This window comes from Massilia cavernae (assembly GCF_003590855.1).
GTDB lineage: Bacteria > Pseudomonadota > Gammaproteobacteria > Burkholderiales > Burkholderiaceae_D > Telluria_A > Telluria_A cavernae.
Genome location: NZ_QYUP01000122.1, coordinates 1 through 57671, shown reverse-complemented (window position 1 = coordinate 57671; position 57671 = coordinate 1). Strand labels below are relative to the sequence as shown.

The following is a 57671-nucleotide window of genomic DNA, read 5'->3' as shown; positions in this document are numbered from 1 at the left end:
CTCGACAAGCTGGGCCGCCACGGCCAGCGTCCCGCCCACATCCACTTCTTCGTCACCGCGGAAGGCCATCGCCGCCTGACCACCCAGATCAACATCGACGGCGACGAATACCTGTGGGACGACTTTGCCTTTGCCAGCCGCGAAGGCCTGGTGCCGGGCGTAGTGCGCGTGAGCGAGGCGCAGGAACTGGCAAAGCGCGACGTGCGCAAGCCGTTCGCCAGCATCGACTTCGATTTCCGCCTGGTGGCCGACGCCGCCAATGTGCCGAGCGGCGAAGTAGGCCGCATCCGCGCCGCAGCCTGAAACGACCAGAAGGAGGAGACAGCATGATTCCGATCAAGAATGGCAACGCCGCCAGCGTCGACAAGCTGCTGGTGGAAAACCATGAAACGGGTGACCACCGCGTGCACCGCAGTGCGTTCACCGACGAAGGCCTGTTCGAACTGGAGATGAAGCATATCTTCGAGGGTAACTGGATCTACCTGGCTCACGAGAGCCAGGTCCCGAACAACAACGACTACTACACCACCCATATCGGCCGCCAGCCGGTGTTCATCGCGCGCAACCGCCAGGGCGAGCTGAACGCCTTTATCAATGCCTGCAGCCACCGTGGCGCCACCCTGGCCCGCCACAAGCGCGGCAACAAGGCGACCTACACCTGCCCGTTCCACGGCTGGACCTTCAACAACAGCGGCAAGCTGCTGAAGGTGAAGGACCCGGAAGACGCAGGCTACCCGGAGTGCTTCAACAAGGAAGGCTCGCACGACTTGAAGAAAGTGGCGCGCTTCGAAAGCTACCGCGGCTTCCTGTTCGGCAGCGTTAATCCGGACGTGCTGCCGCTGGCCGAGTTCCTGGGCGAGGCCGCCCGGATCATCGACATGATCGTCGACCAGTCGGCCGATGGCCTGGAAGTGCTGCGCGGCGCATCGACCTATACCTTCGAGGGCAACTGGAAGCTGCAGGCCGAGAACGGCGCCGACGGCTACCACGTCTCGGCGGTGCACTGGAACTATGCGGCCACCACCAATGCGCGCAAGCAGCGCGAGGCGACGCCGGACCAGATCCGCGCGATGGACGCGGGCAAGTGGGGCAAACAGGGCGGCGGCTTCTATGCCTTCGACCATGGCCACCTGCTGTTGTGGACCAAGTGGGCCAATCCTCAGGACCGGCCGAACTATCCGAAGCGCGAGGAATTCGCCGGCAAGTTCGGCGCGGCCACCGCCGACTGGATGATCGAGAACTCGCGCAACCTGTGCCTGTACCCGAACGTCTACCTGATGGACCAGTTCGGATCGCAGATCCGCGTGCTGCGCCCGATCTCGGTCAACAAGACCGAAGTGACCATCTACTGCATCGCGCCCAAGGGCGAGGCGCCGGAAGCGCGTTCGCGCCGGATCCGCCAGTACGAGGACTTCTTCAACGTCAGCGGCATGGCGACGCCCGACGACCTGGAAGAATTCCGCGCCTGCCAGGAAGGCTACGCCGGCGCAGCGCTCGAATGGAACGACATGTGCCGCGGCGCGACCCACTGGATCGACGGCGCGGACGAAGAGGCGGCGCGCATCGGCCTCAAGCCTGCGATGAGCGGCGTGAAGACCGAAGACGAAGGCCTGTACACGATCCAGCACCGCTACTGGCGCGACGTGATGAAGAAGGCACTGGAACAGGAAGGGAAGCAAGCATGAGCACCATCGATATCGGCACGGTCAGCCAGTTCCTGTACCGCGAAGCGCGCCTGCTCGACGACGAGCAGTGGGACGAGTGGCTCGAGTGCTACGACCCGGAGGCGGTCTACTGGATGCCTTCGTGGGACGACGACGACACGCTGATCGACAACCCGGAGCGCGAGATCTCGCTGATCTACTATCCGAACCGCCAGGGCCTGGAAGACCGCGTATTCCGCATCAAGACCGAGCGTTCGTCGGCCACCATGCCGAGCACCCGCACCAGCCACAACCTGTCGAACATCGAAATCGAGAAGGTCGAAGGCCAGGTATGCACCGTGCGCTACAACTGGCTGACCATGAGCCACCGCTACAAGACCGACTACAGCCATTTCGGCATGGCGCGCTGCGTGATCGATTTTTCCGGCGGCTCGCCGCGCATCCTGAACAAGTACATCGTTCTCAAGAACGACTACATCCATCAGGTCATCGACATTTACCACATCTGAGTTTGCACGCGCAGGAGTTGCCATGAATTTTACTATCGCCCTTCAGTTCGAAGACGGCGCCACCCGTTTCATCGAGTGCGCGCCCACCGAGACCGTATCGGATGCCGCCTACCGGCAGAAGATCAACATCCCGCTGGACTGCCGCGACGGCGCCTGCGGCACCTGCCGCGGCCTGTGCGAGCTGGGCGAAGTTGACATGCCGGCGTCGAGCTACATCGACGACGCGCTGACGCCGGACGAGGCGGCCAAAGGCTACATCCTGGCGTGCCAGGCGCGCCCGCGTTCGGACCTGGTGATCCAGGTGCCGGCGTCGTCCGCCTCGTGCAAGACCGGATCAAGCAGCCACGCCGGCACGATCGCCGCCGTCGAGCGCCTGTCCGAGTCGACCATCGCGTTCTCGGTCGAGCTGGAACAGCCGGTCGGCTTCCTGCCGGGGCAGTACGTCAAGGTGGGCATTCCCGGCACCGACCTGACGCGCGCCTATTCATTCAGCTCGCCGCCGGGCAGCCGCCAGGCCGCCTTCGTGGTGCGCAATGTGCCTGACGGGCGCATGAGCAGCTGGCTGACCGGCGCTGCCGCGCCCGGCCAGGCGATCGGCATGACCGGCCCTTACGGCAGCTTCTACCTGCGCGATGTGGTGCGCCCGACGCTGTTCCTGGCCGGCGGCACCGGCATCGCGCCCTTCCTGTCGATGCTCGAAGCGCTGGCCGTCCAGGGCAGCGCGCATCCGGTGCGGCTGGTGTTCGGCGTGACCAACGACCATGACCTGGTCGCGCTCGACCAGCTCGACGCGCTGGCGCAGCGGCTGCCATGGTTCGAGTACCGTACCTGCGTCGCCGTCAGCGACAGCGCCCACGAACGCAAGGGCTATGTGACGGCGCACATCGAGCCCGAATGGCTGAACGGCGGCGACGTCGACGTGTACCTGTGCGGCCCGGTGCCGATGGTCGAAGCGGTACGCAGCTGGCTCGACAGCTCAGGCCAGCCGCCACGCAACTTCCACTATGAAAAATTCTCAGCGAGTGTCGACGCATGAACACCACCCAGCGCTTCCACAATAAAGTCATGATCGTCACCGGCGCCGCCCAGGGCATCGGCGAAGGCGTCGCCATCGCCGCCGCCCAGGAAGGCGCGCAGCTGGTGCTGGCCGACCGTTCCCCGCTGCTGCATGAGGTGACGGCGCGCATCGCCGCCGCCGGCGGCGCCGTGCTGCCGGTGATCGCCGACCTGGAAACCTATGCCGGCGCAAAGCAGGTGGTGCAGGCCGCGCTGAACCAGTACGGCCGGGCCGACATCCTGGTCAACAATGTGGGCGGCACCATCTGGGCCAAGCCCTACCAGGCGTACGAGGAAGAGCAGATCGAGGCCGAGATCCGCCGTTCGCTGTTCCCCACGCTGTGGTGCTGCCACGCGGTGCTGGCGCCGATGATCGAACGCAGGCACGGCGTGATCGTCAACGTGTCGTCGATCGCGACGCGCAGCATCCACCGCATCCCGTATGCGGCGGCCAAGGGCGGCGTGAACGCCATCACCGCCAGCCTGGCGCTGGAACATGCGGCCGACGGCATCCGCGTCAACGCGGTGGCGACCGGCGGCACCAATGCGCCGCCGCGCAAGGTGCCGCGCAATCCAACGCCGCTCAGCGGGCAGGAGCAGGAGTGGTACCAGGCCATCGTCGACCAGACGCTCGCCTCGACCCTGATGGGGCGCTACGGCGAGATCGAGGACCAGGTACGGGCCATCCTGTTCCTGGCCAGCGATGAGGCGCGCTACATCACCGGTTCGGTGCTGCCGGTGGCCGGCGGCGACCAGGGTTAGGAGCAGGCATGCCACAGATGACACTGGACGGCGCAAGCATCCACTTCCGGCTCGACGGCCCGGCGACGGCGCCGGTGCTGCTGCTGTCGAATTCCCTCGGCACCACGCTCGACATGTGGGAGCCGCAGGTGGCGGCGTTCGCCGCCCACTTCAGGGTGCTGCGCTACGATACGCGCGGCCACGGCGGGTCCACGGCCGGCGCGGGGCCGTATTCGGTCGCCCAGCTCGGCGGCGATGTGGTACAGCTGCTGGACCATCTCGGCATCGAACGCGCCCACTTGTGCGGCTTGTCCATGGGCGGGATCACGGCAATGTGGCTCGCGCTGAACCATCCTGGGCGGGTAGGCCGGCTGGTGCTCAGCAATACGGCGGCGTGGATCGGTCCCGCATCCAACTGGACCGAGCGGGCGGAGCGGGTCCAGCAGGAAGGCATGGCGCCGATCGCGGCCGCCGTGGTGTCGCGCTGGCTGACGCCCGGATATGCCGCGGAACAGCCGGAACAGGTTGAAGCGCTGCAGGCGATGCTGCGTGCCACGCCAAGGGCAGGGTACGTCGCCAACTGCATCGCGGTGCGGGACAACGACCTGCGCGGCGAAGTCGCCGGCATCCGGGCGCGGACGCTGGTGATCGCAGGCAGCGGCGACATTCCCACGCCTCCGGCCGACGGCCGTTTCCTGGCAAACACCATTCCCGATTGCCGCTACGTGGAACTCGACGCCGCCCATTTGTCGAACCAGGAACAGCCGGACAAGTTCAATGCGGCGGTGCTGGAGTTTCTCGCCGGCGCCTGAGAGCGATCCGGTGCGCCACCGTTGCCGCAGCAGGCATAGACTTTGTCGCAAGTCATCCTGCACGACACGAGCGCCATGCAACCTTTTCTTTTTGCAACCGGAATCGAGAACAGCTACCCCGTTATCGCGCTGGCGGATGGCAGCCGCCGGCGCGTGGACGAGATGGAAAAGACGGGCCACTACGCCCGCTGGCGCGAAGACCTCGGCCTTGTCGACCAGCTCGGCATTGGCGTCCTGCGCTACGGCCCGCCGTATTACCGCACCCACCTCGGTCCCGGCCGGTACGACTGGGACTTTGCCGACCAGGCGTTCGGCGAGATCGAACGGCTGGGCATCACGCCAATCGTGGACCTGTGCCATTTCGGCGTGCCCGACTGGCTGGGCGACTTCCAGAACCCCGATTTCCCCCGATATTTCGCCGAGTACGCCGAAGCGTTCGCGCGCCGCTTTCCCTGGGTGACGCTGTACACCCCGGTCAACGAGATGTACGTGGCGGCCAATTTCTCCGCGCGCCTGGGCTTGTGGAACGAATGCCTGCGTTCCGACAGGGCGTTCGTCACCGCCACCACGCACCTGGTCAAGGCGAACATCCTGGCCAGCGAGGCGATCCTGAAAGTCCAGCCCTACAGCAAATTCATCCAGAGCGAGTCCTCCGAGTACTTCCACGCGGCCGAACCGGCGGCAATGCGGCTCACGGCGCACATGAACGAACTGCGTTTCCTGGCGCTCGACCTGAACTACGGCCACGACGTGTGCGGAACCATGTACGAATTCCTGATGGATAACGGCATGTCACGCGAGGACTATCATTTCTTCCTCGACCGGAATGTCAAGGACTTCTCGATCATGGGCAACGACTACTACGCGACCAACGAACGCATCGTCTACCCGGACGGCAACATGTTCGTCTGCGAGATGTTCGGCTACTACGTCATCACCAAGCAGTACTACGACCGCTACGGCCTGCCCGTGATGCACACCGAGACCAATAACCGCGCCGACGGCCGCGACGAAAAGGATTCGCGTATCTGGCTCGAACAACAGTGGGCCAACGTGGTGCGCCTGAAGCAGGATGGCGTACCCATCGTCGGATTCACGTGGTACAGCCTGGTCGACCAGGTCGACTGGGATTCCGCGCTGACCGGGGACAACGGCAACGTCAACCGCTACGGCCTGTTCGACCTGGACCGGAAAATCCGGCCCGTGGGCGAGGCCTACCGCACGCTGATCGAGACCTGGTCGGGCCAGGTCAACAGCGGCCTGATGTGCCTGCGCCGTTAGGCATGCAGGCGCAAATTGCTCTGCACCATATCCGTGAGCGAGCCCTGCGACAGCGCCGCGCTGAAATAGAAGCCCTGCATCTGGTCGCAGTCGTGGTCGCGCAGGCAGGTGACGACGATGGCGTTGACGCTGGAATAGATCGCGCGTTCGCGCACCAGAAGCCCCATCTCGGCTTCCTTGCGCGCCGAGATGTCGAGTCCGGTACCGAACACGCAGGGGATGCTGCCCAGGCTGGTTCGCGCGCAAGTGAACAGGAAAGGGGTGCGCTTGCCGCTTTTCCCGATGAGCACAGCCTCATGGCTGGACGGCTTTTCACATGCCTTGTTCCAGCTCGTGATCGTGGCTCCGGGATCGACGATGAACACCGCAATCGGCAACGGAGAGAGCTACACTTCATCCTCCAGGCTGTCCACCCTTGCCGCCCGGGCGGGCGCGCAGGGGAGCCGGGATTTATCATACCCCGGCGGCGCCGATGCAAGCGCGGTGCACGTTCGTGCAGAACACAGCACGGTGCGGCGGGCGCCCCGCTTAGTGCCGGGCCAGGTAGTCGTCCAGGTCGGCGCCGGTCATCGGGCGTCCGTATAGGAAGCCCTGGGCGTAGTGGACCCCGTTTTCCAGCAGGAAGGTTGCCTGTGCCTCGGTCTCGACGCCTTCGGCCACCATCTTCAGGTCGAGCGACTTGCCCATCTCGATAATGTAGTACACCACCTTGCTGGTGGCCGCTTCCGAGCCGATGGTGTCGACGAAGGACTTGTCGATCTTCACGCAGTCCACCGCCAGCTGGGTCAGGTAGGACAGGCTGGAGTAGCCGGTGCCGAAGTCGTCGATGGCCATCATCAGGCCCATGGCGCGCAGGTCGCGGATGACACTGCTGGACAGGTCGAAATCGATCAGCGCGCGCTCGGTCGCCTCCAGCATCAGGTTGTGCGGCTGGATGGCGGTACGCGAAAACAGCAAGGCCAGACGGTCGACGATGAGCTTGTTCTGCAGGTCGATCGCGCCCAGGTTGACGCCGATCAGCAGGTCGGGATAGGCCGCCAGCAGGCGCGGCAGCTCGCGCTCGACCAGGTCGATCACCGTGGCCGTCAGGGTGGCGATCTGCCTGCTGCTTTCCGCCACCGGGATGAACACGTCCGGCATCAGCACACTGCCATCCTCGCGGCGCCAGCGCACCAGCGCCTCGGCGCCGATGCACTTGCCGGTGCGCAAGTCGATCACCGGCTGGTACACCAGGAAAAACTCTTCCCGCTTCAGCGAGGTGCGCAGGATGGCGGCCAGCGAACCCTGGTGCTGGATCAGGACGCTCACCGCCCACGCCAGCGACACGCCGGCCAGCAACCCGACCGGCAGCACTTTCATGGACAGCTCGTTCGAGCGGGCGTCGAGATAACGTACCGGGATCGCGGCGACCGCGGTCACGTCGATGTCTTCCGAGCGGCGCTGGCCGATGACGTACTGGCCGTCGAAAGTCTTGGCAGCGCCGCCGCGGGGCAGGGCGCGGAACCATGAGCTGGCGTAGACGCCGCGGGTCAGGACGGTGCCGCCGGTGTTGTTGCTGACTAGCGATATTGAGACATCGCGGTTGTCAAGGAAGACGTCCATCGGCGTGCTGCCGTGGATCACGGCGGCGTAGCCGCTTATCTCGGCGACGATAAACCGCACGCCGGGCGCCAGCGGCAGCGCCACGCTGGTGCGGATCCGCGCCCCCTTGGCGGTGACAAACTCAACCGGGCCGAGCGGCACCGGCGGCATGTGCCGTCCCAGCGACGAGCACACCAGGCCGGTGCCCTCGACCCGTCCGACCAGCCGCAGGTGGGTGGAGCCGATTGCCACCTCGCGCATGCGCGCGATGTGCTCGTCGGCGCACGGATCCGGCGCCGGCGTGGCGGTCAGCTTGTTGATGGCGGAAACGGATTGATGGCTGACTTCGTTGGTCCGGCGGATCACCTCGTCAGCGATCGACAGCGCGCTGTCCATTTCCTTGTTGAGGCTTTGCCTGCCCGAAAAATGCAAAGCCGCGATGACAGGCGCGCCGATCGCAGCACCTCCCAGTGCGGATGCCAGTGCTATCCATCCAGTTCGATTCACGTGAACCTCGTCTCGTGCGATGCTCATACTGTACCGCATATTGCCGGGGCCGCGTGTCCGTCAACACCGTCCGTGTCGAAGGCGTCGAGGATCGCGCGCGCGATGCACGGCCAGTCCTTCTCGTCGAAAAAGCGTTTCACCTCGACCTGGGGCAGCTCCTCGCTCGACATTTCGAGCGCGCCTTCGAGTTGCCTGTTCCACAGCAGCAAATGGCCGCTCTGGTCGATCACGTAGAACACGCAGATGATGTCGGCTACCGGCAAGTCCTGGATCAGGGCGTAGCGCTGCGGCTCCGGGCGGCCGGCGAGAATGATGATGACGCTGGAGGAAGTGGGCTCCGGGATCGACGATGAACACCGCAATCGGCAACGGAGAGAGCTTCACTTGATCCTCCAGGCTTTCCACCCCTTGCCGCCCGGGCTGGCACGCAGGGGAACCGGGATTTATCATACCCCGGCGCGGCCGATGCAAGCGCCGTGCACGTTGGTGCAGGACACAGCGCGATGCGGCGGGCGCTCCGCTTAGTGCCGGGCCAGGTAATCTTCCAGGTCGGCGCCCGTCATCGGGCGCCCGTACAGGAAGCCCTGCGCGTAGTGGACCCCGTTTTCCAGCAGGAAGGTCGCCTGTGCCTCGGTCTCGACGCCTTCGGCCACCATCTTCAGGTCGAGCGACTTGCCCATCTCGATAATGTAGTACACCACCTTGCTGGTGGCCGCTTCCGAGCCGATGGTGTCGACGAAGGACTTGTCGATTTTCAGGCAGTCCACCGCCAGCTGGGTCAGGTAGGACAGGCTGGAGTAGCCGGTGCCGAAGTCGTCGATGGCCATCATCAGGCCCATGGCGCGCAGGTCGCGGATGACACTGCTGGACAGGTCGAAATCGATCAGCGCGCGCTCGGTCGCCTCCAGCATCAGGTTGTGCGGCTGGATGGCGGTACGCGAAAACAGCAAGGCCAGACGGTCGACGATGAGCTTGTTCTGCAGGTCGACCGCGCCCAGGTTGACGCCGATCAGCAGGTCGGGATAGGCCGCCAGCAGGCGCGGCAGCTCGCGCTCGACCAGGTCGATCACCGTGGCCGTCAGGGTGGCGATCTGCCTGCTGCTTTCCGCCACCGGGATGAACACGTCCGGCATCAGCACACTGCCATCCTCGCGGCGCCAGCGCACCAGCGCCTCGGCGCCGATGCACTTGCCGGTGCGCAAGTCGATCACCGGCTGGTACACCAGGAAAAACTCTTCCCGCTTCAGCGAGGAGCGCAGGATGGAGGCGAGCGAACCCTGGTGCTGGATCAGGACGCTCACCGCCCACGCCAGCGACACGCCGGCCAGCAGCCCGACCGGCAGCACTTTCATGGACAATTCGTTCGAGCGGGCGTCGAGGTAACGTACCGGGATCGCGGCGACCGCGGTCACGTCGAATTCTTCCGAGCGGCGCAGTCCGATCACGTACTGGCCGTCGAAAGTCTTGGCGGCGCCGCCGCTGGGCAGGGCGCGGAACCATGAGCTGGCGTAGGCGCCGTGGGTCAGGATGGTGCGGCCCGAGCTGTTGCTGACCAACGATACCGAGATATCGCGGTTGTTCAGGAAGACGTCCATCGGCGTGCTGCTGTGGATCACGGCGGCGTAGCCGTTTTTCTCGGCGATGAGAAACCGCACGCCGGGCGCCAGCGGCAGCGTCACGTTGATGCGGACCCGCGCGCCCTTGGCGGTGACATAGTCGATCGGGCCGAGCGGAACCGGCGGCATATGGCGTCCCGCCGACGAGCACACCAGGCTGTCGCCCTCGACCCGTCCGACCAGCCGCAGGTAGGTGGAGCCGATTGCCACCGCGCGCATGCGCGCGATGCGCTCGTCGGAGCACGGATCCGGCGCCGGCGCGGCGGTCAGCCTGTCGATGGCGGAAGTGGTTTGATGGATGACCTCGTTGGTCCGGCGGATCACCTCGTCGGCGATCGCCAGCGCGCTGTCCATTTCCTTGTCGAGGCTTTGCCGGTTGGACAGGTGCAGCGCCGCGACGACAGGCGCGCCAATTGCCGCGCCGCCCAGTGCGGACGCCAGTGCTATCCATCCGGTTCGATTCACGTGAACCTCGTCTCGTGCGGTATTCAGACTGTACCGCATTTTGCCGGGGCCGCGCGTTCCGCAACACCGCCCCCAACGGCAAGGGTGCGGATGCATTCCCGGGTAGAACGCCCTGAAACGTTGGGCTACAATGGAGGCACACCCAGCACGGCGCAGCCCATCCAACCGCAGACAGACAGGTTCCAGGCCATGGAGCAGACCGACAGCGAACCGGAGCAGGACCCTCCCAACGATCCCGCGGCGGAAGCCGCGCGCCCTGCGAACCCTGCCGCGCCCCCGGCCGGGCCGGCGCCGCCGGTCCCCGACGCCGTCTGCGCGATCGCCTACGTCAACGCCTCGGACGTGGTGTTCCACCTGGCCGTGGAAGGCGAGGACACCTACCGCTTCGCCAATGTGAACCCGGCGTTCTACCGCGCCACGGCGCTGTCGCCCGGCCAGGTGCTGGGCAGGCTGGTGCAGGAAGTGATCCCCGAGCCCTCTTGCACGCTGGTGCTGCAGCACTACCGCGAGGCAATCGCATCGCGCCAGACCCGGCGCTGGGAAGAATGCACCGATTATCCGGCCGGCCAGAAGGCCGGGCTGGTGTCGGTGACGCCCGTGTTCGACGGCCACGGCAGGTGTACCGACCTGGTCGGCACAGTGAACGACATCACCGATGTCATGAACCGCGAGCGCCAGCTGATGCAGGCCCACCGCGAGCTGGAAAAGTCGTTCGGCGAACTGAGCCGCCTGTCGGACGAACTGACCAGGAACGACGAGCGGCTCAACTTCGCGCTGGAAGGCACCGGCGAGGGCGTGTGGGACTGGCGCCCGTCGGTGGGCAGGATGTTCTACTCGCCTCAGTGGAAGCGCATCATCGGCCTTGCCGAGGAGATCAACAGCGACGATCCGGAGCTATGGCTAAGCCGCGTCCATCCCGACGACGTCCAGGAAGTGCTGCGCAAGGTGGCTCTGTGCATGGATCCGGCCCGCAACGTCTGCACCCACGAATACCGACTGCGCCGCGAACCGGACGACTGGATCTGGGTGCGCATGTCGGGCACCGTGGTCGAACGCAACGAGGCCTCGGTTCCGGAGCGTATCGTCGGCACCATCGTCGACATCACCGAACAGGTGCGCCTGCGCCAGAAGCTGGAGGCCAGCCACGAGCTGCTGGCCCAGCTGGCCCAGCATGTGCCGGGCGTGTTCTTCGAGCTTCAACTGGGACCGGATGGCAAGACCACCTGTCCCTTCATCAGCGCGGTCGCCAACGAGCTGTTCGAACTGTCGCCCGCCGCGATCCAGGCCGATACCGAGCGCCTGGCCGAGCGCATCCAGCCGCAGGACCGGATGCGCGCGCGGCGCGCCTTCCTGAAGTCGGCGGCCAGCCTCGAACCCTGGCACATGGAACTGCGCGTGGGCCTGCCGGACAAGGGGCTGCGCTGGATCGAGGTCAGCGCCACCCCGACGCGGCGCCCGGACAAGTCGACCGTATGGCACGGTTTTGCCCACGACATCACGCGCCGCAAGAACGCCGAGCTGACCATTACCCAGTTCAACGAAACGCTGGAGCGGCGCGCCCACTATGACGCGCTGACCGGCCTGCCCAACCGCGCGCTATTCCGCGACCGCCTCGAGCACGGCATGCGCCAGGCCGAGGCGGCCAGCGGGACCCTGGCGCTGCTGTTCATCGACCTCGACCGCTTCAAGGAAGTCAACGACATGCTCGGCCACGACGCCGGCGACGCGCTGCTGATCGAGGCGGCCCAGCGCATCGAACGCTGCCTGGGCCCGGGCGACACGGTGGCGCGGCTGGGCGGCGACGAGTTCACCGTGATCATCGTCGAGGCGGGCGAACTGGAGCACGTCGAGCAGACCGCCCAGCGCATCCTCGACACGCTGGCGATGCCGTTCGAGATCGGCGTCGAGCCGATGTACGTGTCCGGAAGCATCGGCATCGCGCGCTACCCGATCGACGCCAAGGGGCCGGAAGACCTGATGCGCATCGCCGACCATGCGATGTACCGCTCGAAAGCGGCGGGACGCAATCAGCTCACCTTCTTCGAAAGCGACATGCAGGTGGCGGCCATGCAGCGCCTCAAGCTGATCAGCGACCTGCGCGGCGCCCAGGCCGACGGCCAGCTCGAGCTGTACTTCCAGCCGATCGTCGAGCTCGACACGGGACGGGTGGTCAAGGCGGAAGCGCTGCTGCGCTGGCGCCGGGCGGGAGAAGGGCTGGTGATGCCGGCCGAGTTCGTCAAGATCGCCGAGGAATGCGGGATGATCCACGACATCGGCAACTGGGTGTTCACCACCGCCGCGCTGTGGTCGAAGCGCTGGAGCGAGCTGACCGGCAGCACCTTCCAGATCAGCATCAACAAGTCGCCGGTGCAGTTCGAGCGCCACCACCGCACCATGGACTGGATCGACCACCTGCGCAAGCTGGGCGTGCCGCCCAGCTCGATCAGCGTCGAGATCACCGAGGGCGTGCTGCTGAACCTGTCCGAGAACGTGTTCGCCAAGCTGTACGAGCTGCGCGAGGGCGGGGTCGAGGTCGCCATCGACGACTTCGGCACCGGCTATTCGTCGATGAGCTACCTGAAGCGGCTGGACATCGACTACCTGAAGATCGACCAGTCCTTCGTGGCCGAGATGCTGCACGACCCCACCACCAGCACCATCACCGATACCATCATCGTGATGGGCCACAAGCTGGGATTGAAGGTGATCGCGGAAGGCGTCGAAACGGCTGCCCAGCGCGACTGGCTGGCCGCGCGCCAGTGCGACTACGCCCAGGGCTTCCTGTTCGCCGCGCCGATGCCGCCGGAAGAATTCGAGCGCATGCTGCTTGGATAGGCGCGACGCGCTGCGGCGGGCGATTTCCTGCGTCAGGCGTCCGCCAGCTGCGCGTAGATGAACGCTTTGAGCGCCTGTGCCACGTCCTCGCCCATGGGCTCGGCAAATTCGATCCCGTAGCGCATTTGCTGGGTCAGGTTTCCTTTGACGGTGCGGATTATGCCCGGCACCGAAATAAGCTGGGGCTCGCCGCCGGTCCCGGCGTCGAATTCCAGGGTTAATTGCCGCCCGGAGTGGCCGAGCAGGAAACCGGTCTCGATCGCGCATCCGGAATCGGATAAATTGGTAATCAGTCCAGGCAGTTTGCAGCCTTCTTCCATAATGACCGATGCGGAAAGGCGGGCATTCACCCGCAGCGCCTGGCGGAATACCTTGGTGACCACCTTTTGCGGATAGCGCAGGAATAAATGACTATGTGGCACTGCTGCGTACCATAATAATGTCGTTTTAAACATGCACAAGGTCCGGCCGAACAATACCTGGACGGTAATCGGCATGCCTTCGAAATTCTTCCATTTCATTTCGTCGCCGAGGCCGAGCACGGGCGCGGACACGATGACCGACGACATCGGCATGCGCCCATAGAAGTCGGCGGTCACGGTGCGTGGCTTGTCCTCGGCGGGGAGCTTGAAGGTCAGCACGACGGTTTCCGCATTTTGCCGGAAGTATTTGAGCGGGTCCTCGGAACGCGATGCGATTTTCGCCGCGAGATTATCGGTGTCCACCGACAGAGAGGGGCGGCCACGGTCGGAAGCGGAGCCGATTCGCATGGGCGCCGCCATCATCAGGCGTTCTTGAACCAAATCATTTGCAACGACGAATCCCGCCGGCGCCAGTAAATCGCCCGAGGCGAGAAGTACCGGCCAGGGTAATGGACTACCGACCGGGATATCGCTCGCAAACAAATAGACCAGCTGGGTTTCTGCCATTGGAATCCAGGTTGTTGACGACTAATTAACTAACTAAAATATAACATTAAAGTCCATAATTCAACAAGCATCCGAAAGGGGCCAGGCGATTATCTTGCGAATCGGTGATTGGCAGTCAATACACAGTGCCGGTACGTACGCAAGAACGCCTCATTGTTACGGCTTTTTCGGCATATGCATCCGGCATTGCTCGATTTTCGTTCCCGTACGGCAGTAGAATGTGGATCGGCAAAACTTGCCGCCATAAAAAACGAGTACAGGGAGTCATATGTTTACATTGCGCGCAGCCGCCATCGCTGCATTCATCGCTTCGTCCGTATCGGCCGTGGCCGCGGACACCGCCGCCGACGACAAGAAGAAATGGGACGTCAACAATCCGCCCGGCGCGGCGGGCAAGGTCAACATCGACACGCGCACCGGCACCTGGATGAGCGTGGACGTCAGCCCTGACGGCAAGAACATCGTGTTCGACCTGCTCGGCGACCTGTACCTGCTGCCGATCACGGGCGGCGAAGCCAAACCATTGACCCACTCGATGGCCTGGGAAATGCAGGCGCGCTTCTCGCCGGACGGCAAGCAACTGGCCTACATGTCGGACGCCGCGGGCGGCGACAACATCTGGGTGATGAATGTCGATGGCAGCGGCGCGCGTGAAGTCAGCAAGGAAAAATTCCGCCTGCTGAACAATCCTGTGTGGCATCCGAACGGCAAGTTCATCGCGGCGCGCAAGCACTACTCCGGCACCCGCTCGCTCGGTTCCGGCGAACTGTGGATGTTCCACGTGCAGGGCGGCGGCGGCGTCCAGCTCAACGAGAAGCCGAACTGGCAGAAGGACCTGGGCGAGCCGGCGTTCTCGCCGGACGGCCGCTACATTTACTACTCGCAGGACACCACGCCTGGCACCGTGTTCGAGTACAACAAGAATTCCAACGACGAGATCTACCAGATCTTCCGCCGCGACCTGCGCGACGAGAAGACCAAGCCTTTCGTCAGCGGTCCCGGCGGCGCGGTGCGCCCGACTCCTTCGCCTGACGGCAAGTACCTGGCCTTCGTGCGCCGCGTGCGCAACCAGTCGACCCTGTTCCTGAAGGACCTCGCGAGCGGCAAGGAAACCCCGGTTTGGGGCGAACTCGAGCGCGACATGCAGGAAGCCTGGGCGATCCACGGCGTCTATCCCTCGTTCGGCTGGATGCCGGACAGTAAAGAGATCGTGGTCTGGGCCAAGGGCAAGATCTGGCGGGTCGACCCGTTCACCAAGGCAGCGAAGGAAATCGCCTTCCACGTCAAGGACACCCGCGACATCCGCGAGGCGGTCCGCTTCCAGCACAGCGTCGCGCCGGAAAGCTTCGACGTGCGCCAGCTGCGCTGGACCAATGTTTCGCCGAAGGGCAATAAGGTCGTCTATTCGGCGCTGGGCCATCTCTACGCGCGCGACCTGCCGAACGGCGAGCCGAAGCGCCTGACCAAACAGAGCAGCCATTTCGAGTACTTCCCGACATTCTCGCGCGACGGCCAGCGCGTCGTGTTCACCACCTGGGACGACGAGAAGCAGGGTTCGGTCCGCACGATCGACCTGAAGAGCGGCAAGGAAACCGTGCTGACCACATCGCCGGGCAAGTACACCGAGCCGGTGTTTTCGCCGGACGGCAAGGACGTGGTCTTCGTCAAGGGCCAGGGCCGCTCCCTGACCTCGCCATGGAACGGCCTCGATACCGGCGTCTACAAGGTGGCGGCGGACGGCAAGGGCAAGCCCGCGCTGATCACCGACGAAGGCCGTGCGCCGCAGTTCGCCGGCGACAGCAGCCATGTCTACGTGACGCGCGTGTCGAAGTCGAACGAAGTCGATTCGATGACCTCGCTGGTACGCATCCAGCTCGACAAGTACCAGGAGCATGCGGTCGCCAAAGGCGAATTCGTGACCAATTTCGCGGTGTCGCCGGACGGCGCCTGGCTGGCCTACGGCGAACGTTTCCATACCTGGGTGACGCCGCTGCCGCTGGCCGGCAAGGCCGTCGTCATCGGCGAAAAGACCGAGTCGCTGCCGGTGCGCCAGCTCGACGTCGATGCCGGCGACTACCTGCACTGGAATGGCGACAGCAGCGCGCTGCACTTCTCGCTGGGCGACCAGCTGTTCACGCGCGAGCTGAAGCTGGCGTTCGCGCCGAGCGACACTGACGCCAAGAAGGAAAAGCTGCGCGCCGACGCGGTGAAGCAGCAGCCGGGCGTGAAGATCGGCTTCCAGGCCAAGGCGGCAATTCCGCGCGGCACGGTGGTGATCGACGGCGCCCTCATCGTGACGATGAAGGGCGACGAAGTGATCGACAACGGCCGCATCGTCATCAAGGACAACCGCATCGCCGCCGTCGGCAAGGCATCCGATGTGGCGGCGCCTGCCGGCGCCACCCGCGTCGACGCTTCGGGCAAGACCATCATCCCGGGCCTGGTCGACGCGCACTGGCACGGCGCGATGGGCGAAGACGGCATCGTGCCGCAGCAAAGCTGGGTCGACTACGCCGGCCTCGCATTCGGCGTGACCACGGTGCACGACCCGTCCAACGATACCGGCACCATCTTCACGCACAGCGAGATGCAGCGCACCGGCCAGGTGGTCGCCCCGCGCATCTACTCGACCGGCACCATCCTGTACGGCGCCAAGGGTAACTTCGCCGCGCCGGTGGACAGCCTGGACGACGCGCTGACCCACGTGCGCCGCCTGAAGGCCGGTGGCGCGATCAGCGTCAAGAGCTACAACCAGCCGCGCCGCGAACAGCGCCAGCAGATCCTCGAAGCTGCGCGCCAGACCGGCATGATGGTGGTGCCTGAAGGCGGCTCGCTGTTCCAGGCCAACATGTCGATGGTGGTCGACGGCCATACCGGCGTGGAGCACTCGATCCCGGTCGAGAAAGCCTACGACGACGTCAAGCAGCTGTGGTCGCAGACCAGGGTAGGCTACACGCCGACGCTGGTGGTGTCCTACGGCGGCCTCGATGGGGAGCACTACTGGTACGCACGCAGCGACGTGTGGAAGCACCCGCTGCTGTCGCGCTACGTGCCGAAGTCGGTGCTCGAACCGCGCAGCGTGCGCCGCGAAACCGCACCGGAGGAAGACTTCAACGTGTTCAAGGTGGCGCGCACCGCGACCGAACTGCAGCGCTCCGGCGTGCCGGTCAATATCGGCGCCCACGGGCAACGCGAAGGACTGGGCGCGCACTGGGAAATGTGGTCGCTGGCCGGCGGCGGCATGACCCCGCTCGAAGCGATCCGCTCGGCGACCATCAACGGCGCCCGCTACCTGGGTCTGGACAAGGACGTCGGTTCGCTCGAACCGGGCAAGCTGGCCGACCTGGCGATCATCGACGGCGACGTGGTCGCGGACATCCGCAAGTCGGACCGCGTGACGCACGTGATGATCGGCGGCCGCCTGTATGAGACCGCGACCATGAACGAAGTAGGCGCGACGCCGAAGGCGCGCAAGCAGTTCTTCTTCGAAGGCGTGGAGGGCGCCAGCGTGCCGGTTCAAACCGAGAGCCACAGCCACGGCCACGGCAGCGGCCAGCACTAGGCGCAGGCGCTTGAGCGCAAAAAAACCCGGACGTGAGCAGCGTCCGGGTTTTTTTTCGCCCCAGGGCCTACGGTGGTATTCCGTCGAAGCGGGGCGGACGGTTTTCCTCGGCCAGGCGGCGTTTGATGTCGAGTACGCCGGGGCCGACCTTTTCGATCAGTTCGGCAAGGTGCGGCCGCGACACGCCCAGTTCGCGCGACCAGTAGGCCAGCTCCGACTCGACGTTGACGTTGATGCGGTCATAGTCCTGGGGACCGGGTTCCAGCGGATTGTCGGACACGATGGACTCTCCTGTTGAGTAAGGGAAAGGCGCGGCGCGCCGTTGCGGCAAGCATGCCACGTGCCTGCCCATGCTTCCGTTAGGTGGCGCACATAATGTTGTAAATACCTTGGCAAAACTGCACTTTTTGATGTCAAATGCTTTTTGAACAAGGTATTATTATTTTCCGGCCGTGCGGCCGCGTGTGACGTGAACAGTTAACTTGACGTCCTCCCCAACCTAAAGGTCGGGGATTCCTACAGCTAGCGTCGCACGTCCGCGACGGAGAATGTTTAGCGCAGCATTGAGATCACGATCATGTACCGCTCCGCAATCACAACAACGCCATTCTTTCGCATGTTCTGTGAACATGCTTCCAAGGTCTGCGATACCTCTCGGCCTCGAATCGGGAACAGCGCCACAATCCGAGCAGATCTGGGTGGTAAAGCTTTCGTTCACTTCTTCAAACCAGGCGCCATGCTTAACAGCCTTGTACGCCAGTTGTGTGCGGAAGGACGACCAGCCGACATCGTAGACGGACTTCGCCATGCTGGTTCTGGCGAGCGCGGAAGCATTGATATTTCCGACCACAATGTAGTCGAACGCGCCGACAATGGCGCTGGTGCAGGTGTGCAGATAGTTCCGGCGGCGATTGGCAATCTTTGCGTGGAGCGCCGCGACCCGTTTCTTTTTTCGGGCGCGCTGAGCCATGGCCAGCGCCGCCTCGCTGGCACGGTAGAGGTGCGGCGCCGGGATGCGGCTGCCGTCGCTCAACGTCGCCAGGTCTTTCAGGCCAAGGTCGATTCCCACACCGCACACCGGCAAGCGGGCAGGCGGCTCCTGCACTTCAAGGACGATATTGAGGAACCAGTTGCCGCGCCGGTCGCGCGAGAGGTTGGTCCCGTCGGTGATTTTTCCCTCAGGCAGCGCGCGCGAAAGGAACACGCGGAAGGTATTGCCGGCGAAGCGAAAGGCATTACCCTCGCGTTTCAGGTCACGCCCTTTCAACGGCACCCAGCCCGAGGACTTCCTTCCCCGATAGCGAAGGTAGGGACGGCGCGACTGGGAGCGCGACTTGGCGTACCGCTGGCATACATCGTTGACCGTACCCGAGTGAAGGCCAAGCTCCTTGCTGCACCCGGTGGTGAGCTTGATCAGGTCGAAACCGGTATGCCAGCGGCGACCGAAACGCAGCGCGTCCTTTTGCCTGTCGTTGCAGTAGTTCCAGACGAAGTTGACTGCCCGGGCCTGCTTGTTCAGCAAGCCGGTCAGCGACTTGACTCGGTAGCGGTAAGCCAGTTTCATACAGGTTCGACAGCCATTGTCGACCATGGTTCCACTCTTAAAATCAAGGCATCGACTGCTGCGCAGTCGGCTCCTTTCACTCCCCGTCCTGAAGGACGAGGTTTCTCGGAGCAAATCCGATGAACAACGATCAGCGTCCGAGTTTTGATTTCCTTGCCGGAGGCGGGGACATGGGGGCGCTGATGCGCGCCGCCGACTGGGCTTCCACCGGCCTGGGCCCGCCCGAACAATGGCCGCCGCTGCTCAAGAGCGTGGTGCGGATCATTCTTTCCTCCAGCCACCCAATGTTCCTGTGGTGGGGCGCCGGCCTGGTGCAGTTTTACAACGACGCCTACGCACGCACCATGGGGCCCGAGCGCCATCCGGGCGCGCTGGGACAGGGCGGGCGCGAGTGCTGGGACGAGATATGGCCGATCATCGGGCCGCAAATCGAGTTCGTCATGGCCGGCAAGGGCTCGACCTGGAACGAGGATCAGCTGGTGCCGCTCACCCGCCACGGCCGGCGCGAGGACGCCTGGTGGACCTATGGCTACAGCCCGGTCGAGGACAGCGAAGGCGTGCACGGCGTGCTGGTGATGTGCAACGACGTCACCGTCCAGCACAACGCCAGGGCCGAGCTTGAAACCGTCAACGCCGCGCTGACCGAACAGGCGCTGGCGCGCCAGCGCGAAGCCGAGGAAGCCCGCCTGCGCACCCTGTTCCAGCAGGCGCCGGGCTTCATGTGTATCCTGCGCGGTCCCGGGCACGTGTTCGAATTCGCCAATGCCGCTTTCACCCGTTTCGTCGGCGACCGCGACCTGATCGGCAACAGCGTGCGCGCCGCATTGCCCGAACTGGAAGGCCAGGGCTTTTCCGAGCTGCTCGACAACGTCTACCGCACCGGCAAGCCGTTCAACGCCACCGATGTCACGATGATGCTGCGCCGTCCGCCGGACAGCCAGGTGACTCAGGTGTACTGCGATTTCGTCTACCAGCCGATCTTCACCGACGGGCTGGTTACCGGCATCTTCGTCGAGGGCTTCGACGCCACCGAGCGCACCATGGCCAAGGTGGCGCTCGAGCACAGCGAACTGCGCCTGCGCGAAGGCATGAAGGTGGCGCGGATGGTGGTGTGGGACTGGGTGCTGGCCACCAATGAGGTGGTGTTCTCGGACAACGCGGCCGAGCTGTTCGGCGCCAGCTGGACCGACATGCGCGCTGTATGGCGCGCCATCCCGGCCGAGGACATGAAGCGGATGGACGTGGCGCGCCGTGCGGCGCTGGCGCGGCGTGGCAACTACGCCGAAGTGATCCGGCTGGTGCGTCCCGACAACGGCGAAACCGTGTGGCTGCAGGTGTACGGCACCGTCGTGGCCGACGCCGGCGGCGTGCCGCGCTGGATCCGCGGGGTCTCGATCGACATCACCGCGCGCAAGCGCGCCGAGGAAAGCCTGCTCGAGGCCGGCCGCCACAAGGACGAATTCGTCGCCATGCTGTCGCACGAGCTGCGCAACCCGCTGGCGCCGATCCGTTCGGCCGCCCACCTGCTTGGCCTGGCGCCGGACAATATCGCGCGGGTACGGCAATCGAGCGTCATCATCGAGCGCCAGGTCAACCACATGACCAGCCTGATCAACGACCTGCTGGACGTCTCGCGCGTCAATACCGGGCTGGTGGTGCTGGAGAAGGACGTGCTCGACATGCACCAGGTCGTGCTGGAGTCGATCGAGCAGACCCAGCCCCTGATCGACGAGCGCGGCCACGTGGCGGTGGTCAACGCGCCGGCCGAGGGCGAGGTCGCGGTCTGGGGCGACCGCAAGCGGCTGGTGCAGGTCGTGACCAACCTGCTGCACAACGCCGCCAAGTACACCCCCAACGGCGGCCGCCTCGCGCTCGACGTGGTGGCCCATCCGGCCATGATCGAGATCCACGTCAGCGACAATGGCATCGGGATCGACGCCGACCTGATGCCGCACGTGTTCGAGCTGTTCACGCAGCACAAGCGCACGCCCGACCGTACGCAGGGTGGCCTGGGACTGGGGCTGGCGCTGGTGAAAAGCCTGGTGTCGCTGCACGGCGGCCACGTCACCGTGGCCAGCGAAGGCAAGGACGCCGGCAGCACTTTTTCGGTGTACCTGCCGCGCCACCTCGACGCCGAAACCTGGCCCGAGCCGGACGCCGCGCCAACTGGCGGCGGTTTTGGCGGCCTGCGTGTGCTGGTGGTGGACGACAACCCGGATGCCGCCGGGGCCATGGCGATGCTGCTGGAGATGGCCGGCCATACGGCCATGGTCGAGCACGACCCGCTGCTGGCGCTCGAGCGCGCGACCGGGCTGGCGCCGCATGCCTGCCTGATCGAGATCGGCCTGCCCGGAATCGACGGCAACGAACTGGCGCGCCGGATCCGCGCGGCCAACAGCGCTTCGGTGCTGGTGGCCGTCACCGGCCAGGGTCACCGCTACGGCCGCGACACGGCGCTCGCTGCCGGTTTCGATTACTACTTCGCCAAGCCGGCGGACACGGTCCAGCTGCTCAGCCTGCTGAGCGCGCTGCAGCCGGCGCCGCGGATGGTGGCCTGACGGCTCGCCGCCGTCGCTCCGCTAGCGCTGCTTGCCGCCCGGGCCGCTGTCCATGCCGCCGCTGTCGGCGCGGTTGGCACCCTGGGCTGGGCTGCTGGCCAGGTTGCCGGCGCCAGCCGGATTGCCGGCCGGCTTCGCAGCCGGGGCCGTGGCGCCGCTCTGGCGGTTGCCGCCATGGCTGAGTTTGCCAGCCGCGCGCGCTTCCTCCGACGTGAATTCATGGGCATTGCCCGACGCATGGGCGGCGCGTCCCCCTTCGGACGCGATCGCGCGCTGCTTCTCGGGATCCATCGAGGCGAATCCGCGGTTGCTGGTGCCGGATTGCTTGCCCTTGTTGCCCCCTTGATTGCTAGCCATTTGTCTCTCCTTTGTCTGCTTCGTTCAGTATCTCGGCGGGCGCCGTGCGCCGCGCCCGCACGCTGGAAGTCCGTGTAGCAGGAAGTTCATGTTAAGTGATCGAATTTCCGATTAAAGTAGGACTACGGGAGTAGTGTTTGTAGGATTCAGTTACGGATGTGTCTGCTCTTCCGGTGAAGTTCCGGTGGTAAATATTGTGCTGCCGGCTTGTGGAACATTTCGGACAAAGGGCCTGTCCAAGCGCGGTGCGGCCTTCGGCCTTGAAAGGTGATCGACAAAATGAGACTGGCAGAATTCCTCCGTACGGGCGCCGACCGCATCCTCGACGAATGGGAGGCCTACGCACGCAACATCCCTTCGGCGCGCGGGCTCGATACCGAGGGCTTGCGCGACCACGCCCACGACATGCTCGCCGCGATGGCGGCGCACATCGAGGGCGCGCCGGTGGCCGCCGAAATGATCGAGCGCGCCAGCGGGCGCGCGGCGCGCGCCGTCATCGACATGCAGGCCGCGCAGCACGGGGCGGTGCGGCTGGCCCAGGGCTTCAGCATCACCGACGCGGTGGCCGAATTCCGGGCCTTGCGCAGCGCCGTGCTGATGCTCTGGAACGACCGTTCCGGCTCGCCCGACGTGGCCGACGAAATCATCCGCTTCAACGAGGCGGTCGACCAGGCCGTGTCCGAATCGCTGGCGCGTTATTCCTCGCTGCGCGACTACCAGTCGCGCCTGTTCGATGCGCTGCTGTCGAGTTCTCCCGACCTGGCCTTCATCATCGAGCCGGGCGGCCAGCTGATCTATGCCAACGCCGCCTTTGCCGAGCACGTCGGGATCCCCGCGGCCAAGCTGCGCGGCGCCGATTTCTATGCGCTGGCTGCCACCTTCGCGCCCGAAATCGAAGTCCATGTCGACCAGGTGGTGCGCAGCCAGGCGGTCGACCGCGGCGAGCTGGGCTTCTCGGCGGGGGGCGGGCGGCGCCAGGTGTACGAGTATTTGCTGGTGCCGGTGCTCGACCCGCAGGGACGCAGCGAGGCGGTGGCGGGCACCGCGCGCGATGTCACCGAGCGCAAGGAAGCCGAGGAGCGCATCCGCCGCAGCGCCAACTACGACCACCTGACCGAACTGCCCAACCGCAGCCTGTTCCGCGAGCGGCTCGAGCACGAGATCAGGCACGCCGCCCGCAGCGGCCTCACGCTGGCGCTGCTGTTCCTCGACCTGGACGGCTTCAAGGCGGTCAACGACAGGCTGGGCCACGCAGCCGGCGACCAGCTGCTGCAAAAGGTGGCGCGCCGCATCAGCGCCTGCGTGCGCGGCACCGACACGGTGGCGCGGCTGGGCGGCGACGAGTTCACCGTCATTTTGGCCGACGTCGCGCGGCCGGCGGCGATCGAGGCGCTGTGCGCCAAGATGCTGGCCGAGATCGACAAGCCCTACGCGCTGGCGGCGGGCGAAGCGCGGGTGTCGGCCAGCATCGGCATCACGCTGTATCCGGGCGATGGCGCCAGCCTCGACGAGCTGCTGCGCAAGGCAGACGCGGCCATGTACCGCGCCAAGAACGCCGGGCGCAACCGCTATCGCTTCTTTGCCGGCGTGCCCGAGGCCGCCGCCCACTGAGGCTAGTTGGTGCGGGGAAGGGCGAACTGCGCGCCGAGGAAGCGCGCGATGCGGTCCTGGGTCGCTTCCAGGTAGGGAATGTTCAGGTGGTCGGAATCGGGGATGATTTCATCGAGATGCAGCTTGCCCAGCTTGGCCACCAGCTGGTCGGTGTGGGAGTGCGGCACGACGTCGTCGCTGGCGGCGCGCAGCACGTAGGTAGGCGCCTTCAGTTCCGACGCATACTTGATCGTTTCGAAGCGGTGGCGCAGCACGAATTCCACCGGCACCGCGCGGAAGCGGCGCTTGGCCAGCGCCAGGATCGAGTCGTAGGGAGTGATCAGCACCACCGAATGGGCCGGGCGCTTGAGCGCGACCTGCACCGCCACCCCGGACCCGAGGCTGCGCCCGACCACCGCCACCCGCTTCGGGTCGACATGGCTGCGCGCGGCCAGCCAGTCGAACAGCATGCAGCCGTCTTCGACCATGCATTCTTCGGCCGGATCGCCCTGCGAATCGCCGTAGCCGCGGTAGTTCACCGCCAGCACCGACATGCCGGGGAACAGCTTGCCGGCGTCGCGCGCGACCCACGACACTTCCTCGGAACGGCCGCCGAAATACACCACCGCCGGGTGCGGGCCGACCATGGCCGGCTTCATCAGCCAGCCGGACAGCTTGGTGCCGTCGACGGCGCGCAGCACGACCGGGCGGGTGCGGTGCCCGCTCGAACGCGGGCTGGCCACCTCGCGCTTGATGGTGGGGTTGAACACCAGCCGGCGCTGGCTGGCCGCGACCGCCGCGGTCAGGCCGACCCACAGCACGCTGGCGAGGCCGGCAAAGCCGGCGACTTTTCGTGAATTGTTCATGAGCACCAGTCTATCCCCCTTCCGTTGCGCACAACAGGCTGAGCGCAGGCGTGCGCGATTCCTTGCCCAAGCTCGCCAGGTTTAGTACCGTTATTACAACAGAGTGCTCGGCCTGCCTGCGCGCGTCGCGCGTCGCGCGGCGCAAGGCTGGCATGTGTTCCAAGCGCTTTTGGTTGAAAAATCTGTTGCATGATCTTCGGCTACCTACTTCGTCTCTTTGGATGATGCCGCCACGCACATACGATGGCAGCATTCCCTTCGCATCACTCTCGATTGAGTATGCGCATAAGGCACACCAAAAAAATATAATTTTCACGATAAGGAGATCCCCCATGCATGCACCCAGTCTGTCGGCCATCCTAGGACTGTCCGTTGCGCTCGCCATCGCGGCGCCCGCGCAGGCAATGAATATCGTTGTCACCAATGATGACGGCTTCGAAGCATCGCTCATCCATGCGCTGTATCAGCGCCTGAAAGCGGCCGGCCATAGCGTCATCATTTCCGCGCCGGCGACGGACAATAGCGGCCGCGGCGGCGCGCTGGATTTTCTAAGGCCAGTCACCAATCTTGCCAAGGATTCGCGCGCCGGTTCCGTGAAGACGGGCGCGCCCGGCATCGGCACCCTGCCGGCCGATCCCGATGTGTATTACATCGACAGCACGCCGGTGGCAAGCGCGCTGTACGGCATCGATGTCGCCGGCCCGAAGAAATGGGGCAAGGCGCCCGACCTGGTGGTTTCCGGCATCAATTACGGCAACAATACCGGCTTGATCAATAACGGCTCAGGCACGGTGAATGCGGCCCTGATCGCGATCAATCGCGGCATTCCGGCGATCGCCACGAGCGCCGAGAAACCGGGCTCGTATCGCTCGTTCGACAAGCTCGTGGCAGGCGACGTGGAATACGAGAATGCCGACATCGTGGTGCGGCTGGTCAACGAACTCGACAAGCAGAAAAGCATAGCCGGCGGCAAGCTGTTGCCTGACGGGATAGGCTTGAATGTCAATATGCCGAAGTTCGCCACGGGAGCGGGCGCGACCCTGCCGTTCAAGTTCAGCAAGGTAGGCATTGCCAGCGGCGCCGTCCCCTATTTCGTGCCCGACCTGTCGAAGGATGCGCTCGCCAATGGCTACATCCCCGGTGGCGCGCCGCCGCTGCCGGGCGTGACGCTGTACATCAGTGGCACGCCGCCGGCCAACATGTCCCTGCTCACGGATACCGATCCCTCATCGGAACAAAATGTGGTCAAGTCGGGCGCGGTCGCCATATCGGTGCTCAGCGTGAACCACCAGGCCGATCGCGCGCCGGAAGCGGCCATTCGCCTCAAGCTGAACAAGCTCGCCAAGTGAGGCCGCCAATGAAACCACGATATGTGTTGCGCTCGGCATCCCTGGCCGCCTTCGCCGCCCTGGCAGCCTGCAGCGGCGGCAATGATGAGGCCGCGAACCGGGAGAGCGTTTTATTATCCAGCGCGCCGGCGGCCGGATCAAGCGCCTTTCTGGTGTCGGGCGATCCGGCCGGCAGCTTCGGCGAAGCCTTCATCGGCAGCGACGGCAATGGCATCATGCTGATCGAGAATGACGATCTGCGCCCCGCCGCTGCGTATTACGAAGTCACCGGCAATGCGGCGCGGCGCGTTCCGGCCGCCGATGCGGCGCTGCAAACCAGTCTCGTCGCCGGCAGTGCAACGCCGGTGAACGTCAAGCCGATTACGCTGGCTGAACTGGCGGGTAGCTATGCCGCGATCAACCGCGACAATGCCGTCACGAATTTCACGCTATCCGCCGAGGGCGTGATTTCCGCCGGCGCCTCTTCCTGCCGCGTGAATGGGAATATCAGGAGCGCATCGACCATCGCCGGCGCGCTGCCGCTGATCATCACCCTCAGCGGCTGTGGCGCCGACGACGGCGACTACCGGGGTTATGCGGTCAAGGCGGGCGAGTATGCGCCCGCCGCGCTGCGCATGGTTGGCGTGAACCGGGCCTCGTTCATCGATATGCTGGCATTCAGATAAACGGGCATCGTCCCCGCATGCCTTTCCGGACATGCGGGGACAATAGCGAGCAGGCCGCGGCCGAGCTGGAGGCTGCGCTGTCCGCGGCGCGCGCCTGGATCGACGCCAACCAGGTCAGCGCATGAGGCGCTACGGTTGGCGTCAGCCGCTTTCGGGAGTCGGCGGGCGCAGCACCAGCACCGGCACCGGCGCGTAGGCCAGCACCTTCTGGGTTTCGCTGCCGGCCAGCAGGCGCGACAGGCCGCGGCGGCCGTGCGAGGCCATGAAGATGACATCGCAGTGGTACTTCTGGGCAGCGGCGATGATTTCCTCGTGCGGCCGGAACGACAGCGCCACCACCGTGGTGCACTCGATGCCGGCATCGCGCGCGGCGCGCGCGATCTTCTCGACCCGGTCGCGCGCTTCGGCCTGCAGCTCGCGGCTGTCGACACCGGGGTCGATCACCAGCGCGCCGTCGGCCACCGGCACCGAGGGGTAGGGCTCGGCCACCGACAGCGCCACGATGCGGCTGCCGCAGCAGCGCGCGAACCCGAGCGCAGCGTCCACCGCCTGCTGCGAGATGTCCGAACCGTCGGTCGGCACCAGGATGTTCTTGTACATGGACAGCCTCCTTTCAATGCGACATCAGCACCGGCACCGTCATCGATCCCAGCACGGTCGAGGTGACGCCGCCCAGCAGCATTTCGCGGAAGCGCGTGTGGCCGTAGCCGCCCATCACGACCAGGTCGCACTGGCGGTCGGCCGCCATCGACAGCATGGCGTTGCCGGGATCGAGGCCGGTCTGCTGCAGCGACACCTCGATGTTGACGCCGTGGCGCGCCAGGTACAGCGCGATGTCGGCGCCGGGCTGCTCACCGTGGGCGTCGAAGGGGTTTGGATTGAAGACGGCGATGGTGACGTTGCGCGCGCGTTTGAGCAGCGGGATCGCGTTGGTGACGGCGCGGGTGGCCTGGGCGCTGGCGTCCCAGCCTACCAGCACCTGCTCGCCGAGGCGAGGGAAGGTGCCGGCATAGGGCACGATCAGCACCGGCCGCGCGCTGTTGAGCATGACGTATTCGGGCAGGGCGGGCGTGATGCGCGCGGCCGGATCTTGCGGGTCGGTCTGGCTGACTACCACCACGTCGGCGTAGCGCGCCTGCAGTGCCAGCCCGCCTTCGGGCTCGTCGTCGACCATGCGCCGCTCGCAGGTCGGCACGCCGATCTCGCCGGCCAGCGCCTCGAAGCGTTCGAGCGACACGGTGGCGCGCTGGTAGAGCGCGTCCATGTGCATCGCCACCGCGGTGCGGGCCAGGTCGATGCTGCTTTCCTGGTAGAGGTAGCGCGACACGCCGGTCATCGCGGCCCCGACCAGGTGGGCGCCTTCAGCCATCGCGAGGCGCGCGGCGACGCGGATGCGCTCGTCGGCATGGCGCGACGAATCGGCATGGACGAGTATTGTCTTGTACGACATGGAAACTCCTTTTCGGGGTGCGGCCCTCACACGTCAGATTAGGCCGTGCGGGCGCGCTAGTCCAGCTTCGAACGCACGCAATGCGGTATCCGGGCGCCTTCCGGTCATTTTTGATTTGGATCAAGGATTTTGCACCCCACGATCCGTAGACTGCATCCTGTCAAATAGATTTCGTGTGGAAATGCCAACACGGTGCAGGCCAGGAGCAAGTCAATGTTGGAAATGAAAGCAATACCGGTGACGGCCGTCCCCAGCGTCGAGTTCGACGGCGCGTTGATCCGCAAGCTCAGCCAGTCCGGTCCGCGCTATACCTCTTACCCGACCGCCGACCGGTTCAGCGAGGGCTACGGCTACCGCGACTACCTGATGGCGGTGGCGGGCCTGCGCACGCGCGGCGCGCCCAGGCCGCTGTCGCTCTACCTGCACATCCCGTTCTGCGAGTCGGTCTGCTACTACTGCGCCTGCAACAAGGTGATCACGAAGAACCGCGACAAGGCGGCGGTCTACCTGGATTACCTGAAGCGCGAGATCGAGATGCAGGGGCGCCTGTTCGCGGGCATGAACCAGGTCGAGCAGCTGCACCTGGGCGGCGGCACGCCGACCTACCTGTCGGATGCGCAGATGGGCGAGCTGATGGCGCACGTGCGCCGCTGGTTCGATTTCGCGCCCGACGACAGCGGCGAGTATTCGATCGAGGTCGATCCGCGCACGGTGTCGGTCGAGCGCGTGCACAGCCTGCGTCGCCAGGGCTTCAACCGCATCAGCCTGGGCGTGCAGGACTTCGACCCCGAAGTGCAGAAGGCGGTCAACCGCGTGCAGCCCGAAGCCGGGACCCGCGCCATCATCGACGCCGCGCGCGCGGCCAGCTTCCGTTCGGTCAGCATCGACCTGATTTACGGGCTGCCGAAGCAGGGCGTGGAAAGCATGGAGCGCACGCTGGCCAAGGTGATCGAGACCGATCCCGACCGCATTGCGATCTACAACTACGCCCACCTGCCGCACATCTTCAAGCCGCAGCGCCGCATCAGCGAGGCCGACATGCCGACGCCGGACGCGCGCCTCGACATGCTGGCCCTGTGCATCCGCCGCCTGGCCGGGGCAGGCTACAACTACATCGGCATGGACCACTTCGCCAAGCCGGACGACGACCTCGCCGTGGCGCAGCGCCAAGGCCGGCTGCACCGCAACTTCCAGGGCTACTCGACCCATGCCGAGGCCGACCTGGTCGCCTGCGGCGTGTCGGCGATCGGCTCGGTGGCCGCCACCTACAGCCAGAACGTCAAGACGCTGGACGCCTATTACGCGCTGATCGACAAGAACGAGCTGCCGGTGGCGCGCGGCACGCGGCTGTCGATGGACGACGCCTTGCGCCGCACCATCATCCAGATGCTGATGTGCGGCTTCGAACTGTCGGTGGAAGCGATCGAGCAAGCCTACCCGGTGGCGTTCGCCGACTATTTCGCCCCGGAGCTGGAGCGCTTGCGTACGCTCGAACAGGATGGCCTGGTCAGCGTGACCCCCGGATGGCTGACCGTCACGCCGAAAGGCCGGCTGATGGTGCGGAACATCTGCATGGTGTTCGATCGCTACCTCGGCGCCGGCGCGGACATGCCGCGCTACTCCAAGACGATCTGACGGAATCCCGATGTCCGGCATCAGCCTGTTCCCCGTGTTCCTGGTCGGCCTGTTCGGCAGCGTCCATTGCGCCGGCATGTGCGGCGGGATCGTCAGCGCTTTTTCGATCACGGCCCGTCCATTCCCGGTCGCCGTGGTCACGCAGGGCGCGGGAACACGGGTCGCCTCGTACAACGCCGGCCGCATCGCCAGCTACATGCTGGCCGGCGCGCTGGCTGGTGGGCTGGCGGGCGGCGCGCGCGTGCTGGGCGGCGTCCAGCAGCTGCAGGCGGGCGGCTACCTGCTGGCCAACCTGATGCTGGTGGCGCTGGGCCTGTACCTGATGGACGCCTGGCGCGGGCTGGCCCATGTCGAGGCGCTCGGCAATGGCCTGTGGAACCGCATCCGCCCGCTGGCGCAAAGGCTGCAGCCGCTGGACGGGGCGGGCAAGATGCTGGGCCTGGGTGCGCTGTGGGGCTGGCTGCCGTGCGGGATGGTGTACAGCGCGCTGGTGACGGCGATGTTCAGCGGCTCGGCGCTGTCGGGCGCCGCCGTCATGCTGGCGTTCGGCCTCGGCACGCTGCCGATGCTGATGGCGATCGGACTGGCCGGTGCGCGCCTGCGCGCCATGATGCAGCGGCGCGCGGTGCGCATCGGTGCGGGCGTGGTGGTGCTCGGCTTCGGCCTGCTCGGCGTCGCGCGCGCGATGGGCGGCGTCCATGGTGGCTGGCTGGACCTGCTCTGCCTGCCGGGAGCCACCGCGTGAGCGCCGTGCTCGGCAACGACGGATGCTTCCACTGCGGGCTGCCGGTGCCGCAGGGCGGAGGCTGGACGGTCAGCATCGACGACGCCGCGCGCGAGATGTGCTGCCCCGGCTGCGCCGCGGTCGCGCAGGGAATCGTCGACGCGGGCCTCGCCGCCTACTACCGCAGCCGAACCGCTTTCAGCGAGCGTGCCGGAGAAGGCGCGCTGGTGCCGCCCGAGCTGGCGCTGTACGACGAAGCGCAGCCGCCGGTGACGGGCGACTTGGCCGAAGCCACGTTCTCGGTCGAGGGGATACGCTGCGCCGCCTGCGTGTGGTTGATCGAGGGCCGCCTCGCGCGCCTGCCCGGCGTCGCCACGGCGGAGATGAACGTCGCCACCGAGCGCCTTACCGTGCGCTGGTCGGCGGAGAAGTGCAAGCCCAGCGACATCCTGCAGGCGCTGCGCCGGGTCGGCTACGCCGCCTATCCCTACGATACGGCGCGCCACGGTGCGGCGCTGGAGCGGGCGCGCAAGAAGCTGTTCCGCCAGTTGTTCATCGCGGGCTTGTCGATGATGCAGGTGATGATGTACGCGGTGCCGGTCTACCTTGCCGACGACGGCACCATGGACGCCGACATGACCGCGCTGATGCACTGGGCCTCGCTGCTGCTGACGCTTCCCGCGGTGCTGTACTCGGCCCAGCCCTTCTTCCGCGGCGCATGGATCAACCTGAAGCAGCGCATGCCCGGCATGGACGTGCCGGTGGCGCTTGGTATCGCCGCCGCCTTCGCGGGCAGCGTATGGTCGGTGCTGCGCGGGCAGGGCGAAGTGTGGTTCGACTCGGTCACGATGTTCATCTTCCTGCTGCTGGCGAGCCGCTACCTCGAGCTGGTGGCGCGCCGCAAGGCGGCAACGGCGCTGGAGAAGCTGCAGCACGCGCTGCCGGCGTCGGCGCTCAGGATGCCCGGATACCCCAAGCAGCGCGAAACCGAAGTGGTGGCGGCCGCCAGCCTGTGCGAAGGCGACATGGTGCTGGTGCGCCCCGGCGAGGCGCTGGCGGCCGACGGCGTGATCGCGGAAGGCGGCACCGAACTCGATCTCGCGCTGCTGACCGGCGAAAGCCGCGCCCAGCCGCGCCGGCCGGGCGACGCCGTGCCGGGAGGGGCGGTCAACGCCGGCCAGGCCATCGTGCTGCGCGTGACGCGCGGCGCGCGCGACAGCACCTTGTCGCGCCTGGTCGCGCTGGTGGAACGCGCGGGGCAGGGCAGGCCGCAGATCGCATTGTGGGCCGACACGGTGGCTGCATGGTTCGTGGCCGCGCTGCTGGCGCTGACTGTCGCGGTATTCGTTGCATGGCAGTTCGTCGATCCCGCGCGCGCGTGGGAAGTGGCGATCGCGGTGCTGGTGGTGTCCTGCCCGTGCGCACTGTCGCTGGCGACACCGACCGCGCTGGCGGCGGCGACCGACCGGCTGGTGCGCAAGGGCGTGCTGGTGGTGAAGCCGCATGTGCTGGAAACGCTGCACCGCGCCACCCACGTCGTATTCGACAAGACCGGCACGCTAACCGCCGGAAAGCCGGCGCTGCGCCACGTCGGCGTGTTCGGCGCGGCGGGACGCGAGCGCTGCCTGCAGGTGGCGGCCGCGCTGGAAGCCACCAGCGCCCACCCGCTCGGCGCGGCGATCCGCGAGGCCAGCCTCAAGGCGGTCCTGCAGGCGCAGGATGTGACCAGTGAAATGGGACAGGGCATCGAGGGCAGCGTCGACGGCCGCGTGTACCGTTTGGGGCGCGCCTCCTTTGTCGCGGCCATCAGCGGCGAGCTGCCCGAACCGGATGCCGCCGGAATGACGTCTGTCTATCTCGGCGACGCCGGCGGCGTGCTGGCCCGCTTCGACCTGGCCGACAGCTTGCGCGACGATGCGCAGGCCGTGGTCCGCGCCTTCCAGCGCAGCGGCAAGCAGGTCATCCTCCTCAGCGGCGACGACCAGCGCGTCACCGACGGCGTGGCGGCCGAGTTGGGCATCGGGGACGCGCTCGGCGCACAACTCCCGGCCGGCAAGCTGGCCTTCGTGCGGGACCTTCAGGCCAAAGGCGCGGTGGTCGCGATGGCCGGCGACGGCATCAACGACGCGGCCGTGCTGTCGGCCGCCGATGTCTCATTCGCCATGGGCGGCGGCGCCGCGCTGGCGCAGCTGAACGCGGACTGCTTGCTGCTTGGCGGCCGCCTGGCGGCGCTGGAGGAAACCCGTGTGACGGCCGCGCGCGCGCTGGCCGTCGTGCGCCAGAACCTGTGGTGGGCCAGCATCTACAACATGGTGGCGATTCCCGCAGCCGCCATTGGGCTCCTCAATCCATGGATGGCCGGCGCCGGCATGTCGCTGTCGTCCGCGGTGGTCGTCATCAATGCGCTGCGCCTGCGCGGCGGCGCCTGAAAAATGGAAGCGCTCTACCTCCTCATTCCCCTCAGCCTGATCGTGGTCGCGGTGGCGGTCTGGATTTTCTTCGGCGCGTCCGACAGTGGGCAGTTCGACGACCTCGATGGTCCGGCCTTGCGCATTCTGCACGACGACGACAGCACGCGGCCTGCCAGACACTGATCAGTCCGATTTTGATTCACATCAAGGATTTTTGAGACGTAGAAATTCAAACTTCGATAGTCATCAATAGTTTTGCAAAAATCCAGGAGAAGCAATTGGACACAGGTCTTAATTACAACTACAAGGTCGTGCGGCAGTTTACGATCGCCACCGTGGTCTGGGGCGTTATCGGCATGCTGATGGGCGTGGTAATCGCTGCCCAGCTGGCGTGGCCGGCACTGAACTTCGACACGCCGTGGCTCACCTACGGGCGACTGCGCCCGCTGCACACCAATGCGGTGATCTTCGCGTTCGGCATCTGCGGCTTGTTCGCCACCTCGTATTACGTCGTGCAGCGCACCTGCCAGGTGCGGCTGTTCTCGGACAAGCTGGCCGCTTTCACGTTCTGGGGCTGGCAAGCGGTGCTGGTGCTGGCGACCATCACGCTGCCGATGGGCTTCACGCGCGGCAAGGAATACGCCGAACTCGAATGGCCGATCGCGCTGCTGATCACGGTCGTATGGGTGGCGTATGCGGTGGTCTTCTTCGGCACCCTCGTCAAGCGCAAGGTCAAGCACATTTACGTCGCCAACTGGTTCTTCGGCGGCTACATCCTCGCCGTCGCCGTGCTGCACGTGGTGAACGGCGCCAGCATCCCGGTCTCCGCATGGAAGTCGTACTCGGTGTATTCCGGCGTGCAGGACGCGATGATCCAGTGGTGGTACGGCCATAATGCGGTCGGCTTCATCCTCACCGCCGGCTACCTCGGCATGGTTTATTACTTCATCCCGAAACAGGCCGATCGCCCGGTGTACTCGTACCGCCTGTCGATCGTCCACTTCTGGGCGCTGATCTTCACCTATATGTGGGCCGGCCCGCACCACCTGCACTACACCGCGCTGCCCGACTGGACTCAGTCGATTGGCATGGTGTTCTCGCTGATCCTGCTGGCGCCATCGTGGGGCGGAATGATCAACGGGATGATGACCCTGTCCGGCGCCTGGCACAAGCTGCGCTCCGACCCGATCCTGAAATTCCTGATCGTATCGCTGTCGTTCTACGGCATGGCCACCTTCGAAGGCCCGATGATGTCGATCAAGACCATCAACTCGCTGTCGCACTATACCGATTGGGGTATCGCCCACGTCCACGCCGGCGCACTGGGCTGGGTGGGATTCATCACCATGGGATCGATCTATTACCTGGTGCCGCGCCTGGCCGGCAAGACCCAGATGTACAGCACCCGCCTGATCGACCTGCACTTCTGGGTGGCGACCATCGGCATCGTCCTGTACATCGCATCGATGTGGATCGCCGGCGTTATGCAGGGCCTGATGTGGCGCGCGGTAAACCCGGACGGCACACTGACCTACACCTTCGTCGAAGGCGTCAAAGCCACCTACCCGTACTACGTGATCCGTTTCGGCGGCGGCCTGCTGTACCTGTCTGGCATGCTGGTCATGGCGTACAACACCTGGCAGACCATGCGCGATACCGTCAGCCGCGACGCCCGCATCCCGGCCCTCACACCCCAACACGCCTGAAGCAGGAGTAGCAAATGAAATTTTCACATGAATGGATCGAGAAGAATCCCTGGCTTCTGATCGGACTGGTCATCCTGGTCATCTCGTTCGGCGGCATGGTCGAAATCGTCCCGCTGTTCTTCCAGAAGTCGACCACCGAACCGGTGGCGGGCCTGAAGCCGTACTCTCCGCTGCGGCTAATGGGACGCGACGTCTACATCCGCGAGGGCTGCTACAACTGCCACTCGCAGATGATCCGCCCGTTCCGCGCCGAGACCGAACGCTATGGCCATTACTCTGTGGCAGGCGAATTCGTCTACGACCACCCGTTCCAGTGGGGCTCGAAGCGCACCGGCCCGGACTTGGCCCGCGTGGGCGGACGCTATAGCGACGAATGGCACCGCTCGCACCTCGACAACCCGCGCGACCTGGTGCCGGAATCGAACATGCCCTCGTATCCGTGGCTGGCCACTGCAAAGGTGAATCCGGCCGAGGGCGCGCCCAGGATGCGCGCGATGAAAACGCTGGGCGTGCCGTACACCGACGCGGATATCGCATCGGCCGCCGGCGAGCTGGAAGGCAAGACCGAACAGGACGCGCTGATCGCCTACCTGCAGGGACTGGGCACGCAGATCAAGACAAGGAATTGACATGGGACTCGAACAGATTTTTGACAACGCCAGCAGCGTCATGACGGTGGTCAGCTTCACCACCTTCCTCGGCATCCTGCTGTGGACCTTCGTGCTGAACCGGCGCGGCGACTTCGACGCACAGGCATCGCTGCCGTTCGCCGACGAGGAGGACAGCCGTGGCTGATTTCACCAGCGGTTTCTGGGACCTGTACATCGGCGTCATCACCATCCTCGCCATCATCGGCTGCGGGGTGCTGCTCTGGTCGCAGTCGGTGCACAAGGTGAAGAGCAAGGGCGAGGCGGTCGGCACCACCGGCCATGTATGGGACGACGACCTGACGGAACTGAACACGCCGATGCCGCGCTGGTGGATGTGGCTGTTCTACATCACCATCGTGTTCGCGCTGGCCTACCTGTTCCTGTATCCCGGTCTTGGCAGCTATGCCGGCAAGCTGGGCTGGCAGTCCAGCGGCGAGTACAAGAACGAACTGAAGGCGGCGGATGCCGAGTACGGCCCGCTGTTCGCCAAGTACGCGGGCCAGGACCTGAAGATGGTGGCGGCGGATCCGCAGGCGCATGCCATCGGCGAGCGCCTGTTCCTGACGTACTGCGCTCAGTGCCACGGCTCCGACGCACGCGGCGCCAAGGGTTTTCCCAACCTGGCCGACAAGGACTGGCTGTACGGCGGCGAACCTTCGGTGATCAAGGCCACCATCATGCATGGCCGGAACGGGCAGATGCCGTCGATGACTGCCGCACTGGGCTCGGACAAGGATATCGAGAACGTCGCCCACTACGTCAAGAGCCTGTCGGGCGGTACCTCCGACCCGATCAAGAGTGCCTTCGGCAAGGGCAAGTTCTCCGCCTGCATGGCCTGCCACGGCCCCGGCGGCGCCGGCAACCAGGCGCTCGGCGCGCCCAACCTGGCCGACAAGGTATGGCTGTACGGCGGCAGCGCGGAGACCATCATGGAAACCATCCGCAAGGGCCGCTCCAACACCATGCCGGCCTTCGACGGCTTCCTCGGCGAAGCCAAGGTGCACGTGCTGGCGGCTTATGTGTGGAGCCTGTCGAACCCGGACGGCGCAACTGAAACGACGGAACTAGTGCAAAAATGAACGAGGCTGCACCCACGGAACACGTGATCAGGATGTACGCCGCGCGCGAGGAAATCTATCCGCGCGAAGCGAAGGGTCGATACGCCACGCTGCGCTGGGCCTGCGTGTGGCTCACGCAACTGGTGTTCTACGGCCTGCCATGGCTGCAATGGAACGGCCGCCAGGCCGTGCTGTTCGACCTCGGCGCCCGCAAGTTCCACGTCTTCGGGCTGGTCCTGTGGCCGCAGGACTTCATCTACCTCGCCGCGCTGCTGATCATCTGCGCCTACGGGCTATTCCTGGTGACTGCGGTGGCGGGGCGGGTGTGGTGCGGTTTCGCCTGCCCGCAGACCGTTTACACCGAAGTGTTCATGTGGATCGAGCGCAAGATCGAAGGTGCGCGCAGCGCCCGTATCCGGCTCGACCGCCAGCCGTGGAGCCTGGAGAAGGTGGCGAAGAAGACCGCCAAGCACCTGGCATGGGGCGGCGTTGCGCTGTGGACCGGCATTACTTTTGTCGGCTACTTCACCCCGGTCGATACGCTGCTGCATTCGCTGGCGGCGTTCGCCCTCGGCGGCTGGGAGTGGTTCTGGGTGCTGTTCTATGCGCTGGCTACTTACGGCAACGCCGGCTGGCTGCGCGAGCAGGTGTGCAAGTACATGTGTCCGTACGCGCGATTCCAGAGCTCGATGTTCGACAAGGACACGCTGATCGTCACCTACGACCCGCTGCGCGGCGAGCCGCGCGGCCCGCTGGGCGCGAAAGCGGAAGCGGGTGTGAAGGGCGACTGCATCGACTGCAGCATGTGCGTGCAGGTCTGCCCGACCGGGATCGACATCCGCAAGGGCCTGCAGTACGAATGCATCGGTTGCGCGGCCTGCGTCGACGCCTGCAATTCGGTGATGGACAAGGTCGGCCTGCCGCCTGGCCTGATCCGCTACGCGACCGAGAATGCGATGGACAACAAGTGGTCGCCGCGCCAGATCACCGCGCGCGTGCTGCGGGCCCGTGTGCTGGTCTACACCGGCCTGCTGGCGCTGATCGTGGTGGCCTTCATCGCGTCGCTGGCTGTGCGCACGCCGTTGAAGATGGACGTGATCCGCGACCGTGGCGCGATGGGCAGGGAAGTGGAGGACGGGATGATCGAGAACGTTTACCGCCTGCAGGTGATGAACACGTCCGAGCAGGCGCACACTTTCCGCATCGCAGTAACCGGTATCGACACGATCCGCCTGATGACCGCAGCCGAGGTGACCATCGGCGGCGCCAGCACCCGCGCGGTGCCGGTGCAGGTGCGCGTCGACCACGGCGCCGGCAAGCGCGGATCGAACCCGATCGCATTTGAACTGAAGGCGCTCGACGACCCGGCATTGCGGGTCGAGGAAAAAGCCGTCTTCATCGTCCCGAAATAAGAGCAGGAGAATTGCATGATCAGCCATCCTACAGTCCGTCCGTGGTACAAGCAACGCTGGCCGTGGTTCCTGATGCTGGGGCCCGCGCTGGTGCTGGTGGCCGGCGGCTACACCGGCTACCTTGCCACGACGCGCCAGGATGCGGTGGTGGTGGACGACTACTACAAGAAGGGCAAGGCCATCAACCAGGACCTGCGGCGCGACCGTGCCGCAGCGTCGATGGAGCTGGCATTCGGCGCGCGCCACGATGCCGCTGCCGGCACCCTGACCGGCACGCTGACGGGAAAGGGCAAGCCGCTGGCGACGCCATTCCGCATCCGCCTGGCCCATTCCACGCTGCCGCAGAAGGACATGGTGCTGGAAGCGGTGCCGGGGCCGGGCGGCCGCTTCAGCGCGCGCCTGCCGGTGCTGGAGCAGGCGCGCTGGCGCGTGGTGGTGGAAGGACCGGCGAACGACTGGCGCCTCGCGGGAAGCTGGCAGTGGCCGCAGGAGCAGGAGCTTGCATTGCGCGCTGACCCGGTCGAGCGCGCGGCGGAGGCGAAATGAGGACGGGAATGCGCAAGCTGGCGATGGTCGTGCTGTGGCCATCCTTCGTGGCCGCAGTGCTGGCCGAGGGCCTGTTCTTTTCGCTGTTCGATCCAGGGGAGCTTCCGCGTGTCGAACTATTCGATACGGTCGCGGTCTATACGATTGGTTTCTTCAGTTTTTGGGCGTTGGGCGCGTTCGCCAGCTTGTTGACGCACTACCTGGCGGCTGTTCCCGACGACCACAACCCGCCGTTTTGATGCGGTACGTCAAGAAGCTATGGCGTCCAGTGGTTTTGGACATTCCTCGGCGTAAGTTTTAGTATCTATCGAGGCACGTCATCCGGTGTGCGCGACCGGTTGGAGGAAAACGAATGAATGCCCCAGAGCCCGTAACAATGTTCAGTTGGTGGATACAGATCAACGCTTTCGTCGTTTGCTTGATGAGTCTGCCGGTGATAGGCAAACGCAACGATAACGAGGTGTACAAAGCCGATTCACGATTGAAGTAGCAAACTTCAGTTCATCGGGCTGCACTGCTCCGTGCCCGCCGCCATCGCCTTCAGGTGCGCGGGTTCGAGCAGGGTCACTTCGCGCTTGTCCACGCTAATCCAACCCTGCTTCTTGAAGCGCGACAGCAGGCGGCTGACGCTTTCGATGGTCAGGCCGAGGTAGTTACCGATGTCCTCGCGGGACATGCGCAGCTGGAAGCTGTGCGGCGAGTATCCGCGCGCCGCGTAGCGGGCCGACAGGTTGATCAGGAAGACCGCGAAGCGCTGCTCGGCGCGCATGTTCCCCAGCAGGAGCATGACGTTCTGCTCACGCGTGATCTCCTGGCTCATGATGCGGTGGAAGTGGCGCAGCAAGGTCGGCACCTGGCCGAACAGCTCTTCCAGGCGCGTGAACGGGATCTCGCACACTTCGCTGTCTTCCAGCGCGACCGCGTCGCAGTGATGGCGGTCGGCGCTGATCGCGTCCATGCCGAGCAGCTCGCCCGCCATCTGGAAGCCGGTGATCTGCTGCTCGCCGGCGGCATTCACCTGGTAAGTCTTGAAATGTCCGAAGCGGATCGCGTACAGGTTGCGGAACGGCTCGTCCATTTTGTACAGGCGCTCATCGCGCGCCAGCCGGCGGCGGCCGCCGATGATCTGGTCGAGGCGCGTGATGTCCTCGTCGTCCAGCCCCATCGGCAGGCAAAGCTGGTGCATGCTGCATCCGGCGCAGCTCTTCTTCAGCGCGCTGACGCTGATTGGTTCGGCAACGAAGTTGAGGGGTTGTGGCATGGACGGTTCCGCAGGCTCTAATTCCACATTATAGATGCTGCTTTGCAGTAAAGGAAGGCGCGAGCTGGCTAATTTCTTGTGGGAAGGACGCGACTAGCGCGGCCGGAAGCGCACGTCCTCGGAGACCACCGGCGCGTCGCCCTTGCCCTTGTTCTTGCCCATCTTCGGCTTCTTTGGTTTCTTGACAACTTCACCCGCCGCATTCGTGACGGGCACGCGGTGGTCCGGCGCGAAGCCCGGTTCCTCGATGCGTTCCAGCGTCTGCCGCGTCAGCGTTTCGATCGCGGCCAGCTGGCGCACTTCGTCCGCGCACACCAGCGACACCGCCTCGCCCGAAGCGCCCGCGCGGCCGGTGCGGCCGGTGCGGTGGATGTAGTCCTCGGCCACAATCGGCAGGTCGAAGTTGACCACCAGCGGCAGGTCGTCGATGTCGAGGCCGCGCGCGGCGACGTCGGTGGCGATCAGCAGGTCGACTTCGCCGGCCTTGAAGCGGTCCAGCGCGCGCAGGCGCGCAGGCTGCGGCTTGTCGCCGTGGATAGACTCGGCGGCGATGCCGCGCGAGGCCAGCTTGGCCACCAGCTCGTCGACGCCCTGGCGCGTCTTGACGAACACCAGCACCTGGCCCCAGCCGTGCCGCTTCATCAGGTGGAAGAACAGCTCGGGCTTGCGCTTCTTGTCGACCGGGACGATCCACTGCTTGATGCGCTTGACCGTCGTGTTGCGCGGACTGGCCTCGATGGCGACCGGATCGCGCAGCAGCTTTTCTGCCATGGCGCGGATCGGGTCGGAGAAGGTGGCCGAGAACAGCAGGGTCTGGCGCTGTTTGGGCAGCGCCGCGAACACCTGGTCCAGCTCGCGCGAGAAGCCCAGGTCGAGCATGCGGTCGGCCTCGTCCAGTACCAGCGTCACCAGCTGGTTGAACTTGACGGCGTTCTGGCGGTGCAGGTCGAGCAGGCGGCCGGGCGTAGCCACCATCACGTCGACGCCTTTGCGCAATTTCATCATCTGCGGGTTGATGCTGACCCCGCCGTAGGCGACCATGGTGCGCAGCGGCAGGTTGCCGGCGTAGGCGCGGAAGCTTTCATGCACCTGCTCGGCCAGCTCGCGGGTCGGCACCAGCACCAATGCGCGCACGCAGTTGCTGCCCACTTGCGGGCCTTCCATTGCGAGGCGCTGAAGCAGCGGCAGCGCGAAGCCGGCGGTCTTGCCGGTGCCGGTCTGGGCCGCGGCCATGACGTCGCGCCCCGCGAGGACGGCCGGGATCGCCTGCGTCTGGACCGGCGTAGGCGTCTTGTAATCCAGCGTTTCGAGGGTGCGCAGGAGCGCGTCGACCAGGCCAAGCGATGCAAACGACATTGGGATACCTACAGAATGGGAACAACGCGCAGTTTACCCTGTCTTACGGGAAGTCGGCGACCACGATGAAGTCGCGCGCGTTGAGCAGGGTGCCGTCGGGCGCGAACTCGAGTACGTGCATGCCGGTGTCGCTCAGGCCAAGGCGCTTGAGCTGCTCCGGTGCGATGCGCAGGAGATAGGCGTGTCAGGGGAGTGAGGACATAGACGGCCGGACCCACGCCGCCAGTGACGGGACCATGGTGTCGTGCGCGCCAGGAGGAACTAGGCCTGGGCGGTCGCGAACGGCGGCAGCAGCACGGTCGGTTTGAGCGGTTCGTGCTTGTCCTTGCAGGCAGCCAGCGAAAGCAGGCAGGCCAGGATGAGGGCGGTACGGCGGATCATGTCATTCCCCTTTGCGGCTTCATGCTAGCCAGTTTCGAGCAAAGGCGGCGCGAGCGAGGTCGTAGCCGTGTTTACACTCTGGCGAAGGGGAAGAACATGGTGGTTTGATCACGCGATCCATGATAGATTCTCACGCGGAAACAGAGGCGCAACGGCGTGCCTCGCCCAAGAATACGGAGACCCCCAAGCATGCCAGTCGACTACCGCCACGCCGCGAAGCTTACGCTCGCGATCCTGACCCCTTTCCTGCTTGCCTCGTGCGCGGTGACCCAGCCTGTCGCTGTCACCGCACCGACCGTGGCCCCGGCCGCCAAGGCCGAGCAGCGCAATGCCGCCTTCGACAACTGGGCGGACAGCTTCGCCGCCGCCTGGGTGCGGCTCTCGCCCGAGCAAAGCACCGCGGTCCAGTACTTCAGCGGCGCAGAACAGCAGGCGCTCGACCGCCAGCTGTCCCCGCAGACGGCCGAATACCGCAAGCGCTTCACCAACATGGCGCGCGCCGGCCTGGTCCGCCTCGACATGTTCCTGGCCGGTCCGCTCGACGCGACCCAGCGCATCTCGGCGCAGACCATGCGCTGGTCGCTCGCCAATACCATCGCCAACGAACCGTTCGCCGACCACGCCTTCGTGTTCTCGCAGTTTAGCGGCGCGCACATCGCGCCGGTCACCTTCATGTCCGAGCACCACCCGATCCGCAACGCCGCCGACGTCGACAACTACCTCGCGCGGCTGGCGCAGGTAGGCGCGCGCCTGGACGAAGCGACGGCGCGCTCGCGTGCCGCAGCCGGCCGCAAGCTGATCCCGCCGCGCTTCATCCTCGAGCGCGCGCAAGGGCAGGTCGACGCCTTCCTCAAGCCTGCCCCGGCCGACAACGTGCTGGTCACCTCGCTGGCCACGCGCAGCGCCAAGCTGGCCGACCTGTCGCCGGAAGCGCGCGCCAAGGCCATCGCCAGCGCCACCGCCATCGTCGCCGGCCAGATCCGCCCGGCGTACGAGCGCACGCGCGGCTACCTGGCCGAATTGCACCCGCAAACCACCGACGCGGCGGGCATCGACCGCATGCCGGACGGCGCCGCGGCTTACAGCCAGGCCCTGGCCAACTTCACCGGCACCAAGCTGCAGGCGGCCGAGATCCACCAGATCGGCCTGCGCGAAGTGGCGCGGCTCGAATCCGAGATGGACAAGCACCTGCGCGCGCTCGGCTACACCCAGGGCAGCATCGAAGAGCGCATGCGCGCGCTCGACAAGACCTTCCAGCTGCCGGCCGAACCGGATCCGCGTCCTGAAATCCTGCGCCGCTACAACGAGATGGTGCGCGACGCCGAGAAGCGCTCGACCAAGCTGTTCAACCTGATGCCGAAGGCGCCGATCGAAGTGCGGCGCGAACCGCCGCTGACCGAGGGCAGCGCATCGGCGCACTACAGCGTTCCCGCGCCGGACGGCAGCCGTCCCGGCATCTTCTGGGTGCCGCTGCGCGGGCCTCTGTTCGACATGATCCGCATGCGCAGCCTGGCGTACCACGAAGCGGTGCCTGGCCACCACTTCCAGCTCGCGATCCAGCAGGAACTGCAAGGACTGCCCAAATTCCGCACCATGCGCATCTTCGGCGGCGGCAGCGCGCATGCCGAAGGCTGGGCGCTGTACACCGAGCGGCTGGCGGTGGAGCAGGGCTGGTACGAAGGCGACGTGCCGGGGCTGCTGGGGGCGCTCGGCTCGGAGCTGTTCCGCGCGCGCCGGCTGGTGGTCGACACCGGCCTGCACAGCAAGGGCTGGACGCGCCAGCAGGCGATCGACTACGGCCTGAAGACGAGCGAGGTGGAGCGCTACGTCGTCTGGCCGGGCCAGGCCAACGCCTACATGCTCGGCATGCTGCGCATCCTCGAGCTGCGCGAGAAGGCGAAAGCCGAGCTCGGTCCGAAGTTCTCGCTGCCCGGCTTCCACGACGTCGTACTGCGCTCCGGCTCGGTCCCGATGGACGTGCTCGCGACCCTCGTCGACGAATGGGTCGCCTCGCAGCGCTAACGTAACGAAAAGATCGGGGACAGACCACGATCTAGGTGGCGATCGTAGTCGGTTCCCGAATTCGCCAAAAACGTTGCTTAAATCGGGGTCAGACCAGGGGTCAGACCACCATTCCCGAAACATTTCGACATTGGTGGTCTGACCCCGATTGTTGAAAGATTTCGCTGAAGGCCCTGTTTTCGCTTTGTTTCCCGGGCTTTCGTCGGCGTTTACTGGGTTTTGTCGGATGGCGCCGCCAGCACGCGGGCTTGCTTGCTAAGCTGTATTCAGGCTAAACCGACCTGGAACTTTCCATCATGACTAGTACCCTCTTTATTTTCCGTCTCGCAAGCGTGTGGATGGCGTGCTACCTGGCGCTGACCATCATCATCAACGAAACCTTCCTCGAACATGTTCCCGGGGACCATGGCGGTTTCTTCTTTACGCTGGCGCTGGTGCTGCTGTTCGTGATTTTTAACAGCGCGTTTTCCCACTTGCGCCGCGTGCGCCTGATCGCCGGCGCCCTCGACAGCGCCACCCTCGCCAACCGCCAGCGCCGCCAGATCGAGGTGCCGTTCGAGGCCGGCGCCGTGTTCGATATGGTCGATGCCGCCATCCGCGAGTTGCCCGGCGTCGAAGACGTCGAAAGCGCGCGCGACAGCCTGCAGGTGAGCGCCAAGCTTAAACGCGCCGATCCCTTCGGCTTCGGCACCCGCACCAACCAGGCGCTGGTCACCGTCACGCCGAACGGCGACGCCGGCAGCGTCACCGTCATCTGCGAGCCGGAACGGCTGGCCTGGACCGACTGGTTCCTGGTCGATTTCGGCACCAACCTCGAGACCGCGGAGGCGATCGGCCGCGCCATTTCGCGCCGCGTCGCCGAACGCCGCCGCGCCGAGCAGGCGTCAGTCAAGGAGACCGTCACCGAGAAGGAGCTGACGGTCGCCAAACTGAGCCTGCTGCACGCCCAGGTCGAGCCGCACTTCCTGTACAACACGCTGGCCAGCGCCCAGATCCTGACCCGCAGCGATCCGGCGCGCGCCGACCAGATGCTCGGCAACCTGATCTCCTACCTGCGCCATTCGCTGCCGCGCACCGAAGACACGCCGTCGACCCTGGGCGAGGAGCTGGCCCGTGCCCGCGCCTACCTCGACATCCTCAAGATCCGCATGGGCCCCAGCCTGAACCTGTCGATCGACATCCCCGACCACCTGCTGCCGACGCCGTTCCCGACCATGATGCTGCAAACCCTGGTCGAGAACGCGATCAAGCACGGCCTCGAACCGCAGCCGGGCGGCGGCACCGTGTGGATACTGGCGCGCGACGTGGAGCAGGGGGTGGCGGTAACCGTGGCCGACGACGGCCGCGGCTTTTCGGCCGAAGGCGGCGGCACCGGCATCGGCCTGCGCAATGTGCGCGAACGCCTGCGCCTCGCCTACGGCAACGCCGCTTCGTTCGCCATCGTGTCCAACTTCCCGAACGGCGTGGCGGCCACCATCACGGTGCCGGCCAAGGCGGCCGAAGGAGGCTCGCATGCTTAGGTGCGTCGTCGCCGAGGACGAGTCGCTGCTGCGCGACGCGCTGCTCCAGCTGTTGCGCGAGACCTGGCCCGAGCTCGATATCGTGGCGGCCTGCGACGATGGCGGCTCCGCGCTGGAAGCCATTGCGGCACACCAGCCGGACGTGGCCTTCCTCGATATCCGCATGCCCGGCCTGACCGGCCTAGAAGTGGCTCGGGCAATGGCCGACGCCAGCCCGCGTACCCAGATCGTGTTCGTCACCGCCTACGACCAGTATGCGGTCGACGCCTTCGACCGCGGCGCCGTCGACTACCTGCTCAAACCCGTGGCGCGCGAACGGCTGGAAGCCACGGTGGCCCGCATCAAGGCGCGCCTGGCCTCCGGCGACGCCGGCCAGGCCCAGATCGCGGCGCTGCTGGCGCAGTTGGGCAAGGCATTACCAAGCGCCTCGCGCCAGCCGCCGCTGGTGTGGCTGACCGCCAGCTCGGGCGCGGAGACGCGCCTGATCATGGTGGAGGACGTGGCCTACTTCCAGTCCGACAGCAAGTACACGGTGGTGATGACGGCCCAGGGCGAGTCGCTGCTGCGCAAACCGATCCGCGAACTGCTCGACGTGCTCGACCCGAACATCTACAAGCAGATCCACCGCTCGACCATCGTCAACCTGAAGGCGATCGCCTCGGTCACGCGCGACGAGTCGGGCCGCGGCATCGTCAAGCTCAAGACCCGGCCCGAGACGCTGTCGGTCAGCCAGCCCTTCATGTCGCTGTTCAGGAACATGTAACTCTTGTAACAATGGTGCGCTGGCGAACAGTTTTAAAAGTTGCCTCTGTTAAACTCGATGCATATGGTCGCTTCCCTGCGATCCTGAACAAGAGAGGCAACCCATGAAAAAACTGTTCATCGCCGCCGCCATGTGCGCGGCCGCCGTCCCGGTGCTGGCCCAGACCGGCGTGTCCATCAACATCGGCGAGCCTGGCTTCTACGGCCAGATCAACATCGGCGACGTGCCGCGCCCGCAGGTGTACGTGGCCCAGCCAGTGATCATCGAACGCGCCGTGCATTACCGCGACGAGCCGGTCTACCTGCGCGTGCCGCCCGGCCACCGCAAGAACTGGCGCAAGCACTGCCACCGCTACGACGCCTGCGGCCAGCGCGTGCTGTTCGTGCGCGACGAGTGGTACACCAACACCTACGCGCCGCGGGTGCGCCACGTCGAATACCGTAGCGACGGCCGCCGCGCCGACAGCTACCGTGACGGCTACCGCGATGGGCGCCGCGACGACCGCCGCCATGACGAGCGCCAGGACCGCGACGACGACCGCGGCCACGGCAAAGGACACGGCAAAGGACACGGCCACGGCAAGGACAAGGACTAGGCGCGCGCAGGCAGTGCTCCCGTCGCCATGTTAGACTGGCAACATCTCAACGACGGGAGAAGCTCTTGCGTGGCGAAATTGTAATCGTAGGTGGCGGCGCCGGCGGCCTGGAACTGGCATGCAAACTGGGGCGCAAGCTTGGCCCTTCGAAGGTGACGCTGGTCGACAGCCGCCTTTACCATATCTGGAAGCCGTCGCTGCACGAAGTGGCGGCCGGCACCCTCGACGTCCACCAGGAGGGCCTGTCCTACCAGATGCTGGCCCACGATAACGGCTTCTCCTTCGTATACGGCGCCATGACGGCGCTCGACGCCCCCAGCAAATCGATCACCGTCGGCGCCATCAGCACCCAGGCCGCCGAACAGCTTCTCCCCGAACGCAGCATCACCTATTTGCGGCTGGTCATCGCGGTCGGCAGCGTGTCGAACTACTTCGGCGTGCCGGGCGCGGAAGAACACACCATTTCGCTCAACGCCACCGAAGACGCCGAGCGTTTCCGCCTCACGCTGCTCAGGCTCCTTACCGTCGCCGAACTCGAAAAGGCGCGCGACCGCGCAGCGGGCCTGGACATCGTCATCATTGGCGGCGGCGCCACCGGCGTCGAACTGGCGGCCGAACTGCGCGAGGCCAGCTGGGTCTATGCGGCCTACGGCTTCCAGCACTTGCAACCGGGCCGCGACATGCGGATCACGCTGCTCGAAGGCGCGCCGCGCATCCTGGCGCCGCTGCCGGAACGCGTGTCGGTAGCGGCACACAAACTGCTCGGCGAGCGCGGCATCAAGGTTGTCACCGACTGCCGCGTCACCGAGATCGCGGCCGGCCACGTCTCCGACAAGGAAGGCAATGTGTATCCGTCCGACCTGTGCGTGTGGGCCGCCGGCATCCGTGCGCCGGAGTTCCTCTCAGGCCTTGGCCTGCCGGTCAACAAGGGCGGGCAGATCGAGGTGGACAGCCTGCTGGCAGTGAAAGGCATGCCGGGCGTGTACGCGCTGGGCGACTGCGCCGCCTGCGTCGACGGCAATGGTGCGCCGGTGCCGCCGCGCGCCCAGTCGGCGCACCAGCAGGCCGACTTCCTGCTGGACGTGTTCGTGCGCGAAGCTGCGGGGAAGGAACCCCTCGCCAAACCTTATGTGTACCGCGACTACGGTTCGCTGGTGTCGTTCGGCCGCTCGACCTCGGTCGGCAGCCTGATGGGATCGCTGAAGGGATTAAGCTGGTTTGTCGAAGGCTTCTTCGCGCGCACGATGTATGTCAGCCTGCACCTGCTGCATCACCGCGCGGTGCTGGGCGCGGTGCGCACCGGCGTGCTGGCGGTGGCGCGCTTCCTGATCAAGCGCACCACGCCGCTGGTCAAGCTGCATTGACGGCGGCTTCCTTGCGCGGGAGGGTGAGCTGCAATACGGTGCCCCTGCCTTCGCCGGCGCGCAGCAGCATGGCGCCGCCAAGGTAGCGCGCGCGCTCGCGCAGCAGGCGCAGCCCGTGACGGCTGGTCGACGCGAGGTCGGCGCCGGCCGGGCCGATGCCGTTGTCGCGCACCGTCACCATGATTTCCTCATCGTTGTCGTCGAGGATGACGTCCACTTCGGTCGCCCTGGCATGGGCCGCGATATTGCGCAGGCCTTCCTCGACACAGCGCAGCACGGCCACGCCCTGTTCGCGCGGGTAGTCGGCATCTTCGTCCGGCAGGCTGACGCGCGCGGTGATGTGGTGCGCGGTCCCGAACTCGCTGACCACTTCGCGCAGCGCCGCCTTGATGCCCAGGAATTCGAGCTTGTCGTTCCACAGCGCGAGTTGCATGTCGCGGTTGGCATTGATGATGTTGGCCAGCAGCTGCTTCATCTGGGCTGCGCGGTCCTGCAGCGCCTTATCGGCCGGCATCTGCTGGGTCAGCAGCGCCAGGTGCATGGTCAGGGCCGTCATCGAAGAGCCCAGGTTGTCGTGTAGTTTGCGCGCCAGCAGCCGCTGTTCGTCCTCCCGGCAGGTGGCCAGGTGGCCCAGCAGCTCGGCCAGGTCGGCGCTGCGGTCGGCGGCCAGCCGGCGGCCTTCGCGTCCTGAGTTGTTGATTGACGGTGCTGTCATCAGTCGCCCTGTGAAATTTCAAAAAATAATACAACAGCTTTCTATGACGCGGCGCGGCTGGCCGCGCCCACCCATCTTGCAAGCGCCATCGGCACGCAGCTCCCCAGCGCGCTCAAGAGCTGGTCGATGCCGACCGGCTTGACCAGGTGCAGGTCGAAGCCCGCATCGAGCACGCGGCGCTGGTCTTCGGCCAGTCCGTAGCCGGTCAGGGCGATCAGCTTGATGTGCCGGGTGGCCGGGTCCCTGCGCAGCCGCCGCGCCACTTCGTAGCCGTCGATGCCGGGCAGGCCGATATCGACCACGGCCACGTCGGGCACTGTGCTTGACGCCATTTCCACGCCCTGCATGCCGTCGGCGGCGTGGCTGACGGCGTAGCCATAGGCGTCGAGCATGGTGGACATCATCTCGCGGCCGTCGTCGTTGTCTTCGATCAGCAGCACGCTCGGCTTGCCGCCATGGATATCGGCTTCGGGTATGGTGGCAACGGCAGCCACCGGGGCCGCGCGCGGCAGGCGGATCTCGAAGGTGCTGCCGGCCGAGGCGCCGCTGCTGCGCGCGGAGACGCTGCCGCCGTGCAGTTCCGCCAGGCGCCGCACCAGCGCCAGGCCGATGCCGAGGCCGCCCTGGGCGCGGTCGATGGTGATTGCACCCTGCACGAACACGTCGAACACGTGCGGCAGCAGATCGGGCGAAATGCCGACGCCGGAATCGCGCACCGTCAGCACCATTTCATCGCCCACTTCCGCGATCGAGATGGAGATGGTGCCGCCCGGCGGAGTGTATTTCAGCGCGTTGTCGATCAGGTTGCTGGCGATCTGTTCGAGGCGGGTCGGGTCGCCGTCGACCCAGCCCGGCGCCAGGTCCACGTTCAGCAGGTAGTTGCCGGTGCGGCCGGTGGCGCGGAAGGTTTCGAGGCAGGAGCCGACCAGCACCGCGACGTCGATCGGCTGGCGCGCCAGCAGGATCTTGCCCGACATCGCGCGCGACAGGTCGAGCAGGTCGTCGACGATGCGCGACAAGTGCTGGCTCTGGCGCTGGATGATCGTCTTGGCACGGCCGACGGTGTCGGGGCCGGCGCCGGCCATCCCGATCAGCGAGGCCGCGCTGCTGATCGCCGACAGCGGATTGCGCAGTTCGTGGCCAAGCATGGCCAGGAATTCGTCCTTGGCGTGGCTCTTGCGCTCGGCCGCCTGGCGTTCTTCCATTTCGCGCGTCAGGCGCTTGTTGGTGGCGGTCAGTTCGGTGGTGCGCTGCGACAGCTTCTGGGCCTGGCGCCGCAGTTCTTCGTTGCGGGTGGCGAGGGTGACGAATACCTGCACCTTGGCGCGCAGGATCTGCGGGATCACCGGGGTAAACAGGAAGTCGGCGGCGCCGCGCTGGTAGGCCTTGAGGCGGTCGATCTCGTCGGCCAGGAAGGCGGTGACGAAGATGATCGGGATGTCGGCCGAGCGCGCGCGCTGGTGGATCGCCTCTGCGGTTTCGAAACCGTCCATGCCGGGCATGTTCACGTCGAGCAGGATCACTGCGAAATCGTGCAGCAGCACCTGGCGCAGGGCGTCGTGTCCCGAGCGCACCGCGAGTACCTCATAGTTCGATTCTTCCGCCCACTGATCCAGCAAGCTGGTCAGGGCGAGCAGGCTCGCTGCATCGTCGTTGACGACAAGAATCTTAGGTTTCTCAATGTTCGGCACGTCGGTCCTGCGCTGCGAGGGTTTAGTTTCTTGTGGTTCACTGTCCGGACACAGGATAGCAGACCTGCCTACCGTGTTCCGTTCATCACGCGCAGCTTTGCCTGCAAGCATGCCTAGTGTTGTGGGGAAGCATCATAACAATGGCGATAGGAGGTGTCAAAAAGCAAACGTGCGCGGGTAGGGCGGGCCGCTACTCGCGTGCAAGGTTCGCTGCCGCACATACCGGCCGGGGCGGGTGTGCCATAGTGGAATCGACCGTTTCCAGGGCCTGAAGGGGTATGGCCAGAGCAGGAAAATTAATAAACGGGATCAACCTCGAAAGGACAGACATGAATATCTCTACCATTGTGGATGCAGGCTATGCCGGCATGTGCTTCCGCGACCTGTGCAACGCGCCGGTCGATGCCTTGCGCGGTGTCAGCGCAACGGATGCAAAGGCGCTGCACCAGGCCTTCGGCATCAATACCATCGGCGACCTGGCCGACCTCAAGTTCGTGCAATGGGCGATCGCCATCCGCACCCTGGCCAGCGAAGAGTGCGATACCGCGGAAGAGATCGCCAAGGAAACCCTGCTCGACGACGCCGTCGAAATGACCTTCCCGGCCAGCGACCCGATTTCCGTCGACGCGGGCATCATGCGTATCGAAGTGGCGCCGGACAAGGTCGATGCCCACTTCGACCACCAGGCCGCGGGCGAGGTCGAGGAGCATACCAAGGCGGCCAGAGGCGCCAGCGGCGCCAAGCTGGCCAATGGCAAGGCAGCGGGCAGCAAGGCAGCCTGATCCGCCATCCACGCGGGCGCATAACCCCGGGCCGGCAAGCGCCGGGGTAGTTTCCATCTGGTTCCCGAATCTGGCGGGAGCGCCGCAAAACAAGAGGGGCCGGAAATGGTCACAGGATCCGGCCCTTTCGGGGTGGGGCAAACGTGGGCTTGCTAGCGCGCGCGCGGCAGCATGTCAAGCTTTTGGGGCGGCACCATGTTGACGGGCGAGGCGGAGGTGGCGCAGAAGCGGTTCTTGCCGCCGCGCTTGGCTTCATACAGCGCGTAGTCGGCGATGCTGATCAGGGCGTCCACGGTGTCGGCGTCGTCCGGATAGATGCTGATGCCGATGCTGGTCGACAGGCGCAAGGTCAGGTCGTTGATGAAGAAGGGCTCGGAGATCGCCTCCACCAGCTTGGCGGCCGGCCCCTGGGCGTCGGCCAGGCCGCTGACGTCGCCCAGCACCACCATGAATTCGTCGCCGCCCAGCCGCGCCACGGTGTCTTCCTTGCGCGAGCTGGCCAGCAGGCGCTGCGACACGATCTTCAGCACTTCGTCGCCGTAGGCGTGGCCATAGGTGTCGTTGATCGCCTTGAACCCGTCCAGGTCCAGATACAGGATCGCGGCCTTGTGATGGTTGCGGCAGGCGTGCTGCAGCGCGGTTTCGATGCGGTCTTCCAGCAGGCGGCGGTTGGGCAGGCCGGTCAGCGCGTCGTGCAGGGCGAGCGCCTGCTGCGCCTTGCTGTACTGCGCCAGCTCCTTGTACAGCAGCCGTACTTCCAGCATGTTGTGGATGCGCTTGTGCACTTCGAGCAGGTCGAAGGGCTTGGAAATGAAATCGCGCGCGCCGGCTTCGAGCGCGGCGATCTTGAAACTCGGCTGGGCGGTCAGGGCCAGTACCGGCAGGTAGCCGCCTTTTTCGATATCCTTCAGGCCCTTCATGACCTGGAACCCGTTCAGGCCGGGCATTTGCAGGTCGAGCAGGATGATGTCGTAGTTGTGCTGGCGGTGGAGGGGGCAGACTTGTTCCGGCAGCATGGTCGAGATTACGCAGGTGTAGCCTTCCTCGCGCAATATCTCTTCCATCAGCTCGATATTGTCGGGCGAGTCGTCTACGACCAGGATTTTTGCGTTAAGGATGTCTTCGCGGCTCGGCATGCTTATTCTCGGTAAAAGCCCCTGTCCGGAGGCGGTTTGCATCAGGGAAAAGTGCGAGTTCCCCAGCTGCAAACAGTCTAGCAAAAGGCCGAAAATTTCTTGTAGGACAGCGCCGCGTGTCGCGGTAGGAGCGCGAGGAATCAAACCTTTCCTGGCGATACGATGGCCGCCACGGTTGCGATCAGCTCGCTTGGTTCGACAGGTTTCGAAATGTGGGCGTGGAAACCGGAGGCAAGGGCGCGCACCCGGTCTTCCGAGCGCGCGAACGCGGTCAGCGCGACGGCCGGCACCTCGCCGCCGGCGCCGGGGCCGAGCGCGCGCACCCGTGCCAGCAGCTCGAACCCGTCGACGTCGGGCATGCCGAGGTCGGACACCAGAATGTCGGGCCGGCGTTCGCGGAACTCGGCCAGCGCCGCGTCGGCACTGCCGGCCGTGGCAACGCTGGCGTTGCAATCTGTCAAGATTCGCTTGACCAGGTCGCGCGCGTCCGGCTCGTCGTCCACCACCAGCACGTGGATGCCGTGCAGGTCACGCAGCACGATGCCAGGCGTTGTCGGCGGAAGCGGGCTGAAAGCGGCACGATCGCTGCGGGCCGGCGCCGCCTGGGCGCCGCCCGAAGGCAGCCGGATCGTGAAGCAGGCGCCGCGGTCTTCGCCCTCGCTCTCGACGTCGACGGTGCCGCCGTGCTGCTCGACCAGGTGCTTGACGATCGCCAGCCCCAGTCCCAGGCCGCCGTGGCGGCGAGTGGTGGAGGCGTCGGCCTGGCGGAAGCGCTCGAACACGTGGCCGATGAATTCGGGCTTGATGCCGGCCCCGGTGTCGCGCACGCTGATGGCCACCTGGCCGTCGCTGGGCGAGGCCGCGATGCGCACCACGCCGTCGCGCGGGGTGAATTTGATGGCGTTCGACAGCAGGTTCCAGATCACCTGCTGCAGGCGGCCCGGGTCGCCCGCGATGAGGCCGGCGCCGGGATGGTAGTCCTTCTCGATGCGGATGTTCTTGGCGTCGGCGGCCGGACGCACGGTTTCGATGGCGGCGTCGATGAACAGCGAGGGCGGCACCGCCTGGATGTCGAGCAGCACCTTGCCGGAGGTGATGCGGCTCATGTCGAGCAGGTCTTCGATGAGCTGGGCCTGGGCGCGCGCGTTGCGTTCGATGGTCTGCAGGCCGCGCTGCAGGTCGGACGGATCGCGGCTGCCGCGCCGCAGCACCTGGGCCCAGCCCAGGATCGCCGACAGCGGCGTGCGCAGCTCGTGCGACAGCGTGGCCAGGAACTCGTCCTTCATCTGGCTGGTGCGTTCGGCCTCGGCGCGCGCCGAGCGTTCGCTTTCGAACAGCACCTTGCGCTCGTCGGCCGCGTGCTGGGCCGCCTCGTACAGGCGGGTATTGTCGATCGCCACCGCGGCCTGGGCGGCGATGCCGCCGACGATGCGCTCGGTGCGTTCGCTGAAGATGCCGGGTTCCGGATGGCCGAAGAACAGGCTGCCCAGCACCTCGCCGCTACGCGAAATGACCGGCACCGCCAGGTAGCTGCGCACCGGCGGGTGGTTCTGGGGCAGCCCATAGTGGGGCGGGCTGCCGCCGTAGCGCGGGTCGAGCATGATGTCGTCCGAGCGCACCATGCCTTCGCCGCGCAGGCTCGGGCCGAACAGGGCGGTGGCGCGCGGATGGCCGAACTGGTCGAATTCTTCCGGCCTGGCGCCGGACAGGGCGTACAGGGTGAACAGGTCGCCGTCGCTGTCCCTGCCGTGGTAGAAGAAGGCGCCGAAGCGCGCGCCGCTGATGCCGGTGGCGGCGTCGGTCACGGTCTGCAGCAGCGAGCGCAGGTCGCGCTGGGAGGCGAGGGCGGCGCCGGTGCTGTTGAGCAGTTCGAGCACGTTGGACTCGTCGCGCAGGGCCTGTTCGACCCGCTTGACCTGGTCGACGTCGGTGTTGGTGCCGAACCAGCGCACCACCTTGCCGTTGCGGTCGCGCACCGCGTTCATGCGGGTCAGGAACCAGCGGTATTCGCCGTCGGCGCCGCGGATCGGGAACTCCATCTCGAAGGGCTCGCCGGTGCGTACCGATTCGCGCCAGCGCTGCAGCACCTGCGGCAGCACTTCCGGGTCGTTCACCGATTGCCAGCCCCAGCCCGTCACCTGGTCGGGCGTGGTGCCGGTGTATTCGTACCAGCGCTTGTTGAACCAGACGATGGCGCCGTCGGCGCGCGCCATCCAGGCCAGCTGGGGAATCGAGTTGGCCAGCGCGCGCAGCACTTCCTCGCTCTGGCGCAGGGCGTCCTCGGCGCTCTTGCGGGCGCTGATGTCGTGCACCATGCCGGTCATGCCCAGCAGCTTGTCGGCGCGGTCGTGGTCGGCGCGGCCGGCCACGGCGATCCAGCGCGGATCCGGTCCGGCCAGGCGGAATTCGATGTTCAGCTCGGCCTGGGTGGCAAACGCGTGCATGAAGCCGGTGCGCGCCATCTCGCGGTCGGCTTGGTGGATGCGTTCGCCCAGGCGTTCCCATTCGAGCGGCGTTTCGGCCGGCAGCTGCAGGATCTCGGCGGCCCGCTCGCCCAGCGTCATGGCATTGCTGGCGGCATCCCAGCGCCAGTCGCCCAGCCGCCCGGCCGCGAGCGCCACCTGCAGGCGGCGGTTGCCGTCGGCCAGCGCCTGCTCGTCGCGCTTGCGCTGGGTAATGTCCTGGAAGTAGACCGTCAGGCCGTCCGCCGACGGGTAGGCGCGCACGTCGAACCAGCTGCCCAGGCGCGGGTAGAAGTACTCGAAGCTGGCGGTCTCGCGCGTTTCGATCGCGCGCCGGCACAGGGCGTCGAGCGTGGTTCCTTTCAGTTCGGGAAAGGCATCCCAGATCACCTTGCCGACCAGTTCGTCGCGGTTGCGCCCGAGGGGCGCCAGCAGCTGCAGCGCGCGGCCATTGATGTAGGTGATGCGCCATTCGGCGCCGACCGCGCAGAAGCCGTCGGTCAGGCTTTCCAGCATGCGCTCCATGCGCTCGTTGGCGGCGCGCAACGCGCCCTTGGCTTCGATGAGCTCCTGTTCGGCGCGCTGGCGCGCCAGCAGCACGCTGCTGGCGTTGCGCATTGCCACCGTACGCATTTGTTCGAGCTCGTCGTCTGCGCTCACCGGGATCCTTCCAGGATGGCGGCGGCCATCGCCGTGCCTTCGACCCGCGCGCGGATCTTGGCGAACGCGGTATCGCGCGTGGTGGAGCAGTCGTCGCAGAAGGGCGCGAAGCCGCAGTCGTCGGTGGTGCCCAGCTGGGCCAGCGGGATGTATTCGGCCGCCTGCAGCACGCGGTCGCGCACCTGTTCGGCGGTTTCGATGCGCGGGTCGATCGGCGCGGTGACGCCTACAAACACCCGCTGCCACGGCTTGATGCACTCGCGGATCATCTTCAGCACCTGCACCGGATCGGGCTCGCCGGCCAGGGCCACGTAGAAATTGCCGGCCTTCAGCTCAAACAGGCTGGGCAGCAGGTTGGCGTAGTCGACGTCGGCGCTGTGGGTCGAGTCGCGGTCGCCGCCGGGGCAGGTGTGCACGCCGATGCGCTGCCGTTCGTCCTCGCTGAAACGGCCCAGCGCCAGGTTGTTCAGGTCGATAAAACTGTTGAGCAGCTCGCCGGTCGGATCGAGCTTGACCGCCAGCCGGCCTTCGGTGAAGTCGACCTGCACCTTGTGCGCGCCTATCGCCAGGCAGCGCCTGATCTCCTTTTCGTGCTCGCCCAGCAGGTCGTCGATGAATTCGCTGCGCGAGTAGCCTGGGATTCCCTCCGGCGGGTACATCAGCGACAGCGCCGACGGCGAGATCACGGCCTGCTTGACCGCCACCCTGGCGTAGCGCCGGGCCACTTCCAGGTAGCTGTCGGCATGGCGCTCGTAGCGGAACGGCGCGTGCGCCAGGCGCGGCATGCGGCGGATGTGGCCGGCCGCGAACGGGATCTGGAAGCCGTCCGGCAGGGTATTGGGGGCGCCGTGCACCGGGTAGGTCCAGAAGTTCTCGTACTTGCGCTGCTCGCCGTCGGTGATCACCGGCGAGCCGGTCGCCTCGAAGCGGGCGATGGTGTCGCGCACGGCATCGTCGTACATCCTGTCGAGCCGGTCGGGTGGTACCTCGCCGGAGGCGAGGGCTGCGATCAGCTCGGGCGAGCGGGGGATGCTGCCGATGGGTTCGGTCGGAATGTTCATGTTTGCGTGCTCTGGACTGTCATGCCGTTTGGGCGTGCATGTGGAATGGCCGGCTGCATGCACGAGGCAGGTCCGGCACCGATTCTAGCGCAGCGCAGCACGATTGCTGCACACGCTTGGCGCCGCCACGCTTACCCATGTACTTGCCGCGAGATCGCATCGAGGGCGGTTTGCAGGTGCTCCATGTCGTATGGTTTCTGCAGCGAAACGTACGGAAAATCGAGGTGGCGCAGCAGCGTGTCGCCGTAGCCGGAAGCGAAGATCACCTTCATCAGAGGATGCATGACGACGGCCTGGCGCGCCAGTTCGACGCCGGACATGCCAGGCAGGCTGACGTCGGAGAACAGCACATGGTAGCTGGCGGCGCGCAGCATGGCGAGCGCGGATTCGCCATCGGCCACGCCCTCGGCGTCGTGCCCGAAGGCCTTGAGCATCTCGCACACCAGGTACTGGGAATCGAGGTTGTCTTCCACCACCAGGATGCGCAGGCCTTGCCGGTGCTCGGGAGCCGGGGCTTGCGCCACGGTGCAGGCGCCGAGCGCGCACAGCACGCCGCCCGGCTTGCCGTCCTCGCCGGCCAGTGGCGTGAGGTACAGGTCGCAAGCGAGCGTGCGCTCGCCGCCGGGACAGGCGAACGACAGCTGCTGTCCGGCCGCCTGCACAGCTTCGCCGTGGCGGGCGCGCTCGAACAGCCCGGGAAAGGCGGCCAGCGGCGCCGGGAGATCCTGGCCGCTGCGGCCGCCCGGGGCATCGGTGCCGGCCAACTGTGCAAAGGCGGTGTTGAAGACCGCCGCGCCGGCGTCGCCCCACGACAGCAGCATCGGCACCGGCGTGTTGAGCATGATGTCGACGCCAAGGCGCAGGGCGTGCGGCCAGCTGGCCCGTGCGCCGAGGCTCGTCGCCGTCCAGTCGACGGAATCTGGAGCGATGGCGCCTTGGGCGCCTGGTGCCGGGCAAGCGTGGTTCATGGGGGGTTATTTAGCCTTGGGAAGCAACATTTACAAATCGTACACCAATTGTTCGTCCGGGCGGACTTTTCGGTAGCGCGCCGCGCTTGACCATGAAGGAGCTACAGGGTTTTAAATCACAGTACATTTTAGAAGGAGCACTTATGCCTGGCTGCTGCACTGGAGGATGCGCCTCCGAACAAACTGGCGTCGACCCGAAATACCGCCGCATCCTGTGGATCGCGCTGGTGGTCAACGCCTTGATGTTTGCCGTCGAACTTGCCGGCGGCTGGACATCCGGTTCGGTGTCCCTGCTGGCCGATGCCGTCGATTTCCTGGGGGACGCGGCCAATTACCTGGTGGCGATCGTGATCCTCGCAATGTCGGCGGCCACCCGGGCGCGCGCCGCGCTGGTCAAGGGCGTGACGATGGGCGGCTACGGTATCTTTGTGCTGGGCATGGCGGGCTGGCACTTCGCCACCAGTACGGTACCGGAAGCGTCGACCATGGGGGCGATCGGCTTGCTGGCGCTTGCCGCGAACGGGCTGGTCGCCGCCTTGCTGTTTGCCTACCGCAACGGCGACGCGAACATGCGCTCGGTGTGGCTATGCACACGCAATGATGCGATCGGCAATGTGGCGGTCATGTTCGCGGCGCTTGGCGTGTTTGGCACCGGGACGGGGTGGCCGGACCTTGTGGTGGCCTCGGTCATGGGCATCCTGGGATTGACCTCGGCGCGGATGGTCATCGCCCACGCGCGGCAGGAACTGAAGCCCAGTATGCGTCCCGCCACCGAAGCGCTTGAACCCGAAAGGCCTTGACCGATGAAGGACGAACTGAAAGCCGCCTTCGAAGG

General features: G+C 65.8%; 50 protein-coding genes (1 of these 50 running past the window's edge). 31 read left to right on the top strand and 19 right to left on the bottom strand.

Annotated elements, in window-relative coordinates:
* The 7 genes from catA to D3872_RS15575 form a co-directional block, all read left to right on the top strand.
* A protein-coding gene (gene catA, locus D3872_RS15605) for a catechol 1,2-dioxygenase (RefSeq protein ID WP_119811664.1) crosses the window boundary here: on the top strand, window positions 1-303 show its 3' end. It extends 618 nt beyond the left edge of the window; only the last 303 of its 921 coding nucleotides appear in the window; the start codon falls outside the window, past its left edge; the stop codon is at window positions 301-303.
* Between the two features lie 23 nt (window positions 304-326).
* A complete protein-coding gene (gene benA, locus D3872_RS15600) occupies window positions 327-1685 on the top strand; it encodes a benzoate 1,2-dioxygenase large subunit (RefSeq protein ID WP_119811663.1) in 1359 nt (452 codons plus the stop codon).
* Window positions 1682-2173: a benzoate 1,2-dioxygenase small subunit gene (benB, locus tag D3872_RS15595; RefSeq protein ID WP_119811662.1), complete on the top strand. Its 492-nt coding sequence runs from the start codon at window positions 1682-1684 to the stop codon at window positions 2171-2173. The genes benA and benB overlap by 4 nt, the downstream gene beginning before the upstream one ends.
* Before the next feature lie 22 nt (window positions 2174-2195).
* Window positions 2196-3209, top strand: a complete 1014-nt coding sequence (benC, locus tag D3872_RS15590; protein ID WP_119811661.1) for a benzoate 1,2-dioxygenase electron transfer component BenC — start codon at window positions 2196-2198, stop codon at window positions 3207-3209.
* Window positions 3206-3991, top strand: a complete 786-nt coding sequence (locus tag D3872_RS15585; RefSeq protein ID WP_119811660.1) for a 1,6-dihydroxycyclohexa-2,4-diene-1-carboxylate dehydrogenase — start codon at window positions 3206-3208, stop codon at window positions 3989-3991. The genes benC and D3872_RS15585 overlap by 4 nt, the downstream gene beginning before the upstream one ends.
* Before the next feature lie 8 nt (window positions 3992-3999).
* On the top strand, window positions 4000-4782 hold the full coding sequence (pcaD, locus tag D3872_RS15580; protein ID WP_119811659.1) for a 3-oxoadipate enol-lactonase: 783 nt from the start codon (window positions 4000-4002) through the stop codon (window positions 4780-4782).
* A gap of 75 nt (window positions 4783-4857) precedes the next feature.
* Window positions 4858-6063, top strand: coding sequence for a family 1 glycosylhydrolase (locus D3872_RS15575; RefSeq protein WP_119811693.1), 1206 nt, complete (start codon window positions 4858-4860; stop codon window positions 6061-6063).
* On the opposite strand, the gene D3872_RS15570 is transcribed toward D3872_RS15575, so the two are convergent.
* From D3872_RS15570 to D3872_RS25290, 4 genes are all read right to left on the bottom strand, one after another.
* Window positions 6060-6428 carry a PAS domain-containing protein gene (locus tag D3872_RS15570; RefSeq protein ID WP_147373900.1) on the bottom strand — a complete coding sequence of 123 codons (369 nt, stop codon included), beginning with the start codon at window positions 6426-6428 and terminating at the stop codon, window positions 6060-6062. The genes D3872_RS15575 and D3872_RS15570 overlap by 4 nt on opposite strands.
* 163 nt (window positions 6429-6591) lie before the next feature.
* The gene (locus D3872_RS15565) at window positions 6592-8151 is read right to left on the bottom strand and encodes an EAL domain-containing protein (RefSeq protein ID WP_182915821.1); all 1560 of its coding nucleotides are present in this window, start codon (window positions 8149-8151) and stop codon (window positions 6592-6594) included.
* 23 nt (window positions 8152-8174) lie between these two features.
* A complete protein-coding gene (locus tag D3872_RS15560; protein ID WP_119811656.1) occupies window positions 8175-8513 on the bottom strand; it encodes a hypothetical protein in 339 nt (112 codons plus the stop codon).
* Window positions 8514-8672: 159 nt separating this feature from the next.
* Window positions 8673-10232: an EAL domain-containing protein gene (locus tag D3872_RS25290; protein ID WP_182915820.1), complete on the bottom strand. Its 1560-nt coding sequence runs from the start codon at window positions 10230-10232 to the stop codon at window positions 8673-8675.
* A gap of 189 nt (window positions 10233-10421) precedes the next feature.
* Here D3872_RS25290 and D3872_RS15545 point away from each other — a divergent pair, with 189 nt between their 5' ends.
* Window positions 10422-13067, top strand: a complete 2646-nt coding sequence (locus D3872_RS15545; RefSeq protein WP_182915819.1) for a sensor domain-containing protein — start codon at window positions 10422-10424, stop codon at window positions 13065-13067.
* A 32-nt stretch (window positions 13068-13099) separates the two neighbouring features.
* On the opposite strand, the gene D3872_RS15540 is transcribed toward D3872_RS15545, so the two are convergent.
* Window positions 13100-13996 carry a PilZ domain-containing protein gene (locus tag D3872_RS15540; RefSeq protein WP_119811654.1) on the bottom strand — a complete coding sequence of 299 codons (897 nt, stop codon included), beginning with the start codon at window positions 13994-13996 and terminating at the stop codon, window positions 13100-13102.
* Between the two features lie 268 nt (window positions 13997-14264).
* On the opposite strand from D3872_RS15540, the gene D3872_RS15535 reads away from it, so the two are divergent.
* Window positions 14265-17558: an amidohydrolase family protein gene (locus tag D3872_RS15535; RefSeq protein WP_119811653.1), complete on the top strand. Its 3294-nt coding sequence runs from the start codon at window positions 14265-14267 to the stop codon at window positions 17556-17558.
* 67 nt (window positions 17559-17625) lie between these two features.
* On the opposite strand, the gene D3872_RS15530 is transcribed toward D3872_RS15535, so the two are convergent.
* Window positions 17626-17838 carry a DUF3606 domain-containing protein gene (locus tag D3872_RS15530; RefSeq protein ID WP_119811652.1) on the bottom strand — a complete coding sequence of 71 codons (213 nt, stop codon included), beginning with the start codon at window positions 17836-17838 and terminating at the stop codon, window positions 17626-17628.
* A 219-nt stretch (window positions 17839-18057) separates the two neighbouring features.
* Window positions 18058-19122 carry an RNA-guided endonuclease InsQ/TnpB family protein gene (locus D3872_RS15525; RefSeq protein WP_119811651.1) on the bottom strand — a complete coding sequence of 355 codons (1065 nt, stop codon included), beginning with the start codon at window positions 19120-19122 and terminating at the stop codon, window positions 18058-18060.
* A gap of 119 nt (window positions 19123-19241) precedes the next feature.
* Between D3872_RS15525 and D3872_RS15520 the strand changes: the two genes are divergently transcribed.
* Window positions 19242-21680, top strand: coding sequence for a hybrid sensor histidine kinase/response regulator (locus D3872_RS15520; RefSeq protein WP_119811650.1), 2439 nt, complete (start codon window positions 19242-19244; stop codon window positions 21678-21680).
* A 21-nt stretch (window positions 21681-21701) separates the two neighbouring features.
* On the opposite strand, the gene D3872_RS15515 is transcribed toward D3872_RS15520, so the two are convergent.
* Window positions 21702-22037 (bottom strand): KGG domain-containing protein, encoded by a 336-nt coding sequence (locus tag D3872_RS15515; RefSeq protein ID WP_119811649.1) that lies wholly within the window; start codon window positions 22035-22037, stop codon window positions 21702-21704.
* A 279-nt stretch (window positions 22038-22316) separates the two neighbouring features.
* Between D3872_RS15515 and D3872_RS15510 the strand changes: the two genes are divergently transcribed.
* Window positions 22317-23648: a diguanylate cyclase domain-containing protein gene (locus D3872_RS15510; protein WP_147373898.1), complete on the top strand. Its 1332-nt coding sequence runs from the start codon at window positions 22317-22319 to the stop codon at window positions 23646-23648.
* A 2-nt stretch (window positions 23649-23650) separates the two neighbouring features.
* Here D3872_RS15510 and D3872_RS15505 read toward each other — a convergent pair whose 3' ends face one another.
* Window positions 23651-24493, bottom strand: coding sequence for an alpha/beta hydrolase (locus D3872_RS15505; RefSeq protein ID WP_119811647.1), 843 nt, complete (start codon window positions 24491-24493; stop codon window positions 23651-23653).
* Window positions 24494-24543: 50 nt separating this feature from the next.
* On the opposite strand from D3872_RS15505, the gene D3872_RS15500 reads away from it, so the two are divergent.
* Together D3872_RS15500 and D3872_RS15495 are read left to right on the top strand one after the other, a co-directional pair.
* Window positions 24544-25842, top strand: a complete 1299-nt coding sequence (locus D3872_RS15500) for a 5'/3'-nucleotidase SurE (protein WP_147373897.1) — start codon at window positions 24544-24546, stop codon at window positions 25840-25842.
* A gap of 8 nt (window positions 25843-25850) precedes the next feature.
* The gene (locus tag D3872_RS15495; RefSeq protein WP_147373896.1) at window positions 25851-26507 is read left to right on the top strand and encodes a hypothetical protein; all 657 of its coding nucleotides are present in this window, start codon (window positions 25851-25853) and stop codon (window positions 26505-26507) included.
* 141 nt (window positions 26508-26648) lie between these two features.
* Here the strand turns inward: D3872_RS15495 and D3872_RS15490 are convergent, their stop codons facing one another.
* Together D3872_RS15490 and D3872_RS15485 are read right to left on the bottom strand one after the other, a co-directional pair.
* Window positions 26649-27107 (bottom strand): universal stress protein, encoded by a 459-nt coding sequence (locus D3872_RS15490; RefSeq protein ID WP_119811644.1) that lies wholly within the window; start codon window positions 27105-27107, stop codon window positions 26649-26651.
* Between the two features lie 13 nt (window positions 27108-27120).
* A complete protein-coding gene (locus tag D3872_RS15485) occupies window positions 27121-27957 on the bottom strand; it encodes a universal stress protein (RefSeq protein WP_119811643.1) in 837 nt (278 codons plus the stop codon).
* Between the two features lie 213 nt (window positions 27958-28170).
* Here D3872_RS15485 and hemN point away from each other — a divergent pair, with 213 nt between their 5' ends.
* The 11 genes from hemN to D3872_RS15430 all read left to right on the top strand — a co-directional run bounded on the left by hemN (window position 28171) and on the right by D3872_RS15430 (window position 38338).
* Window positions 28171-29592 carry an oxygen-independent coproporphyrinogen III oxidase gene (gene hemN / locus D3872_RS15480; RefSeq protein ID WP_182915818.1) on the top strand — a complete coding sequence of 474 codons (1422 nt, stop codon included), beginning with the start codon at window positions 28171-28173 and terminating at the stop codon, window positions 29590-29592.
* 10 nt (window positions 29593-29602) lie between these two features.
* Window positions 29603-30337, top strand: a complete 735-nt coding sequence (locus D3872_RS15475) for a sulfite exporter TauE/SafE family protein (RefSeq protein ID WP_119811642.1) — start codon at window positions 29603-29605, stop codon at window positions 30335-30337.
* Window positions 30334-32745, top strand: a complete 2412-nt coding sequence (locus D3872_RS15470; RefSeq protein WP_119811641.1) for a heavy metal translocating P-type ATPase — start codon at window positions 30334-30336, stop codon at window positions 32743-32745. Before D3872_RS15475 ends, D3872_RS15470 begins: the two co-directional genes overlap by 4 nt.
* A 3-nt stretch (window positions 32746-32748) precedes the next feature.
* Entirely contained in the window at window positions 32749-32910 is a 162-nt protein-coding gene (gene ccoS / locus D3872_RS15465) for a cbb3-type cytochrome oxidase assembly protein CcoS (RefSeq protein ID WP_119811640.1), read from the top strand.
* A 95-nt stretch (window positions 32911-33005) separates the two neighbouring features.
* Entirely contained in the window at window positions 33006-34433 is a 1428-nt protein-coding gene (gene ccoN / locus D3872_RS15460; RefSeq protein WP_119811639.1) for a cytochrome-c oxidase, cbb3-type subunit I, read from the top strand.
* Window positions 34434-34447: 14 nt separating this feature from the next.
* Window positions 34448-35062 carry a cytochrome-c oxidase, cbb3-type subunit II gene (gene ccoO / locus D3872_RS15455; protein ID WP_119811638.1) on the top strand — a complete coding sequence of 205 codons (615 nt, stop codon included), beginning with the start codon at window positions 34448-34450 and terminating at the stop codon, window positions 35060-35062.
* A gap of 1 nt (window position 35063) precedes the next feature.
* On the top strand, window positions 35064-35228 hold the full coding sequence (locus D3872_RS15450; protein WP_119811637.1) for a cbb3-type cytochrome oxidase subunit 3: 165 nt from the start codon (window positions 35064-35066) through the stop codon (window positions 35226-35228).
* Complete coding sequence (ccoP, locus tag D3872_RS15445) at window positions 35221-36162, top strand: cytochrome-c oxidase, cbb3-type subunit III (RefSeq protein WP_119811636.1); 942 nt, start codon at window positions 35221-35223, stop codon at window positions 36160-36162. The genes D3872_RS15450 and ccoP overlap by 8 nt, the downstream gene beginning before the upstream one ends.
* Window positions 36159-37553 carry a cytochrome c oxidase accessory protein CcoG gene (ccoG, locus tag D3872_RS15440; protein WP_119811635.1) on the top strand — a complete coding sequence of 465 codons (1395 nt, stop codon included), beginning with the start codon at window positions 36159-36161 and terminating at the stop codon, window positions 37551-37553. Before ccoP ends, ccoG begins: the two co-directional genes overlap by 4 nt.
* 15 nt (window positions 37554-37568) lie before the next feature.
* The gene (locus tag D3872_RS15435; protein ID WP_119811634.1) at window positions 37569-38099 is read left to right on the top strand and encodes a FixH family protein; all 531 of its coding nucleotides are present in this window, start codon (window positions 37569-37571) and stop codon (window positions 38097-38099) included.
* Between the two features lie 8 nt (window positions 38100-38107).
* Entirely contained in the window at window positions 38108-38338 is a 231-nt protein-coding gene (locus D3872_RS15430) for a hypothetical protein (RefSeq protein WP_119811633.1), read from the top strand.
* A gap of 257 nt (window positions 38339-38595) precedes the next feature.
* On the opposite strand, the gene fnr is transcribed toward D3872_RS15430, so the two are convergent.
* Window positions 38596-39360 (bottom strand): fumarate/nitrate reduction transcriptional regulator Fnr, encoded by a 765-nt coding sequence (gene fnr / locus D3872_RS15425; protein ID WP_119811632.1) that lies wholly within the window; start codon window positions 39358-39360, stop codon window positions 38596-38598.
* A gap of 93 nt (window positions 39361-39453) precedes the next feature.
* Window positions 39454-40716 carry an RNA helicase RhlE1 gene (rhlE1, locus tag D3872_RS15420; RefSeq protein WP_119811631.1) on the bottom strand — a complete coding sequence of 421 codons (1263 nt, stop codon included), beginning with the start codon at window positions 40714-40716 and terminating at the stop codon, window positions 39454-39456.
* A 570-nt stretch (window positions 40717-41286) separates the two neighbouring features.
* Here rhlE1 and D3872_RS15415 point away from each other — a divergent pair.
* The 5 genes from D3872_RS15415 (at window position 41287) to D3872_RS15395 (ending at window position 47361) form a co-directional block, all read left to right on the top strand.
* The gene (locus D3872_RS15415; RefSeq protein WP_119811630.1) at window positions 41287-43119 is read left to right on the top strand and encodes a DUF885 domain-containing protein; all 1833 of its coding nucleotides are present in this window, start codon (window positions 41287-41289) and stop codon (window positions 43117-43119) included.
* A gap of 296 nt (window positions 43120-43415) precedes the next feature.
* The gene (locus D3872_RS15410; protein WP_119811629.1) at window positions 43416-44639 is read left to right on the top strand and encodes a sensor histidine kinase; all 1224 of its coding nucleotides are present in this window, start codon (window positions 43416-43418) and stop codon (window positions 44637-44639) included.
* Window positions 44632-45402 carry a LytR/AlgR family response regulator transcription factor gene (locus tag D3872_RS15405; protein ID WP_119811628.1) on the top strand — a complete coding sequence of 257 codons (771 nt, stop codon included), beginning with the start codon at window positions 44632-44634 and terminating at the stop codon, window positions 45400-45402. Before D3872_RS15410 ends, D3872_RS15405 begins: the two co-directional genes overlap by 8 nt.
* 103 nt (window positions 45403-45505) lie before the next feature.
* On the top strand, window positions 45506-45997 hold the full coding sequence (locus D3872_RS15400; protein WP_119811627.1) for a hypothetical protein: 492 nt from the start codon (window positions 45506-45508) through the stop codon (window positions 45995-45997).
* 65 nt (window positions 45998-46062) lie between these two features.
* Window positions 46063-47361, top strand: a complete 1299-nt coding sequence (locus D3872_RS15395) for an NAD(P)/FAD-dependent oxidoreductase (RefSeq protein ID WP_119811626.1) — start codon at window positions 46063-46065, stop codon at window positions 47359-47361.
* Here D3872_RS15395 and D3872_RS15390 read toward each other — a convergent pair.
* Both D3872_RS15390 and D3872_RS15385 read right to left on the bottom strand, forming a co-directional pair.
* Entirely contained in the window at window positions 47348-48076 is a 729-nt protein-coding gene (locus D3872_RS15390; protein WP_119811625.1) for a sensor histidine kinase, read from the bottom strand. The genes D3872_RS15395 and D3872_RS15390 overlap by 14 nt on opposite strands.
* A 41-nt stretch (window positions 48077-48117) precedes the next feature.
* Complete coding sequence (locus D3872_RS15385) at window positions 48118-49767, bottom strand: response regulator (protein WP_119811624.1); 1650 nt, start codon at window positions 49765-49767, stop codon at window positions 48118-48120.
* Between the two features lie 329 nt (window positions 49768-50096).
* Between D3872_RS15385 and D3872_RS15380 the strand changes: the two genes are divergently transcribed.
* On the top strand, window positions 50097-50549 hold the full coding sequence (locus tag D3872_RS15380) for a hypothetical protein (RefSeq protein WP_119811623.1): 453 nt from the start codon (window positions 50097-50099) through the stop codon (window positions 50547-50549).
* Window positions 50550-50701: 152 nt separating this feature from the next.
* On the opposite strand, the gene D3872_RS15375 is transcribed toward D3872_RS15380, so the two are convergent.
* The 4 genes from D3872_RS15375 to D3872_RS15360 form a co-directional block, all read right to left on the bottom strand.
* A complete protein-coding gene (locus D3872_RS15375) occupies window positions 50702-51685 on the bottom strand; it encodes a GGDEF domain-containing response regulator (protein ID WP_119811622.1) in 984 nt (327 codons plus the stop codon).
* A gap of 140 nt (window positions 51686-51825) precedes the next feature.
* Window positions 51826-54807, bottom strand: a complete 2982-nt coding sequence (locus D3872_RS15370) for a hybrid sensor histidine kinase/response regulator (protein ID WP_229459348.1) — start codon at window positions 54805-54807, stop codon at window positions 51826-51828.
* Window positions 54804-55868 carry a uroporphyrinogen decarboxylase/cobalamine-independent methonine synthase family protein gene (locus D3872_RS15365; protein ID WP_119811621.1) on the bottom strand — a complete coding sequence of 355 codons (1065 nt, stop codon included), beginning with the start codon at window positions 55866-55868 and terminating at the stop codon, window positions 54804-54806. The genes D3872_RS15370 and D3872_RS15365 overlap by 4 nt, the downstream gene beginning before the upstream one ends.
* A gap of 131 nt (window positions 55869-55999) precedes the next feature.
* Entirely contained in the window at window positions 56000-56836 is an 837-nt protein-coding gene (locus D3872_RS15360; RefSeq protein ID WP_229459347.1) for a response regulator, read from the bottom strand.
* Window positions 56837-56979: 143 nt separating this feature from the next.
* Between D3872_RS15360 and D3872_RS15355 the strand changes: the two genes are divergently transcribed.
* Window positions 56980-57636 carry a cation efflux transmembrane domain-containing protein gene (locus tag D3872_RS15355; protein WP_119811620.1) on the top strand — a complete coding sequence of 219 codons (657 nt, stop codon included), beginning with the start codon at window positions 56980-56982 and terminating at the stop codon, window positions 57634-57636.
* Window positions 57637-57671 lie beyond the last annotated feature (35 nt).

What these genes read in the sequence shown, in the direction of transcription:
- benA (WP_119811663.1), top strand. Translation starts at nt 327, where the DNA reads ATGATTCCGATCAAGAATGGCAACGCCGCCAGCGTCGACAAGCTGCTG.
- benB (WP_119811662.1), top strand. Translation starts at nt 1,682, where the DNA reads ATGAGCACCATCGATATCGGCACGGTCAGCCAGTTCCTGTACCGCGAA.
- benC (WP_119811661.1), top strand. Translation starts at nt 2,196, where the DNA reads ATGAATTTTACTATCGCCCTTCAGTTCGAAGACGGCGCCACCCGTTTC.
- D3872_RS15585 (WP_119811660.1), top strand. Translation starts at nt 3,206, where the DNA reads ATGAACACCACCCAGCGCTTCCACAATAAAGTCATGATCGTCACCGGC.
- pcaD (WP_119811659.1), top strand. Translation starts at nt 4,000, where the DNA reads ATGCCACAGATGACACTGGACGGCGCAAGCATCCACTTCCGGCTCGAC.
- D3872_RS15575 (WP_119811693.1), top strand. Translation starts at nt 4,858, where the DNA reads ATGCAACCTTTTCTTTTTGCAACCGGAATCGAGAACAGCTACCCCGTT.
- D3872_RS15545 (WP_182915819.1), top strand. Translation starts at nt 10,422, where the DNA reads ATGGAGCAGACCGACAGCGAACCGGAGCAGGACCCTCCCAACGATCCC.
- D3872_RS15540 (WP_119811654.1), bottom strand. Translation starts at nt 13,996, where the DNA reads ATGGCAGAAACCCAGCTGGTCTATTTGTTTGCGAGCGATATCCCGGTC.
- D3872_RS15535 (WP_119811653.1), top strand. Translation starts at nt 14,265, where the DNA reads ATGTTTACATTGCGCGCAGCCGCCATCGCTGCATTCATCGCTTCGTCC.
- D3872_RS15525 (WP_119811651.1), bottom strand. Translation starts at nt 19,122, where the DNA reads ATGAAACTGGCTTACCGCTACCGAGTCAAGTCGCTGACCGGCTTGCTG.
- D3872_RS15520 (WP_119811650.1), top strand. Translation starts at nt 19,242, where the DNA reads ATGAACAACGATCAGCGTCCGAGTTTTGATTTCCTTGCCGGAGGCGGG.
- D3872_RS15515 (WP_119811649.1), bottom strand. Translation starts at nt 22,037, where the DNA reads ATGGCTAGCAATCAAGGGGGCAACAAGGGCAAGCAATCCGGCACCAGC.
- D3872_RS15510 (WP_147373898.1), top strand. Translation starts at nt 22,317, where the DNA reads ATGAGACTGGCAGAATTCCTCCGTACGGGCGCCGACCGCATCCTCGAC.
- D3872_RS15505 (WP_119811647.1), bottom strand. Translation starts at nt 24,493, where the DNA reads ATGAACAATTCACGAAAAGTCGCCGGCTTTGCCGGCCTCGCCAGCGTG.
- D3872_RS15495 (WP_147373896.1), top strand. Translation starts at nt 25,851, where the DNA reads ATGAAACCACGATATGTGTTGCGCTCGGCATCCCTGGCCGCCTTCGCC.
- D3872_RS15490 (WP_119811644.1), bottom strand. Translation starts at nt 27,107, where the DNA reads ATGTACAAGAACATCCTGGTGCCGACCGACGGTTCGGACATCTCGCAG.
- D3872_RS15485 (WP_119811643.1), bottom strand. Translation starts at nt 27,957, where the DNA reads ATGTCGTACAAGACAATACTCGTCCATGCCGATTCGTCGCGCCATGCC.
- hemN (WP_182915818.1), top strand. Translation starts at nt 28,171, where the DNA reads ATGTTGGAAATGAAAGCAATACCGGTGACGGCCGTCCCCAGCGTCGAG.
- D3872_RS15475 (WP_119811642.1), top strand. Translation starts at nt 29,603, where the DNA reads ATGTCCGGCATCAGCCTGTTCCCCGTGTTCCTGGTCGGCCTGTTCGGC.
- ccoS (WP_119811640.1), top strand. Translation starts at nt 32,749, where the DNA reads ATGGAAGCGCTCTACCTCCTCATTCCCCTCAGCCTGATCGTGGTCGCG.
- ccoO (WP_119811638.1), top strand. Translation starts at nt 34,448, where the DNA reads ATGAAATTTTCACATGAATGGATCGAGAAGAATCCCTGGCTTCTGATC.
- D3872_RS15450 (WP_119811637.1), top strand. Translation starts at nt 35,064, where the DNA reads ATGGGACTCGAACAGATTTTTGACAACGCCAGCAGCGTCATGACGGTG.
- ccoG (WP_119811635.1), top strand. Translation starts at nt 36,159, where the DNA reads ATGAACGAGGCTGCACCCACGGAACACGTGATCAGGATGTACGCCGCG.
- D3872_RS15435 (WP_119811634.1), top strand. Translation starts at nt 37,569, where the DNA reads ATGATCAGCCATCCTACAGTCCGTCCGTGGTACAAGCAACGCTGGCCG.
- D3872_RS15430 (WP_119811633.1), top strand. Translation starts at nt 38,108, where the DNA reads ATGCGCAAGCTGGCGATGGTCGTGCTGTGGCCATCCTTCGTGGCCGCA.
- fnr (WP_119811632.1), bottom strand. Translation starts at nt 39,360, where the DNA reads ATGCCACAACCCCTCAACTTCGTTGCCGAACCAATCAGCGTCAGCGCG.
- rhlE1 (WP_119811631.1), bottom strand. Translation starts at nt 40,716, where the DNA reads ATGTCGTTTGCATCGCTTGGCCTGGTCGACGCGCTCCTGCGCACCCTC.
- D3872_RS15415 (WP_119811630.1), top strand. Translation starts at nt 41,287, where the DNA reads ATGCCAGTCGACTACCGCCACGCCGCGAAGCTTACGCTCGCGATCCTG.
- D3872_RS15410 (WP_119811629.1), top strand. Translation starts at nt 43,416, where the DNA reads ATGACTAGTACCCTCTTTATTTTCCGTCTCGCAAGCGTGTGGATGGCG.
- D3872_RS15405 (WP_119811628.1), top strand. Translation starts at nt 44,632, where the DNA reads ATGCTTAGGTGCGTCGTCGCCGAGGACGAGTCGCTGCTGCGCGACGCG.
- D3872_RS15400 (WP_119811627.1), top strand. Translation starts at nt 45,506, where the DNA reads ATGAAAAAACTGTTCATCGCCGCCGCCATGTGCGCGGCCGCCGTCCCG.
- D3872_RS15390 (WP_119811625.1), bottom strand. Translation starts at nt 48,076, where the DNA reads ATGACAGCACCGTCAATCAACAACTCAGGACGCGAAGGCCGCCGGCTG.
- D3872_RS15380 (WP_119811623.1), top strand. Translation starts at nt 50,097, where the DNA reads ATGAATATCTCTACCATTGTGGATGCAGGCTATGCCGGCATGTGCTTC.
- D3872_RS15375 (WP_119811622.1), bottom strand. Translation starts at nt 51,685, where the DNA reads ATGCCGAGCCGCGAAGACATCCTTAACGCAAAAATCCTGGTCGTAGAC.
- D3872_RS15365 (WP_119811621.1), bottom strand. Translation starts at nt 55,868, where the DNA reads ATGAACATTCCGACCGAACCCATCGGCAGCATCCCCCGCTCGCCCGAG.
- D3872_RS15360 (WP_229459347.1), bottom strand. Translation starts at nt 56,836, where the DNA reads ATGAACCACGCTTGCCCGGCACCAGGCGCCCAAGGCGCCATCGCTCCA.
- D3872_RS15355 (WP_119811620.1), top strand. Translation starts at nt 56,980, where the DNA reads ATGCCTGGCTGCTGCACTGGAGGATGCGCCTCCGAACAAACTGGCGTC.